Below are 55,067 nucleotides of genomic sequence, written 5' to 3' on the forward strand. Positions count from 1 at the left end.
CGGTCAGGTCGACGTCCTCGGAGTAGAAGACGGCGATCACGGTGAGCGCCCCGATGTCGTCGACCACCGACAGCGACAGCAGGAAGACCCGCAGCTGGGTGGTGGCCCGCGGCCCGGCCAGCGCCAGCGCCCCCAGCAGGAACGCGGTGTCGGTGGCGATGGGGATGCCCCAGCCGTGCGCGCCCGGGCCGCCGGCGTTGAACGCGAGGTAGATGGCGGCCGGGAGGGCCAGCCCGGCGAGGGCGGCGATCACCGGGATCGACAGCCGGCTGCGCTGGGTCAGCTCCCCCATCTGCAGCTCGCGGCGGACCTCCATGCCGATGAGGAAGAAGAAGAAGCACATCAGGCCGTCGTTGACCCAGTGCCGCAGGTCCTCGCTCACGGCCATGTCGCCCAGCCGGAGCGAGAACCCGGTGTGCCACACCTGCTCGTAGGTGTCGCTCCACGGGGAGTTCGCCCAGGCCAGGGCCGCGAGGGTGGCGGCGACGAGCAGCCCGGCGCTGGCCGCCTCGGTCTGCAGCATGCGCCGCGCCTGGGCCGAGAGCTGGGCGACCAGGTGCCGGGACCCCGACGTCGTGGTGGTGCGTGGTGCCGCGGTCATGCGGTCTTCCTACCGTCCCCGGATGACGGCCGACGACGCGTTGTGCACCACAGGCGTGACGCGGGCCGTCGCGGGTAGCGGGGCAGGGTGACTGCTGAGACGACGGCGAGCGATCTGCGGCGGGCCTCCGGGGCCCCGGGCGGCGGCGAGGTGGTGCTGGTCGTCGGCGCCTCCTCCGGCATCGGCCGGGCGAGCGCGATCGAGTTCGCCCGGCGCGGCGCCTCGCTGGTGCTGGTGTCCCGGAGCGCGACCACGCTGGCCGACGCCGCGGCCGACTGCCGCGCCGCGGGGGCCAGGGCCGTGGAGTGCGTGCCCGCCGACGTCCTGGACCCCGCCGCCGTGCAGTCCGCCGTCGACCGGGCCACCGGCACGTTCGGCCGGCTGGACGTCGTCGTGCACGCCGCGACCGTGATGGCCTACGGGCGGATCGAGGACGTGCAGCCGGAGGTGTTCGAGCGGGTCGTCGACACCGCCGTCCTGGGCACGTTCAACGTCTTCCGCTCGGTGCTGCCGGTGCTGCGCGCCCAGCGGCGCGGGCACGTGGTGGTGGTCAGCTCGCTGCTGGCCTCGATCACCGCCCCGACGATGGGCTCCTACGTGACGGCGAAGTGGGGTCAGCTCGGGCTGGTGCGCACCCTGCAGCAGGAGCTGCGCGAGCTGCCCGACGTGCACGTCTCCGCCGTCGCCCCGGGCGGGACCACCACGCCGATCTACGACCAGGCCGCGACCGTGCTGGGCAACACCGGCCACCCGCCGCCGCCGGTCTACACCCCCGAGCGCGTCGCGCGGCACGTGGTGGCCCGGATCGACCGGCCGCGCCGGCTGAAGCAGTCCGGCTTCGCCAACCCGGTGATCATCGCGGGGTTCCGGCTGCTCCCGCCGGTGTTCGACCTGCTGGTCGGGCCGCTGCTGCGGGTGTTCGGGATGTCCCGCGACACGGTGCCGCCCACCACGGGCAACGTGTTCGCGCCCGTGCCGGAGAAGGAGTCGACCCGCGGCGACTACTGGGGCCTCTAGGCCTCAGGCGGGCAGGGCGGTGCGCTTGTCCCGCCGGTGGGAGCGCCACAGCGCGACGCCGGCGACCGCGCCGGCGGCCAGCAGCACCATCGTCATCCCGTAGCCGTTGCCGTCGGCGGGCAGCGACGTGCCGGCCGGGCACTGGTTGACGGCGCTCGCGTTCGACAGCGTGACGCCGTCGAGCGTCCAGCTGCCTCCCCACGCGTCGGAGGCCGGGGCCGTCACCGCGAAGGCGCCGGGGTGGCTGCCGGGGGCGAAGGTGGTCGGCTGTGCCCCGTCGTAGCGGCTGGGCGTGATCACGTTGCTCGGCCCGCGCGGGATGGTCTGCGTGACGTTCGTGTTGTTGACGTAGCCGAGCAGCACGCTGACGGTGCCGTCGCTGTTGGGCTGGTAGCAGGAGGCCGTCGGGGTCACCGTCCCGGCCGCCTGGGCGGTGGCGGGGCTGACCAGCAGCGCGAGTGCGGCCACCAGCCCGGCCAGCAGCACCTGCCCGGCCCGTCGTCCTGCGGTGTTCGCCGTCCGGCGCGTGCGCATCCTGCACCTCGTCCTCTGTCCGACCGGCGGCTCGTCCGCCCATCGGAGCCCCATCGGCAGGCGCGGGCCGGCAGCACAGCTGCCGACGGCGCCGGTCACCCGGACGAGGGAGGCGCGGCCGGGCTCCGCCGCCGCGCTGCGGCGGAGCCCGGCCGGCGGATCAGGGTTCGACGGTCACCTTGATGGCCACGCCCCGCTGCACGATCGAGAACGCGTCGAGGACGCGCTCCAGCGGCACGTGCTCGGTGATCAGGTCCTTCACCGGCACCAGGCCGCTGGAGATGTACTCCAGCGCCCGCTTGTTGTGCTCGGGCGCCGAGCCGTTCGCGCCGTGGATGTGCAGCTGGCGGTAGTGGACGACGTTCGAGTCGCAGGTGATCGTCGGGTTGGTCTTGGGCAGGCCGCCGAAGAACGAGATCCGGCCGTTGCGGGCCGCCGCCGCGATGGCCTGCTCCTGGGTGACGTTCGCCGCGGTCGCGGTGATGATGACGTCGGCGCCGCGACCGTCGGTGAGCTCCTTGATCCGGGCGACCACGTCGACCTCGGCGCCGTTGACCACCTCGTCGGGCTGCACGGCGGCGGCCGACATCTCCAGTCGTTCGGCGTTGACGTCGACCAGGATCACCTTGCCGACCTTGTGCACGCCGCGGGCGATGCGGATGTGCATGCACCCGATCGGGCCGGCACCGAAGACGACGAGGGTGTCGCCCTCCTCGATGCCGAGCAGCTCCTGGGCGTTGATGGCGCAGGCGAAGGGCTCGGCGGCCGAGGCCTCGTCGAACCCGACGTTCTCCGGGATCCGGTTGAGCCCGTCGACCGCCAGCACCTGCTGGGGCACGATCATGTACTCGGCGAACCCGCCGTCGTACTGGTAACCGATGGAGGTCTGGTTCTGGCACACCGCCATCCAGCCCTTGCGGCACTCGTGGCAGTGCCCGCAGGGCACGGCCGCGATGACCTGGACGCGGTCGCCCACGGCCCAGGAGCTGCCGTAGGTGCTGTTCACGTCGGCCCCGACCTCGACGATCTCGCCGGCGACCTCGTGGCCCATGATCCGGGGCGGCGTGAGGTTCTGGTGGCCGTTGTGGAAGGCCTTCACGTCGGTCCCGCAGGTCGAGCAGTTCCTGACCGCGATCTTGACCTCACCGGGACCGCACTCGGGCTCCGGGACGTCCTCGAGCCGTACGTCCTCGGGTGCGTAGAACCGCAGGGCCTTCATCTCGTCCTCCAGGTGCCGGGGCGATGACGGCGCCCCCTGCCGTCCGGTACGGCCACAGCGCCACCGGTGTCGGCGGTCACTGTAGAGCGCATCTCACCATCCGGTTGCGTGGACTTCCGTGTGATCGTGTGGCTTTGCGGCTCTTGACCGCGCCCGCCGGGCCAGATATACAGACGAACACAGATCATCGTGACTGCGATCACAGATGACACAGCCCGCCGTCCCCCGCCCGAGCGACCCGCGTCGACCGGTCACAGAACGTCATCCAGGAAGGTCATCCATGGCCACGACCACCCATTCGGCGCCACGCTCGGGAGGGCTGCGCGTCCGCGTCCAACGGTTCGGGACGTTCCTCTCGAACATGGTGCTGCCCAACATCGGCGCGTTCATCGCCTGGGGCCTGATCACCGCGCTGTTCATCGAGACCGGCTGGATCACCCTCATCGGTGACGCCCTCGGCCACACCGGCGGCTACGGCTTCGTCGAGGACCTCGGCGCCTGGGGCTCCGGCGCCGAGGGCACCGGGATCGTCGGCCCGATGATCACCTACCTCCTGCCGCTGCTGATCGGCTACACCGGCGGCCGGATGGTGTACGACAACGAGGTCCGCGGCGGCGTGGTCGGTGCGATCGCCACCATGGGCGCCATCACCGGGGCCAGCGTGCCGATGTTCCTGGGCGCCATGGTCATGGGCCCGCTCGGCGGCTGGACGATGAAGCGGCTCGACGCCCTGTGGGCGCACAAGATCCGCCCCGGCTTCGAGATGCTGGTCAACAACTTCTCCGCCGGCATCTGGGGCGGGTTCCTCGCCGTGGTCGGCTTCGTGCTCGCCGGGCCCCTCGTCGAGGCGTTCAGCACGCTGGCGGGCAACGTCGTCGACACCCTGGTCGAGAACAACCTGCTGCCGCTGACCTCGGTCTTCATCGAGCCGGCCAAGATCCTGTTCCTGAACAACGCCATCAACCAGGGCATCCTCACCCCGCTCGGCACGAACGAGGCGCAGCAGGCCGGGCAGTCGATCCTCTTCCTGCTCGAGGCCAACCCCGGCCCCGGCCTGGGCCTGCTGCTGGCCTTCGCCCTGTTCGGCCGCGGCGCCGCGAAGTCCTCGGCTCCCGGGGCGATCCTCATCCACTTCGTCGGCGGCATCCACGAGATCTACTTCCCGTACGTGCTGGCCAAGCCGAAGCTCATCGCGGCGGTGATCCTCGGCGGCATGGCCGGTGTGGCCACCAACGTCGTCTTCGGCTCCGGTCTGCGCTCGCCCGCGTCCCCCGGTTCGATCATCGCCGTCTGGGCCGCCTCCCCGCCCAGCAGCCTGGTCGGCGTCACCGCGTCGGTCCTGGTCGCCGCCGGGGTCAGCTTCCTGGTCGCCGCCTTCCTGCTGAAGCTGGACAAGGACGACGACGGTGACCTGAGCGCGGCGACGGCGGCGATGGAGGCCCGCAAGGGCAAGAAGTCCTCGATCTCCTCGGCGCTGGTGGGCTCGGGCGGCGGCCGCACCGACGGCCCCATCCACTCCATCGTCTTCGCCTGCGACGCCGGCATGGGCTCCTCGGCGATGGGCGCCTCGGTGCTCCGCCGGAAGGTGCACGGCGCCGGCTTCAAGGACGTCACCGTGGTGAACAAGGCCATCTCGAACCTGACCGACACCTACGACCTCGTGGTCACCCACGAGGACCTCGCCGAGCGGGCCGAGGAGCGGACCGGGTCGGCGCGCCACGTCTCGGTCAGCAACTTCATGGACAGCCCGCGGTACGACGAGATCGTCGAGCTGCTGCAGCAGACCAACGGCGCGGCCGGCGCCGCGACCGCGGCAGCCGCGGTGGACGGCGCGGACGTGGGCACCGCGGCGGACCGGACCGGCACGGGCGTGGGGGGCAGCGACCTGCTCTCCCGCGACAGCATCGTGCTCGACGGTCGCGCCTCGGGCTGCGACGCGGCGATCACCGAGGCCGGCGAGCTGCTGGTGGCCGCCGGCGCGGTCGAGGCCTCCTACGTCCCGACCATGCACGAGCGCGAGACCTCGGTGTCGACCTACATGGGCAACCTGCTGGCGATCCCGCACGGCACCAACGAGGCGAAGTCCGCGATCCGGCGCTCGGCGATCTCCTTCGTGCGCTACCCGCAGGGCATCGACTGGAACGGCAGGGAGGTCAAGTTCGTCATCGGCGTCGCCGGTGCCGGCGACGACCACCTGAAGCTGCTCGGGAAGATCGCGGAGGTGTTCACCGACTCCGCGCAGGTCGCCCGGCTCGAGTCGGCGCGCACCCCGGCCGACGTCATGGCCGTCCTCGGCGCCATGCAGCCGGCCTGACGCAGGACCCACCCGACGGCCCCGGCCGCGACCACCTGGTCGCGACCGGGGCCGTCGTCGTCTCAGCGGGGTGGGTCAGCGGGGGTGGGTCAGCGGGGGTGGGTCAGCGGGGGTGGGTCAGCGGGCGTAGCGGGCGGCGGCGCGCTCGCGGGCCTGCGCGGCGAGCACCTCGCGGTCGCGGGGCGGCGCGGCGGTGACCAGGTCGGCGAGCAGGTGCTCGGTGGCGTGCGCGATCTCCTCGACCGCCCGGTCGAACGCGGCCTGGTTGGCCTGCGAGGGCTTGGTGGAGCCGCTGACCTTGCGCACGTACTGCAGCGCTGCGGCCCGCACCTCCTCCGACGTCGTCGCGGGCGCCAGGTTGTGCAGCACGTGGATGTTCCGGCACATGCCCGAGACCGTAGGGCCGAAGTCGCGACTATGGCCCCTGGAGGGAGTCGGTGACCGTCGTGGTGGGGCGGCCGCCGCGGGCGAGCTCGCGGCTGATCACCATCCGCTGGATCTGGTTGGTGCCCTCGAAGATCTGCATGACCTTGGCCTCGCGCATGTACCGCTCGACCGGGTACGCCGAGGTGTACCCGTAGCCGCCGAGCACCTGGACGGCGTCGGTGGTCACCCGCATCGCGTTGTCGGTGGCCACCAGCTTGGCGATCGCCGCCTGCTGCCCGTAGGGCTGGCCGGCGTCCTTGAGCCGCGCGGCCGACAGGTAGGTGGCCCGCGCGGTCTCGACGGCGGCGGCCATGTCGGCCAGCAGGAAGGCCAGCCCCTGGTGCTCGATCACCGGGACGCCGAACGCCTCGCGCTCGCGGGCGTAGGCGACCGCGTCGTCCAGCGCGCCCTGCGCCAGCCCGGTGGCCACCGCGGCGATCCCGAGCCGGCCGGCGTCCAGCGCGGCCAGCGCGAGCGGCAGCCCGTCGCCCTCGGCGCCGACCCGCCGCTGCGCGCCGACCCGCACGCCGGCGAACCGCATGGTGGCCGTCGTCGACCCGGTCAGCCCCATCTTCGACTCGGCCCGGTCGGCCGACAGCCCGGCCGCGCCCGCCGGGACGACGAAGCAGGAGACCCCGCGCGAGCGGGACGCCGAGGTGCGCGCCATCACCGTGTACGAGTCGGCCTGCCCACCGTGCGTCGTCCAGGCCTTCTCCCCGGTGAGCACGTAGTCGTCGCCGTCCCGGACGGCGCGGGTGCGCATGGCGGCGGCGTCGGAGCCGGCGTGCGGCTCGGACAGGCAGTAGGCGCCCAGCAGCTCACCGGACAGCAGGTCCGGCAGCAGCGCCGCCTGCTGCTCGGGCGTGCCCGCGGTGGCCAGCGCCCAGCAGGACATGCCGTGCACGCTCACCCCGACCGCGACGCTGGCCCACACCGCCGCGATCTCCTCGAGCACCTGCAGGTGCACCTCGGCGGGCTGGGCGCCGCCGCCGAACTCCTCGGGGTAGGGCAGGCTCAGCAGCCCCGCCCGGCCCAGCGTGCGGAAGACCTCCCGCGGGAAGCACCCCTCGGCCTCCACGGCGGCGACCCGGGGCGCGAGCTCCTCGCGGGCCAGCTCGCGGGCCAGGTCGAGCAGGTCGGCGGCCTCGACGGTGGGGACCAGGCGACGCACGGGCACAGCACACCTCCGCAGGGCCGGGACCTCGTCGTCCCGGCGGCCTCCGACGGTACCCAGCTCAGCCGTCGGGCCAGGCCAGGTCGGCGATCATCGGCGAGTGGGTGCTCGGGCCCGCCGCCCCCTCGACGCTGCGCACCGGCACCAGGCCGCTGACCAGCACCGCGTCCACCCGGGCCACCCCCGGGCCGGGTCCGCGGGTCAGCGCCGGCCAGGTGCCCACCGCCCGGTGGACGTCGACCAGCCCGGCGTCCCGCAGCTCCCCCAGCGGCTGGTTGAGCGGCGCGGAGTTCAGGTCGCCGCCGAGCACCACCGGCCGCCCCGCGGCGATGAGGCCGGCCGCGACGTCGGCGTAGCGCCGGGCCTCGGTCACCCGCAGCCGTGCCGCCTCGCTGGTGCCCCCGGCCGGGTTGACCGCCTCCTTGTCCGGCAGGCAGCCGATGCACGGCGAGGCCAGGTGCACCGAGAGGACGGCGAGCGCCCGGCCGCCGACGTCCAGGGTGACCAGGTCGGTGGGGCGGGCACCCTCGGGCAGCCCGGTCACCGGCGCGACGTCGGTGATCGGCAGCCGCGAGACCACGGCGTCGCCGTCACGGACGTGCTCGCCGATGAAGGTCCCGAAGCTGCGGTACGGGTAGCCGGGCAGCACCTCCAGGGCGGGCCGGGACCGGTCCGTCACCTCCTGCAGCAGCAGGACGTCGGGCTGCTCGCGCGCGATGAGGTCGTACAGGCCGTCCAGCGGCGCGGTCTGGGTGAGGTTGTACGTCGCCACCCGCAGGTCGCGTTCGGGCTCGTCGCCGGGCAGCCGGTTGAGCAGGTAGGGCCCCTGCAGCACCGCGCACACCACCGCCGGGACGGCGACCGCGGTCACCACCGGCCAGGAGCGCAGCGCCGCGGCCGCGACGACCAGCAGCGGCGCCGGGGCCAGCCACCATGACGAGGCCAGCGCGGCCCCGTAGGTCAGCGCCGTCCGGTCGCGGAGCACGGCCACCGCGAGCAGCACCAGCGTCGCCAGCGCCCCGTAGGACGCGAGCACCCCCAGCGACCACCGCAGCCAGCGCGGCCGGGGAGGTGGGGTGAGGCGTCGCAGCACCCGTCCATGGTGGGGCGCGCCGGGCGCCGTCCGGACCGATCCCCCGTCCCGGGGCAGTCGTCTTCGTCACCCCGTCACCGGACGGCCTACCAGTGGGTAAGGTGAGCCTTCCCAACCTCGTCAGGTCCGTCCGCCGTCCCCAGGAGCCGCTCGTGGCGCAACGCACGGCTGCCCGGCCGGCCGAGGAGGCGGCTCCCCGCCGTGGCCTGCTGCGGGGCACCGGCACCCGGGCGGCCGGCCTGTGGGTGCTGCTGGTGCTGGCGGTGGCCGCCTGCGCGCTGAGCATCAGCGTCGGCACCCGCCCGATCGGCCTGGGCACGGTGTGGCACGCGCTGCTCGACGCCTCCACCCCCGGCGACGAGACGGTGATCGTCCGCCAGCTCCGGGTGCCGCGCACCCTGCTGGGCGTGCTCGCCGGGCTCGCGCTGGGCGCCTCCGGTGCGCTGATGCAGGGCCACACCCGCAACCCGCTGGGCGACCCGGGCCTGCTGGGCGTCACCGCCGGCGCCTCGTTCGCCGTCGTCCTGTCGATCTCGCTGCTGGGCCTGAGCACCCCCAGCAGCTACATCTGGCCGGCGCTGGCCGGCGCCCTGCTGGCCAGCGTGGCGGTGTTCGCCATCGGCTCGGCGGGCCGCGGCGGGGCCACGCCGGTGAGCCTGGCGCTGGCCGGCTCGGCGTTGACCTACCTGATGTTCGCGCTGGTCCAGTCGATCACCATCCGCGAGTCCTCGACGCTGGACGCCTTCCGGTTCTGGATCGTCGGCGCCCTCGCCGGCCGTGACGCGACCGTGGTCGTCCAGGTGGCCCCCTTCGTCGTGGCCGGGCTGGTGCTCGCGGTGGTCAACGCGCCGGCGCTGAACCTGCTCGGGCTCGGCGAGGACGTCGCCCGCGGCCTGGGCCAGCGGGTCTGGCTGGCCCGCGCCGTCGGGCTGGCCGCGATCACGCTGCTGGCCGGCGGCGCGACCGCCGCCTGCGGGCCGATCGCCTTCGTCGGGCTGGTCGTGCCGCACGTGGCCCGCGCGCTGACCGGCCCCGACCACCGCTGGCTGGTCCCGGCGTCGGCGCTGCTCGGCGTGATCGCCCTGCTGCTGGCCGACGTGCTCGGGCGGGTCGTCGCCCGGCCCGGCGAGCTGCAGGTCGGCATCGTGCTCGCGGTCGTCGGCACACCGTTCTTCATCGCCCTGGTCCGCCGCCGCCGGCTGGTGCAGCTGTGACCCTCGCCGCGCCCACCCGCACCCCCGCGTCGCACGCCCGCCCCCGGCGCACGCTGCGGGTCGGGCCGGTGTCGACCACCTACCGCCGCCGCTCGCTGGCCGTGCCGGTGCTGGTGCTGGTGCTCCTGCTGCTGGTCTCGGCGGTGAGCCTGGGCCGCGGCGACTACCCGATCAGCGTCCCCGAGGTCCTCGGCGCCCTGGTGGGCGGCGGCGACGACACCGCGCGGTTCATCGTGGTCGAGCTGCGCGCGCCCCGCATCGCCGTCGCCGTGCTGGTCGGGCTGGCGCTGGGGGTCTCCGGCGCGCTGATCCAGACCTTCGCCCGCAACCCGCTGGCCAGCCCCGACGTCCTCGGCGTGACCGGCGGGGCCGCGATCGGCGCGGTGGCCGTGATCGTGGCCGGCGGGGGCACCACCGCCGTCGGCGCGCTCGGCGGGCTCGGGGTGCCGGCGGCCGCGCTGCTGGGCGGGCTGGTGATGGCTGGGCTGATCTTCGGGCTGGCCTGGCAGGCCGGCATCGACGGCTACCGGCTGGTGCTGGTCGGCGTCGGGCTGTCGGCGATGGCCCAGGCGGTGGTCTCCTACCTGCTCACCCGCAGCGCTCTGTTCGACGCCGCCGCCGCGAACGTGTGGCTCACCGGCTCGCTCAACGGCCGCGGCTGGGACCAGGCCCGCCCGCTGGCGATCGCGCTGCTGCTGCTCGTCCCCGCCGCGCTGGCGATGACCCGGGTGCTGGACGCGCTGCAGTTCGGCGACGAGACGGCCCGGGCGCTGGGCGTGCGGGTGCCCCTGGCCCAGCTCGCCGTCGTCCTCGTCGCGGTCGGGCTGGCCGCGTTCGCGGTCTCGGCGGCCGGGCCGATCCAGTTCGTGGCCCTGGTCGTGCCGCAGATCGCCGTCCGGCTGACCGGCGGCTCCCGGCCCCCGCTGCTCACCGCCGGCCTGCTCGGGGCGCTGCTGCTCACCGCCAGCGACCTCGTCGCCCGCACCGCGCTGCCGGAGACGTTCCCCGTCGGGGTCGTCACCGCGGTGGTCGGCGCTCCCTACCTGCTCTGGCTGCTGGTCCGCGGAAGGCGGCGATCCACCCTGTGACCGCACTCGACACCCCCATCCCCGCCCCGACCGCGCAGGTCCGCCTGGCCGCCGACCGCGTCCGGCTGGCCTACGGCGACAAGGTCGTCGTCCACGACCTGGACCTGCAGCTGACCGACGGGTCGTTCACCGCGATCGTCGGGCCGAACGGCTGCGGCAAGTCCACGCTGCTGCGCGCGCTGGGCCGGTTGCTGCGCCCCACCGGGGGCAGCGTCCTGCTCGACGGCCGGGTGATCACCTCCACGCCCACCCGCGAGGTGGCCAAGGTGCTGGGCATGCTGCCGCAGACCCCGCTGGCGCCCGAGGGGCTCACCGTGGCCGACCTGGTCGCCCGCGGCCGGCACCCGCACCAGAGCTGGCTGCGCCAGTGGTCCTCCGACGACGAGGCCGTGGTCACCGAGGCGCTCACCTGGACCGACATGGCCGACCTCGCCGACGCCCCGGTCGACGCGCTGTCGGGCGGGCAGCGGCAGCGCGCCTGGATCTCCATGGCGCTGGCCCAGGGCACCGACCTGCTGCTGCTCGACGAGCCCACCACCTACCTCGACCTCGCCCACCAGGTCGACGTCCTGGAGCTGATCGCCCGGCTGCACACCGAGCGCGGCCGCACCGTCGCCGTCGTCCTGCACGACCTGAACCTCGCGGCCCGCTACGCGCAGCGGCTGGTGGCGATGAAGGACGGCGTCCTGGTCGCCTCCGGCACGCCGGCGGAGGTGCTCACCGAGCAGCTGCTGGCCGAGGTGTTCGAGCTGGAGGCCCGCGTCGTCCCCGACCCGGTGACCGGCACCCCGATGGTCGTCCCGGTCCGCCGCCTGCGCCGCTAGTCGCGCGGGTCCTGCGGCCGGCCGGCCACGACGTCGTCGGGCAGCGGCGCCACGACGTCGTCCGGCAGCGGGGCCACCGTGTTGGGCAGCAGCCCGGGCGCCGGCTCGACGACGAGGTGGAAGTCCTCGCCGTGCCGGGTGATGCCGTCGACGACCGCCTGCTCGACCGCGTCGCTGGCGTAGGCGCGGCGCAGCACCAGCGGGTCCGAGCGCAGATCCTTGGCCAGGGCCACCGCCATGCCCACCATCACCAGCGCGAAGGGCAGCGCGGCGATGATCGTCAGGTCCTGCAGCCCGGTCAGCGCGTCGTCCCCACCGGCCAGCAGCATGATCGCCGCGACGGCGCCCATGACCACGCCCCAGAAGACGACGATGCCGCGGCCGGGGTGCAGCGTGCCGCGCTGGGACAGCGAGCCCATCACGATCGAGGCCGCGTCGGCGCCGGAGACGAAGAAGACGGCCACCAGCACCATGACCAGCACCGTCGTGACGGTGGCCAGCGGGTACTGCTGGAGCACGCCGAACAGCTGCCCCTCCGGCGTCGACCGCCCGGCCACGTCGGTGCCGCCCTGCTGGGCGGCGATGCCGGCCCCGCCGAAGACGGCGAACCAGACGAGGCTGACCGTGCTGGGCACCAGCAGCACGCCGGTGACGAACTGCCGGATGGTCCGGCCGCGGCTGATCCGGGCGATGAACAGCCCGACGAACGGCGTCCAGCTGATCCACCAGGCCCAGTAGAAGACCGTCCAGCCGCGCAGCCACTCGGCCATCGCGTCGCCGCCGGTGGCCTCGGTGCGCCCGGCCATCTCGCCCAGGTCGGAGAAGTAGGCGCCGATCGCCTCGGGCACCAGGTTCAGGACCAGCACGGTGGGGCCGGCGACGAAGACGAACAGCGCCAGGACGACGGCCAGCACCATGTTCGTCGTCGAGAGCCACTGGATGCCCTTGGCGATCCCGGACACCGCGGAGACGACGAACGCCGCGGTCAGCACCGCGATGACCGCCACCAGCACGCCGTTGCCCACGTCGCCGGCCCAGCCGAGGATCTCCATGCCGCTGCCGATCTGCAGCGCACCCAGGCCCAGCGAGGCCGCCGAGCCGAACAGGGTGGCGAAGACAGCCAGGACGTCGATCAGCTTGCCGGCCGGGCCCTCGGCCCGCCGGCGCCCGATCAGCGGAGCGAACGCCGCGCTGATCAGCTGGCGGCGGCCGCGGCGGAAGGTGCCGTAGGCGATGGCGAGCCCCACGACGGCGTAGATCGCCCACGGGTGCAGCGTCCAGTGGAAGAGCGTGGTGGCCAGGGCGGCGCGCACCGCCTCGGGGCTCTCCGCGGCGACGGTGCCGGGCGGGGGCGTCACGTAGTGCGCGAGCGGCTCGCTGACGCCGTAGAACATCAGCCCGATGCCCATCCCGGCGCTGAACATCATGGCCACCCACGACACCGTGCGGAACTCCGGTGCCTCGCCGTCGCGGCCCAGCGGGATGCGCCCGTACCGGCCGGCGGCCAGCCAGACGACGAAGACGACGCAGGCCGAGGCGACCAGCACGAACAGCCAGCCCAGGTTGGTCTCGACCCAGGTCAGCGCGGTCCCGCTGGCACTGCCCAGGCCGGTCGGTGTGGCCAGGCCCCAGGCGACGAAGGCGAGGGCGACCACCGCGGCGACCCCGAAGACGGCGGTGTCCAGCCGACCGCGACCGTCCGCCGCGGCCGGCGGCTGGGCGAGCGCGGGGTGCTGGTGACCGTGGGTGGTGCGGGCGCGCCCGCGTGGTGCGACAGGTGTGCTCACTGGCGGGTGCGGCGCCCCTGCGGGTGCCTCTCCTCTCGGCTCGGCGACACGCCGGTCGTCCCGGGGCTGGGGACGCCGACCTGCCCTGTCACGGTGCGCCGGGCGGGAGCACGACGCAAACCGGGGACGATCACGATCCGGTGACGGTGAGTCACCACAGTCGTGCACCCCGCCGTCGCCGTGACGACCGCCGCAGGCCACACTGGACGGCGATGGACGTGCTCTCCGAAGGTCCGGTCACCGACGCCCTCTACTGGTTGCGCGGTCCCGGCCTGCACGCGCTGCTCATCGTGCTCGGCGCCGTCCTGCTGGCCCGGCTGGTGAGCTGGGCGGGCAACCGGATCACCGACCGGATCGACGCCGCCGCGACCGGCTCGGACGCCCTCGTCCGGTCCGAGGCCGCCAAGCACCGGCACTCGCTCACCCAGGTGCTGACCTGGGCGGCGATCGTGCTGATCTGGTCGGTCGCGGTCATCTTCGTGCTGGACACCCTCGGCCTGCCGGTCACCGGGCTGGTCGCGCCGGCCACCGTGCTCGGCGTGGGCCTGGGCTTCGGCGCCCAGCGCATCGTCGGCGACGTGCTCGCCGGGTTCTTCCTGATCACCGAGCGGCAGTACGGCTTCGGCGACGTCGTCGCGATCCAGGTGGTCGGCGGCGGCGACCCCGCCGAGGGCACCGTCGAGGACGTCAACCTGCGGATCACCCGGCTGCGCTCGGTGAACGGCGAGGTCGTCATCGTCCCCAACGGGCAGATCGTCAAGGTCGTCAACCTCTCCCGCGACTGGGCGCGCGCCGTCGTCGACGTCCCGGTGCCCGCCACCGCCGACGTCAACCGGGTGCAGCAGGTGCTGCGCGAGGTGGGTGAGCGGGCCTTCGCCGACGCCCGGCTGCACCGGCTGCTGCTGGACGCACCCAGCGTGATGGGCGTCGAGAGCCTGGCCCTGGACGAGGTCAACCTGCGGATCGTGGCGCGCACCCTGCCCGGCAAGCAGTTCGAGGTCGGCCGTGACCTGCGCGCCCGGGTGGCGCTGGCGCTGTCCCGCGAGGGCGTCTCGCTGCGGGCGACCTCACAGGAGGACGACGTCCGCGACGAGGCCCTGGCCGAGGACCGGGCCCGCAGCGGGGGTGCCGCGTGACCCGGCGGTCCGACGAGCAGCCCACCACCGTGCTGCCGCAGCAGACGGTCGAGCAGCCCTCGGTGACCACGTCGCCGGCGACCCGCCGCAGCCGCACCTGGCACCACCGCATCCCGGCCCGGATCGGCCGCGCGCGCAGCTCCACGGTGGTCATCGGCGCGCTGTTCGTGCTGCTGGGCGGGCTGAACGTCGTCCTGCCCACCGACCCCTACGTCACGGTGCCCACCGAGTACGGCGACGTCCGGGTGCGCTCCTCGCAGCTGACCCGCACACCCACCCCGACGCCCACCTCCGAGGCGCCCGCCGGGCCGGCCACCACGGAGGCGCCGGAGACCTCGGCGCCGGTGCCGGTGCCGACGAGCGCACCGCGCACGACCCCCGGCCAGGACGAGGAGACCACGACCCCGCCGACCCCCAGCACCACCGGGGGCGAGGAGACCACCGCGCCGACGACGCCGGCCGAGCCCACCGCCACCAGCCGCTCGGCGGCGACCAGCGCGCCCTCGCGCACCGCGGAGACGACCGTCCCCACCCCCACGGCCACGGCCACGGCCGACCCGACCGGCTGACGCCTCAGGACGCGGTGACGACCGCGATCCCGGGCTCGCGGCCGATCGCGGCCAGGGCGGCACCGGCGCCGTCCAGGCCGAGCTGCTGGGTGACCAGGCGCTCGGGGTGCAGCCGGCCGGCGGCGATGAGCGAGAGCATCGCCGGGTAGTCGGCGGCGGCCATGCCGTGGCTGCCCAGCAGCGCGAGCTCGCCGGCGATCACCAGCTCCATCGGGATCTCCGGGCGGCCCAGCGCCGGGGGCAGCAGACCCACCTGCACGTGCCGGCCGCGGCGGCGCAGGCTGCGGATCGAGTTCAGGCAGGTGACGGCCGCGCCGAGCGCGTCGAGCGAGACGTGCGCCCCGCCCCCGGTCAGCTCCGCGACCGCGGCCGGGACGTCGCCGCTGCCGGGAACGGTGTGCTCGGCGCCGAACTGCCGGGCCAGCTCCAGCGCCCCCGGGGCGACGTCGACGGCGACCACCCGCGCGCCGGCGGCGACCGCTACCTGGACGGCGGACAGCCCGACGCCGCCGCAGCCGTGCACGGCCACCCACTCCCCCGGCCGCACCTGCCCGACCCCGGTCACGGCGCGGAAGGCGGTGGCGAACCGGCAGCCCAGGCTGGCGGCGGTGGCGAACGGCATGTCCTCGGGCAGCGCGACCAGGTTGACGTCGGCGGCCTCGAGCGCGACAAACTGCGCCAGCGAGCCCCAGTGGGTGAACCCGGGCTGGGTCTGGTCCTCGCACACCTGGCCGGCGCCCTCCCGGCACGGCGGGCAGTGCCCGCACGCGCAGACGAAGGGCACGGTCACCCGGTCGCCGACCGCCCAGTCCCGCACCCGGTCGCCGACCGCGGCGACGGTGCCGGCGAGCTCGTGCCCGGGCACGTGCGGCAGGACGACGTCGGGGTCGTGCCCCAGCCAGCCGTGCCAGTCGCTGCGGCAGATGCCGCTGGCCCCCACCTCGACGACCACCCCGTCGCGGGACGGCGTCGGGTCGGGCACCGACCGGACGTCGAGCGGGCCACCGAACTCCTCGAACACGAGCGCGCGCACGGGCACAGCCTGCCCCAGCGGCAGACTGGGCCCGTGGACGACCTCACCGCTCTCCGCCAGTCCTGCGACCGCGCGCTGGCCGGGCACGGCCCGCAGACCGCCGCCGACCTGCTCGCGACCGTCCCGCCCGACACCGCGGTCGACCGGTACGGCGCCGGCGGGGTCGTCGCCGAGCTGGAGGCCGAGGTCGCCGGGCTGCTCGGCCAGGCCGCGGCGGTGTACCTGCCCAGCGGCACGATGGCCCAGCAGGCCGCGCTGCGGGTGCACGCCGGGCGGCGTGGGCGGCGGACCGTCGTCTTCCACCCGCAGTGCCACCTCGAGGTGCACGAGGGGCGTGCGCTGGAGCGGCTGCACGGGCTGCTGGGCCGCCCGGCCGGGCACCGCGACCGGCTGCTCACCCTCGCCGACCTGGAGGCCGTGGCCGAGCCGCCGGCGGCCCTGCTGGTCGAGCTGCCGCAGCGCGACCTGGGCGGACAGCTGCCCGCCTGGGACGACCTGGTTACGCAGACCGACTGGGCCCGCGGCCGGGGGGCGGCGGTGCACCTGGACGGCGCCCGGCTGTGGGAGGCCGCCGCCGGCTACGGCCGCCCGCCGGCCGAGGTGGCCGCGCTCTTCGACACCACCTACGTCAGCTTCTACAAGGGCATCGGCGCGTTGGCCGGCTGCTGCCTGGCCGGGCCGGAGGACGTCGTCGCCGAGGTGCGCGAGTGGCGCGGCCGGATGGGCGGCACGCTGTTCGGCCTGTGGCCCGGTGCGGCCTCGGCGCTGACCTGCCTGCGCCGCCGGCTGCCGCTGTTCCCCGGCTACCTGGAGCGCGCCCGCGAGGTGGCCGCCGCCGTGCACGACCTGCCCGGCGTGAGCGTGGTGCCCGACCCGCCGCAGACGCCGATGCTGCACCTGCTGCTGCGCACCACCCCCGAGGGGTTCACCGCCGCCGCCCGCACCCTCGCCGAGCAGGGACTGTGGACCTGGGAGCGGGCGGTGCCCACCGCGGACCCGGCCGTGCAGCGGGTCGAGTTCGCGGTCGGCGACGCCACGATGGCGCTGTCGGTGCCCGAGATCCGGGAGGCCGTCGCCGCGCTCGCCGGCTGACCACTGGCGCGCGGGACGGTCCCGGCGGCCGGGCGTCGCGTGGCACAGGTGGGAGGCGTCGCATACCGTCGACCGCACGCGGTGCTCCATCCAGACGTAGCGCGGTCCCCCGTCGTCGCCGGTCGCCGGCACCACCCCGGAGCAGCCCGGGACCAGCAGAGAGAACTGATGACCGCATCGACTCTGGACGGCGCCTCGCCGTCCCCCGCCGGGGCACCTCGTCCCGAGCGCGCCCGTGACCGTCAGGTCAGCGTCTACGCCGAGCTCTCGCAGCAGGTGAAGGACGCCGGGCTCCTCGACCGCCGGCGCACCTGGTACGCGGTCACGATCGGGCTGACCGCCCTGGCGTTCGTCGCCACCTGGGCCGGCATCGTGGCCCTCGGCGACTCGTGGTGGCAGCTCGGCCTAGCCGTCGTGCTGTCGCTGGTGCTCACCCAGTTCGCCTTCTTCGGCCACGACACCGCCCACCGGCAGGCGTTCGGGTCGCACACGGTGAACGAGTGGTCGGCCCGGGTGCTCTCCTGCGGGGTCACCGGCATCGGCTACGGCTGGTGGATGCAGAAGCACAACCGGCACCACAACGCGCCCAACCAGATGGGCAAGGACCCGGACATCGTCTCCGAGGTGCTGGCCTTCACCCCCGACGACGCCGCCGAGCGGATGAGCGGGCTGCGTGGCTGGTTCACCCGGCACCAGGGCTGGGCGTTCTTCCCGCTGCTGGGCTTCGAGGGCACCGCGCTGCACGCCAACAGCATCGCCACGCTGGTCCGGGAGAAGTCGATGCCGCGGCGCCGGCTGGAGCTGACGATCATCGCCGTCCGGCTGATCGCCTACGTCGCGGTCGTCTTCCTGGTCATGCCGCCGCTGCTGGGCGTGGCCTTCATCGTCGTCCAGCAGGCCGTGTTTGGTCTGCTGATGGGCGGGTCGTTCGCGCCCAACCACAAGGGCATGCCGATCGTGCCGAAGAACGCCAAGGTCGACTTCCTGCGCCGTCAGGTGCTCATGTCGCGCAACATCCGCGGCGGCCGGGTCACCGACTTCATGATGGGCGGCCTGAACTACCAGATCGAGCACCACCTCTTCCCGAGCATGCCGCGGCCGAACCTGAAGAAGGCCCAGCCGCTGGTGCGCGCGCACTGCGCCAAGCACGGGATCAGCTACACGGAGACCTCGCTGGTCGGCTCCTACCGCGCGGTCGTGCGGTACCTGAACCGGGTCGGCATCGCCGAGCGCGACCCGTTCACCTGCCCGCTGGTGGCCTCGACCCGCAACTGAGGAAGGACCCCGTCGCCCCCAGCACGCGCAGGCTCGCGGCGGGGCCCTGCAACGGGGCCTGACCGACGGCCCGGCTCCCTCGCGGAGCCGGGCCGTCGTCGTTCAGCGGGTGGTCAGCAGGACCAGGACGACGACCAGCACGAAGAACGCGGCGACGGCGGCCAGCCCCGCCCAGTGCCGGCGCCGGGTGCTGACGCCGTCCAGGACACCGGCGAGGAAGCCCTGGGGTACCGCCGCGGTGCGCCCGGCGAGGTGCGTGCGCAGCGCCGTCTCCACCCCGGCCGCGGGGCGGTCGTCGGCCGGCAGCAGCTCCTCGACCCGGTCCAGCCCGCGCAGCGTGTCGGAGGCGACGGACTCCTCCGGGACGCCCAGGTCGGCGGCCGTCTGCTGCACCGAGCGCCCCTCGCCCAGGCGCAGGACGAGCACCGCACGCTGCTGCGCGGGCAGCCGGCCCAGGGCCGTGGTCAGCGCGCTGCGCACCGGCGGGGCGGGGACCGGCGCCAGCGACAGGCCGCGCAGCAGCGGCGTGGCCGCCACCGCCTCCCGCAGCTGGGTGCGCCGGTGCCAGCGGGGGTGCTCGGCCAGCAGCGCGGCGCGGGCGGCCGGCGCCCGGTCGGCGGCGGCCAGCTCCCCCCACCGGCGGTGGACGGCGCCCAGCGCGGCCGACGCCAGCTCGACGGCCTCGGTCGGGTCACCGGTCAGCAGGACCGCCGTCCGCAGCAGCGCCGGGGCCTGGTCGGCCACGAACGCCGCGAACGCGCCGTCGTCGGTGGTGCGCATGCCGGCCCCTCCCGCCGTCGTGGGTGCCCATGGTCACCCACGCCGGCCGGGGGTCAGCTGCTGGGCGCCGGTTCGGGCCAGCCGGCCAGGTGCCCGATCCAGGCCAGCGCCAGCCAGGCGCCGGTCAGCGAGCCGGTGACCGAGCCGTCGGTCAGCTCCAGCCGCCAGGGCGCGGCCGACTGGCGCGGCCGCCGCGACCCGGTGCCCGGCACCGCGCGCACCACCCGCCAGGTCTCGACCGGGAGCCGCCGGGCCGGACGCCCGGGCCCCGCGACCCAGACCGCCTCGCGGGTGGCCTCGACCGGTTCGGCCGGCGCCGGGTCGGGCCAGCGCAGCTCCAGGACGCCGAGCCCGAGGTGGCCGGCCGGGTCGGCGGGCAGTGACCAGCTCGCCGGCCGGGCACCCAGCGCGGCGTCGGCGCCGAGGGTCACGACCGCGGAGACGGCGTGGAACAGCCCGCCCAGCACCCGGCCGACCCGGGCCTCGGGCGGTGGGTCCTCGACCGTCCAGTCGACCATCCGACGCAGTTCCGCATCGCTCATCGCGTCAGCGTGCCCGACCGTGCCATGCCTCGCCCCCCACGGAGAGTGCGGGGACGGGTCAGAGCGAGATCTCGGCGATGATCTGCGGCACCTGCAGCGGCAGCTCGCGGGCCAGGAAGCCCAGCCGGCCCACCGAGGCGGCCAGCCGCTCCCCCGCGCGACCGTGCAGGTAGGACGCCCAGACCGCGGCCTGCGCGGGCTCGGCCCCGCGGGCCAGCAGCCCGGCGACCACCCCGGCGCGCACGTCGCCGGAGCCGGAGACGCCGAGCCCGGCGCCGCCGCTCTGGTCCTGCCAGAGCCGGCCCTCGGGGTCGGCGACCCAGCTGGTCGCCCCGCCCAGGCCGACGACGGCGTGCGCCTGCTCGGCGAGCCGGCGGGCGGCACCGGCCGGGTCCGCGTCGATCTCGTCGGCCTCGACGTGCAGGGCGATCGCCAGCTCGGTCGGGTTCGGGGTGAGGACGACGCGCCCCGCCAGCCGGTGCAGGCAGCGGGGGTCGGCCGTGACCGCGGCGAGCCCGAGGGCGTCGAGCACGACGGGGGCGTCCAGCTCGGGCAGCAGCGACTCGACGAACTGACGGGTCTGCGGCTCGTCGGCCATGCCGGGCCCGATGAGCACCGCGGACGCCGACCGGGCCAGGTCCAGCACCAGTTCGGCGGAGTCGCCGCGGATGGCGCCCTCCTCGGTCGAGGGCACGCCCCGCACCAGCGCCTCGGGCAGGGCGATGGAGATGTGCGGGGCGACCTTGGACGGGACGACGACCTGCAGCTTGCCCGCCCCGGACCGCAGCGCGGCCTCGGCCGCCAGGGTCACCGCGCCGAGGGTCTCGGTGCTGCCGCCGATGACCAGGATCGAGCCGCGGGACTCCTTGCCCCCGGTCGGCTCGGGCAGCTGCCAGCTGCGCAGCACCGGTGGGGTGACCAGGGTGGCGTCAGGCAGGGGACGGGACATCGTTCTCCTCGGTCACGGGGGCGCCGTCGCCCGGGCCGGCGTCGAGCAGGTGCGCGACGCCGTTGAAGTCGGTCAGGCCGAAGGCCCCACCGTCGGTCAGCTCGTACCGGGTCACCGAGGTGTTGGCGACCTGCTCACGGCGGTCGATCTCCAGCAGCTGCGGCTCGGACAGCTCCTCGAGCACGTACCGGAACACCATGACCACGGCCTGGTGGCAGACGCACATCAGGCGCTCGCCGTCGTGCCGCAGCGCCTCGGTGGCCAGCAGACTGCGGATGCGCAGCGCGACGTCGGCCCAGCTCTCTCCGCCCGGCGGCCGGTAGTAGAACTTGCCGAGCAGGTCCCGCCGGCGGGCCTCCTCCGGGTACTCGTCCCGGATGCCCTCGCGGGTCATGCCGTCGAAGGCACCGAAGTCGCGCTCCCGAAGCCGCTCGTCGTAGCGGATGGTCAGGTCGAGCCCGCTGGCGTCGACCGCGCGCCGCGCGGTGGCCGCCGCGCGCGCGAACGGCGAGCTCAGCACGGTGGTGGGCTGCTGGTCGGCGGGCAGCCGGGCCAGCCAGGCGCCCAGCGCGTCGGCCTGCTCCTCACCGGTCGCCGACAGCGGGACGTCGGGGTCGCGGACGTCGAGGGTCAGCCGGGACGACTCGCTGCGGTACGCCTGCGCGTCGGCCAGGTTGCCGACGCTCTCGCCGTGCCGCACCACCCACAGCGCGCTCGGCCCCGGTGCCCGTGCCATCACGTCGTCCCGTCCGTCGTCGCGGCGCCCCTGCTGAGCACCGCCCGCCGTCGGACAGCCGATCACCCCGGCAGCCAAACCGCGAGCCGGGGGCTGGACGACGTCCGGCGGGATGCGGACGATGTCCGGATGGCCGACGAGAGCACCTTTGAACGGCGGGCCTTCGCCACGCCCGCGGAGTTCGACGCCTGGCTCACCGCCGAGCACGACCGGGCCCCGGGGCTGTTCGTGCTGATGGCGAGGAAGGCCTCGGGCATCCCGTCGATCACCGCGCCGGAGGCGGTGGAGGTGGCGCTGTGCCACGGCTGGATCGACGGCCGGGGCAACCGGGTGGACGACGTCTGGTTCACCGTGCGGTACACGCCGCGCCGGCCGAGGAGCGTGTGGTCGCAGAAGAACGTGGCCACGGTGGCCCGGCTGGTGGCCGACGGGCGGATGCGCCCGGCGGGGCTGGCCGCGGTGGAGGCCGCGCAGGCCGACGGACGCTGGGATCGCGCCTACGCCGGCCCGGCCACGATCACCGTCCCCGACGACCTGGCCGCGGCGCTGGCCGCCGAGCCCGCGGCCCTCGCCGCGTTCGAGGCGCTGGACGGCACCAACCGGTACGCCGTCCTGTGGCGGGTGCACACCGCCGCCACGCCGCAGACCCGGGCCAAGCGGATCACCGCCCTCGTCGAGATGCTCGCCGAGGGCCGCCGCCTGCACTGAGCCGCTGTGCTCGGGCGACGCGCCGGTACACCGGCACCCGCACCACGAGCGCGCCGGCCAGCACCACCGCCGCTCCCCAGAGGACGACGAGCGAGCCGTCGGTGACCCGGAGCGCGAACAGGGCGGCGAGCACGGCGACCACGAGCAGCACGACGTCGTCGACCAGCGCCGCGCGCAGGGTGGCCGGTCTCGTGCGGTCCCCGCGGAGCCAGGAGGGCGTCATGCCCCGATGATGGCTCAGCCGGTGACGCGGCGGGCGCCGACGTAGCCGCCCTTGTCGACGCTGGTGACGGCGACGGGCTTGCCGGTGACGCTGGCGTGCACCATCTGGCCGTTGCCGATGTAGAGGCCGACGTGGCTGATCGGCGAGTAGAAGAAGACCAGGTCGCCGGGCTGCAGCTCGGCCCGCGACACCGGGACGCCCATGCCGGACTGCGCGCGGCTGGAGTGCGGCAGGGCGACGCCCGCGGCGGCGTAGGCGTACTGGGTGAGCCCGGAGCAGTCGAAGGTGTCCGGACCGCTGCCGCCCGTGGCGTACATGTCGCCGATCTGGGCCAGCGCCGTCTGGACGGCGACCCCGGCCGCCGCGGTGGGCGCCGGGGCGGGGTCCGCCGCGGCGACGGCCGGGCCGGCGAGCGCGGTGTGCACGCGCACCTGGTCGGCGGCGGTGAGCCGGGCGAAGTCGCTCTCGTACCCGGCGAGCTCCTCCTCCAGCTGGTCCTGCCGCGCCTCCAGGTCGGTGGCGGCCTGGGCGGCGGCAGCGGCAGCCGCGGCGGCGTCGCGCTGGGCCTGGTCGGCGGCGGCCCGGGCGGTCGCGGCCTGGGCGACGACGGCGTCCGCGTGCGAGGCCAGCTTGTCCAGCGTGCTCATCTGCTCGACCAGGTCGTCGGCGGAGCCGCTGGTGAGGAAGGCGGCGAGCTTGCCGCGGGTGGTGCCCACGTAGCCGGTCTGCGCGATGGAGCGCAGCTGGGGCTCCAGGGCGTCGAGCTGGGCCTGCGCGGCGGTGACGGCACCGGCCGCGGCGTCGGCGGCGGCTTGCTGCTGCGCGACGGCGTCGGTGGCCTCGTTGACCTGCTCGCCGATCGCCTCGAGCTGCTTGCCGGTCTCGGTGACGGCCTGGCGGGCCTGCTCGGGGGTGGTGGGGGCGGCCGAGGCCGTCGTCGGGGCCAGCACGACCACGACACCGGCGCTCAGCGAGAGCGCGGCGGCGCGGGTCCACGTCCGCCGGGTCGATCGATGCACCAGGGCCTCCGTCTGCGCGCGTCGCGCCCGGGAAGGGGCGACAGCACTACGCGCGCGTCGCAACGGAACGTAGGGAGGCCACCGCGGGCGGTCGGCCCGCCGCGCCGGGGGTCGATCGGTCCGCCGGTCCGCTCAGTCCCACAGGCCCCGCATGCCACTCCGGCCCCGCCGCGAGCCACTCCTGCCCCACCCGTTCTGGGGCCCGCGGTGCGGCGCCGGGGCGATGAGCCGGTCGGCGACCGCGCCGGTCACGAACGAGTACACGGCCTTGCCGGCCACGTCGACGACCTGGTCCTGCCGCGACCACGTCCACGGCGGCGCACCCACGCCGGTGGCGTTCTCCAGCGTCTGGTCGACGGCCAGCCGCACCGAGGTGTGCCAGGCGTTCGCCCGCCAGCCGCGCAGCCCCGCGGCCGACCACACCCCGCGCAGCACGCCGACCGCCGCACCGGTGCCCCAGTGCATGAGGTGGTTGACCACCAGCGGGCGCGCGGACTCCGGCAGCCGGACCCCGGTGGTCAGCGCGGTGAGCGTCCGGCCGGGGACGTAGCTGTCCGGCCGGTGGGTGAACCACTGCTCCAGCTCCTCCGCCGTGGTCATCGCCGCCACGCCGACCAGCCCGGCCACCGCGCCCCGCACCACTGCTCTCGCCCACATGCCGGCGGGCTACCCGCGGCGTCCGACCCGCAAAGACGACGAGCCGCCTCCCGGCGTGCGGGAGGCGGCTCGTGCGGGTGTCGAGGGGTCAGCCCGCGGCGGGCTCGGAGGAGTCGAGGGCGTCGAGGGCCGCGACGTCCCGGAGGATCGCCTGCAGCTCGGCGGAGGTCCACGCCTCGCAGCAGTCACAGCTGCCGGTGGCGGTGAAGCTGCGCAGGCCCAGGCTGCCGCCGGCCTGGTCCTCGGCGAGGGCGAGCTGGCCGTCCTCCGGGTTGCGGTGGCAACGGCACGACGAGGCGCACATGCCCAGCCCCCACCCGGAGACGATCACCGACGCGCCGTTCTCGTGCACCTTGCCCAGCTGGAAGATGGAAGGCTTCTGGTAGGTCATGTCGGGCTCCCCTCGCCGTCCTGCCGTGTGGGGCAGGGGGTCGTCGTCGGCGTTCGAGGGGAAGTAGACAGGAACCGTGTTGCATGTCCGCGTTCCGGGGGCATGAAACGCGGTCGACCAGAAAACCTGGACACAGTCGTCACACCGGCCCCAACGGACCCGTCCGTCACAGCGCCTCGTACAGCCGCAGGTGCGCCGCCGCCGCGGCGTCCCAGCTGTGTCCCTGCGCGAGCGTCCGGCCCGCCGTCCGGCGCTCCTCGCCCACCTCGGCCAGCAGCCCGGCGGCGAGCTCCGCCGGGTCGGCGGCGAAGGTGGCGGCGGTGCCGAACACCTCCCGCAGCACCGGCAGGTCCCGGGTGACGACCGGGACGCCGGCGGCCAGCGCCTCCATCGCGGCCAGGCCGAAGCCCTCCTTCACCGAGGGGAAGGCGAAGACGTCGGCGGCGGCGACCAGGGCCGGCAGCTCCTCGTGGTCGACCGGCCCGAGGACGACGGGCACCACGCCCAGCTCGGCCGCCCGGTCGAACACCCGCGCGCGGTAGTCGCGGTAGTCGAACAGCGTCTCGCCGCCGGCCACGACCAGCGACAGCTCCGGGCGCACGGCCTGCACCCGGGCCATCGCCTCGACCAGGTCCAGGGTGCCCTTGCGCGGCTCGATGCCCCCGACCGCCAGCACGTAGCGACCCAGCCGGTCGGTCCAGCTGCGCCGTCCGGGCTCCCCCGCCGGACCCGCCGCGGCGGCGAACCGGGCGGCCTCGACGCCGTTGGGGATCACCGTGGCCACCCGACCCCAGCCGGTCGCCACCTCGGCGGCCACCGCTGCCGAGACGCAGACCAGCGCGGACGGCGTGACGACCGCCCGCTCGTGGCAGGCGGCGAGCTCGGGGGTGGTGAAGGTGTCGAGGTGGTGCACCGTGCGCACGCAGTCGGGGACGGCGTTGGCGCTGATGCAGTCCTGGGCGTGCACGACCTCGTAGTCCTCGTCCTGGAACGCCGCGCCGAGCACCCGGATCGACCGCAGGATGCGCGCGCCGACGTCCTCCCCCGGTACGTCGGGGAACGGCACCAGCCGCAGCGTGACCGCGGGGTCGACCGGGCGGAAGAAGGCGGCGTCGCCGCCGCGGCCCAGCGACCAGACGCTCACGTCGTGTCCGGCGCGGGCCATCGCCTCGGCCAGCGCCAGGGTGTGCACGACCCCGCCGCGCGGCCTGGTCGAGTAGGTGAGCAGCGCGATCTTCACGCGTAGGCCTCCGGCCGGCGTTCCCGCAGGTGGTCCAGGACCGTGCGCGCGCGGGCGACCTCGCCGGTGACGTCGAGGTCGGCGACGGCCAGCCCGGCCTTGGCCCACGTGCGGGCCAGCACGTCACCGCCGGGGCCGACGACCTTGGACTGGCCGAGGAACCGCAGCCGGCCCATCGTCCCGGTCTGGTTGGCCGACACCCAGACCACCTGGTTCTCCGCGGCGCGCGCGCAGTCGTAGAGGTCGAACAGCCGCGACTGGCGGTCCTGCACCAGCCGCGGCGCCCGGTCGGTCAGGCTGGCCGGCCACGCCGACAGGCAGGCCAGCAGCTGGGCGCCGTCCCCGGCGAGCGTGCGGGCCGCCTCGGGGAAGGTCTTGTCGTAGTCGATGAGCATGCCGATCCGGCCCACCGGGGTGTCGAAGGCGGTGAACGCCCCGCCCGGCGCGTAGGCGGGCAGCTCGCCGGCCGGCTGGTGCACCTTGCGGTGCCGGCCCAGGACGCCGTCGCCGGTCACGCAGACCGCGCTGTTGAAGTGCTGCCCACCGGCGGACTCCCGGTACCCCAGGCAGACGACGACGTCGCCCGCGGCGGCCGCGACCCGGGCCAGCTCGGGCGCGGCGGCGTCCAGGGCCGGGGGCAGGCCGGTGTCGTCACCGCGGCCCAGGTCGCCGAGGTACCCACCGATCGTGGCGTCGGGGAAGACCAGCAGCTGCACGCCCCGGTCGCGGGCGTCGGTGAGGATGCCCTCGATCTTGACCAGGCACTGTCCGACGTCCCGCCCGAAGTGCGCCGCGACGGCTGCGACCCTCACGCCCCGCCGTCCGAGGCAGCGGAACCGTGGCCCCCGGATCCCGGGCCAGGACCGGGTACGCCGCGCATGGTCACCCCGTCCGGGCCGCCGACGAGGCGGCTGCCACGGCCAGCGAGCGGGGCAGGCCGGTCGGCGTCCCGGCGAGCTCGGTGACCCGGTCGGCGACGAACCCGGCGTCCCGGGCGATGCCGGCGAACCGGCCCGAGCCCCAGGTGTGCAGCCAGGGCAGGCCCAGCACGTACAGCCCCGGCGCGGAGGTCACCCCGCGCACGTGGGTCGGGTAGCCCGCGCCGTCGAACACCGGCACGCGCACCCAGCTCCAGTCGGCGCGGAACCCGATCGCCCAGACGACCGCGCCGATCGCGGCGGGGTCCAGCGAGGTCGGGTCGGCGTCCGGCGCCCAGACCGAGGTGTAGCGGGGCTCGACCGGGGCGTCGATGCCGTAGCGCTCGATGTGCGCGTCGACCAGGTCCTTGGCGTTGTCGTCGACCCGGTCGGCGCCGTCGAGGTGCGCGGTCAGGTCGGGCGCGAACGACAGCACGCCGCCGCTGACGCCGGTGAGCGTGCCGTAGAGCCGCATGCCCTCCCGGGCGAACTGCCGCAGGTCGATGTCGCGCCCGCCGTCACGGCCGGTGACGTAGTGGTTGGTGCCCGCCCGGGCGGCCTCGCCGTCGCGGTGCTGCTCGACGGGCATGTCGTAGTGGCCCATGTCGTGCAGCCAGGCGACCATGTCGCGGCCGCGGTACCGGCGGGCGATCCGCGGGGCGCTGCCCACGGCCAGGTGCACCCGGCGGCCGGCCAGGTGCAGGTCCTCGGCGATCTGCGCGCCCGACTGCCCGGTGCCCACGACCAGGACGTCGCCGTCGGGCAGCTGGGCGGGGTTGCGGTAGGCCTGCGAGTGCAGCTGGGCGACCCGCTCCGGCAGCTGACCGGCCCAGGGCGGCAGCACCGGCAGGTGGTAGCCGCCGACGGCCAGCACGACCTGGTCGGCGGTGACGTCGCCGGCGCTGGTGGTGAGCCGGTAGCCACCCTCGGGCGCCGGGGCCAGCCGCGTGACGGCGACGCCCTCGTGCACCGGCGGGTCGAAGGAGGCGGCGTAGCTGCGCACGTACTCGACGATCTCGTCGCGCAGCATGAAGCCGTCGGGGTCGTCGCCGGCGTAGGGCCAGCCGGGCAGCTGGCACTGCCAGTTCGGCGTGACCAGGCAGAAGGTGTCCCACCGGGCGTCGGCCCACTCGTGGGCGATCGTCTCCCGCTCGAGGACGACGTGCTCGATGCCGCGCTGCACCAGGTGCCAGCTCACCGACAGCCCGGCCTGCCCGCCACCCACGACCGCGACCGGCACCCGGGCGGGCAGCCCGGCGCGGGTCGACTGCGTCTCGGTCAGCGTCATGCCCCCACCAGCGCGCCGTAGGCGTCGGGACGGCGGTCGCGCAGGTGCCCCATCGACCGCCGCGCCCCGTCCAGGGTGGCCCGGACGTCGACCGAGGCCACCGCCATGCCCGGCGCGACGCCGGTGGTGGCCAGCACGTCGCCACCGGGGCCGACGACCTTGGCGCTGCAGACGAACCGCAGCCCGCCGAAGGTGCCGGCCTGGTTCGCCGACACCCAGACGATCTGGTTCTCCAGCGCCCGCGCCTGGTCGAAGAGGTCGAAGCGGCGGGTCCAGCGGTCCTCGGCCAGGTCGGCCGCGGCGGCGGTGCGCGAGCCGGGCCAGGCCGACATGCAGGCCACGATCTCCGCGCCGTCCATGGCCAGCGTGCGGGCGGCCTCGGGGAAGGCCTTGTCGTAGCAGATCACCATGCCCATCCGGCCGACCGGCGAGTCGAAGGCGCGGAACCCGTCGCCGGCGGTGTAGCTGTTGCCCTCCCCCAGTGGCTGGTGGACCTTGCGGTGCACCCCGAGGACGCCGTCGCCGGTCACCGCGACCGCGGTGTTGTACCGGGTGCCGCCGTCGGCCTCGCAGAAGCCGGCGGTGACCACCATGTCGCCGGCGATCCGGGCCAGCCGGGCGACCTCGGGGCCGTCGACGTCCAGGGCGGGTGGCAGCGCGTGCTGGGGCAGCACCTGCGCGACCCCGTGCTCGCCGAGGTCGGCGAGGTAGCCGCCCAGCGTCGCCTCGGGCAGCACGAGCAGCTGCACGCCGCGGCGGCGCGCCTCGGCGACGAGCTGCTCGATGCGGGCGAAGACCTCGCCGAGGTCGCGCCCGAACGGGGCGGCGACGGCGGCGACCGTGGTGGTGGGCATGGCGCTCCTGTCCTCAGGCCGCGCCCAGGCCGGTGACCGGCCCGGGGACGGCGGTGGTGAGCGAGCCGTCGGGCCAGCGCAGCTGCACCCCGGCGCCGGGGACGAGCTCGCCGCAGACGGCGGTGGTGGCGGGCCCGGCGTCGGCGACGGGGGCGCCGGGGACGTCGGTGGTGAGGAAGCCGGTGCCGGGGAAGCAGCTGACCCAGTCGCCGACGCTGGCCGCGGCCGGTCGCGGGACGGCGGCGACGTCCAGCACGGCACCGCAGCCGCTGGCCTCGGCGAGCATGCCCAGCGTGCCGACCAGCCCGGCCATGCTCACGTCCTTGGCCGAGGCGGGGGCGGTGCGGGCGACGAACGAGCCCATCGCCTGCAGCTCGGCGGTGCTGCGGCCGCTGGTGGAGTCCCACTGCCGGCCGGTGTGCCCGCGCCGCCAGCCCCCGCCGAGGTCGGCGGTCAGCCGCACCTCGTGCCCGGCCCGGCCACCGCCGGCGGGCACCGGACGGGACGTCTGCCCGAGCGCGGTGACGCTCAGCCCGGCCGGGACGCCGAGCTGGGTGTGCCCGCCGAGCACCGGGACGCCCCACGCGCTGCTGGCCGCCTTCAGCCCGGCGAGCACGCGGGCGGCGAAGGAGGCGTCCCGGGCGCCGATCGCGTCGAGCAGGCCCAGGGGTGCCGCGCCCATCGCGGAGAGGTCGTTGACGTTGACCAGCACCCCGCACCAGCCCGCCCACTCCGGGTCGCGCTCGACCATCGACGGCAGGATCGCGTCGCAGGCGGCGATCACGTCGGTGCCGGGCACCGGGGCGCCGTCGTCCCCGACGAACCCCGCGCCGCCCAGGTGGAGGCCGCCGAGCAGCCCGCCCAGCGGGGACTTGGTGGCCCGGGCCAGCGCGGCGAGCCGGCCGATCGGCCAGGTCATCGCCGTGTGCGGCCGCCCGCCGAGCTCGGTGGCGCCGGTGGTCTGCCAGCCGAGCCGGGTGAACAGCGGCGCGTACCGGTCCTGCACGGTCGCGTCGAAGCGCAATGCGCCGGCCGCCTCGGCGCGGGCGGAGGCGGCGTTCACCAGCGCGGCACCCAGGCCGTGCGGCGCCCCAGGGACGACGACGAGCCGCGAGCCGGACCACCAGCCCACGTCGGGCCCGCCGGGGTCGGCCGGGGCGAGCCGGACGCCGCCCAGCACCGTTCCACCGGTTTCACGTGCAACGAGCGTCACGGCGCGCGGGTCGTCGTCCGTGCCGTCGCGGTCGGTGCCGGCGAACAGCCCCTGCTCCTCGACGAACGCCCGCTGCCGCAGCGCCCGGTGGGCGGCCACCCCGGCGGCGTCGGCCTCCTCGATCTGCCAGGCCGGCCCGGCGGGGGTGTGGCGGAAGTCGACGAGCAGGACGCTGCGCTCCAGCGCCGCCCGTTCGTCTTCCGGGGCCAAAGTCGCGACTTCGGCCCCGGATGTGGTCGGGCCCGAGGCGACGGTCATGCGCCGGCCGCCTGGAGGGCGCTGCACGCGCCGCAGGCGGCGCAGCCGGCGCCCTGGTCGGCGCCGCGCATGTCCAGCCGGCGCAGGCCCGCGGCGACCCGCTCGGTCACGTCCTGCAGCACCGCCGGGTCGGGCGCGCCGACGCCGTCGGCCACCGCGAGGGTCCCGGCCAGCGGCCGGTAGGGGACGACGAAGGGGTAGACGCCGGCCTCGGCCAGCTCCAGGGCGCCGGCGACCAGCTCGTCGGGGTCCTCGCCCAGCCCGACCAGCAGGTAGGTCGAGACGCGGTTGCGGCCGAAGACGCGCACCGCCTCGGCCCACGCCGCGCGGTACTGGCTCATCGGCACGCTCGCCTTGCCCGGCATCCAGCGCGCCCGGACGGCGTCGTCCAGCGACTCGACGTGGATGCCGATGGCGGTGGCCCCGGCCTCCTTCAGCTCGGTGATCGCGTCGAGGTCTTCGGGCGCGGGTGGCTCGCACTGCACCTGCACGGGCAGCCCGGGCACGGCCGCGGTGACCGCCCGCACGCAGCGGGCGAGGTGGCGGGCGCCGCGGTCCCGGCCGTTCGTCGTCCCGGTGGTCATGACCATCTGCCGGACGCCGTCGAGCCGGACGGCGGCCTCGGCGACCTCCGCCAGCTGGGCCGGGGTCTTCACCGCGGTCGTCGACCCGGCCGCCAGCGAGGCCTCGATGGCGCAGAACCGGCAGCGGTCGGCCTCGGCGTACCGGATGCAGGTCTGCACGACCGTCGTGGCGAGCACGTCCGCACCGTGCAGGCGGGCGAGCTTCTCGTAGGGCACGCCGTCGGCGGTGGTCAGGTCGTAGAAGCGGGGGCGGTCGATCGGGGTGGCCTCGAGCCCGAGGTCGGCACCGTCCAGCAGCAGCCGGCCGCCGCTGATCGAGTAGGGCGAGGCGGGGTTGAGCGGGAGCGCGGCGCCGTGCCCGCCGAGCAGCACGTGCCCGTCGTCGCTGGGGCCCGCACCCGCCCGCCGGGTGACCTGCGCGTCGACCCGGACGCCGAGGATGGCGACGTCCACCCGGGTCGACGCCCTCGTCGGCGTCTGGGTCATGGCGCCGACCTCAGAGGTTGTAGGTCGAGTTGATGATGGCGCCCTTGCGGGCGTAGTGGATGAGCGCGTCCTGCACGTCGAGCGGGTGGCAGGGGATGGTGCCGGCGATGAGGTCCTCCTCGCGGAGGCCGTGCAGGCTGAGGCCGAAGCGGCAGACGTAGACCGTGCCGCCCTCCTCGATGAACCGCTCGATCTGGGTGTTGATGTTCTGCTCACCCGGGAAGCCGGAGTCGCCGGTGGTCGGGAAGCCACGGGTGGCCATCGCGTTCATCGCGCCGGGGCCGTAGAAGTACAGGACCGACTCGTAGCCCTTGCGCAGCGCCCGCAGTGCCTGCAGGCAGGCGACGAAGGCGACCGAGGACTCGTGCGCGATGCCGTGCACGAGGGTGAAGTAGGACTCGCCCTCGCCGGCCTGGTAGTCCGGGAAGATCTTGGTCGAGCCGTAGATGTTCGACCCCTTGGGCAGCGAGGGGTGCGCGATCTCGGCCTTGCTGGTGTCCTGGGCGGCCTTGAGGTCCGCGTCGCTGATGAGCGGCGTGCCGGTGGTGGCGGGCAGGGTCGTGGTCATCTCGTTCTCCTCGGTCGGGGTCAGAAGCCGTGCAGGGACTCGAAGTTGCGGCGGAAGAAGAGGTCGGTGAGCTCGCGCCCGCCGGTGGCCGCGAGCAGGCGGGCGTGCTCGCCGGCGAAGTCGCCCCAGGGCTGGTCGGAGGCGAACAGCACCCGGTCGGCGCCGATGCCGTGCCGCTCGATCTCGGTGGCGAACCAGCGCGGGGCGAAGCCGATGGCCCAGCTGGTGTCGGTGTAGACCCGCTTGCCGGCGGCGACCCAGTCGAAGAAGCGGGAGCCGATCAGCTTGATGTGGCCGCTCATCCCGCCGCCCATGTGCACCAGGTGGACGGCGACGTCGTCGGCGTAGCGGTCGACCAGCTTCCCGACCTGGTCGAGGTCGCTGGCCGCGCCGGGGCTGGTGTGCACGTGCACCACCAGGTCGTGGGTACGGGCGGCGGCGAAGACGGCGTCCAGCTGGGGCAGGCAGCCCGGGTCGTCGACCCCGCCGCCGAGCAGGAAGGACAGCTTGAGGGCGGAGACGCCTGGCTCACCGGCGAGGGCGAGCGCCTTCTCGGTGGCGACGGCGTCCTGCGGGCGCGGACTGGTCCACAGTCCGGCGCGGACGCGGTCGTCGCGCTGGGCCGCCTCGACGACCAGCTCGTTGAGCGCGAAGGACGCCGTCGGGTCCGGGACGCCGTAGTTCGGGATGACCAGCGCCCGCTCGGTGCCCTCGGCGTCCAGGTCGGCGATCAGCTCGTCGATCGTGGCGCGCGCGGTGGTGTCCGGGTTGACCGGCGGGCCGCCGTAGAAGCCGAACGCGGGGAGGACGCCCAGGTGCCGGTGCGCGTCGTGCACCAGCCGCGGGGCCCTCGTCGTCATGGCGAGAACGGTGGCGGGCGCGCGTGTCCCCGTGGTGACGTCCGGAACGAGATGCCGTTACGAAGACCGCACCGCCGGCGCGCTGCGTTTCGACCGCGTGGCCGAGTCCGCACGGGGCGGCGAGTGTGCGCTCAGCGGGGTCCGGAGGTGGCCAGGACCCCGCTGAGCGCACCGTCGGCGGGTCAGGCGAGGTCGAGCTCGATCTCGGGGTAGAGCGGGTGGGCGTCGACGAGCTCGGCGGCCCGGGCGCGCACCCGCTCGGCGACGGCCGGGTCGAGCCGGTACTTCACCTTGGAGTCGCCCTCGGCCTGCGTGCTGGTCAGGACGTCGACCATCAGGTCGCCCACCTCGGCCAGCTCGGCCTCGCGCAGGCCACGGGTGGTCAGCGCGGGCGTGCCCAGCCGGATGCCGCTGGTGTACCAGGGCCCGTTCGGGTCGGCCGGCACCGAGTTGCGGTTGGTGACCAGGCCGGCGTCCAGCAGCGCGGCCTCGGCCTGCCGCCCGGTGAGCCCGTAGGCGCCGACGTCGGCGAGCACCAGGTGGTTGTCGGTGCCGCCGGTGACCAGCCGGGCGCCGCGCCGCAGCAGCTGGTCGGCCAGCGCCCGGGCGTTGTCCACGACCTGCTGCGCGTAGCCCGCGAACTCCGGACGGCGCGCCTCGGCCAGGGCCACGGCCTTGGCCGCCATGACGTTGGGGAGCGGGCCGCCGAGCACCATCGGGCAGCCGCGGTCGACCGAGGGGGCGTACTCCTCGGTGCACAGCACCATCCCGCCGCGCGGCCCGCGCAGCGACTTGTGCGTCGTGGTCGTGACGACGTCGGCGTGCGGCACCGGGTCGAAGTCGCCGGTGAGGACCTTGCCGGCGACCAGCCCGGCGAAGTGGGCCATGTCGACCAGCAGCGTGGCGCCCACCTCGTCGGCGATCTCACGCATCGCGGCGAAGTCGACCCGCCGCGGGTAGGCGGAGTAGCCCGCGACCAAGATCAGCGGCTTGAACTCCCGCGCCCGCTCGCGCAGGGCGGCGTAGTCGATCAGGCCGGTCGCCGGGTCGGTGCCGTAGCTGGACTGCTCGAACATCTTGCCGGAGATGTTGGGCCGGAAGCCGTGGGTGAGGTGGCCACCGGCGTCCAGGCTCATGCCGAGCATCCGCTGGTCGCCCAGCGCCCGGCGCAGCTGCGCCCAGTCGGCCTCGGTGAGCGCGTCGACGTTCTTCACGCCGGCCGCGGCCAGCGCCGGGGTCTCGACACGGTGGGCCAGGATCGACCAGAAGGCGACCAGGTTGGCGTCGATGCCCGAGTGCGGCTGGACGTAGGCGTGGTCGGCGCCGAACAGCGCGCGGGCGTGGTCGGCAGCCAGCCGCTCGACGGTGTCGACGTTCTGGCAGGCCGCGTAGAACCGCCGTCCGGGCGTGCCCTCGGCGTACTTGTCGCTGAACCAGTTGCCCATGGCCAGCAGGACGGCGGGCGAGGCGTAGTTCTCGCTGGCGATCAGCTTGAGGCTGGACCGCTGGTCGGCGAGCTCCTGGCCGATGGCGGCGGCGACGGCCGGCTCGACCTGGGCGATGACGTCCAGGGCACTGGCGAAGGCGGCGGTCTCACGGGTGACGGTGCTGGTCACGGGGGCTCCTCGGGTCGTTCGGGAGCCCAGGCGCGCGGCGGTCTGCGGAGCCGCTCCCCGGTGGTGGTCCACCTGTCAGCGCCAGTCACGGCCCGGGTCGAGGGTAGCGAGCCGACCGCCGGGTGCACCAGTGCTGCGGACGCTCGTGCTCTGCTCACCACGGTGAGCAGAGCACGAGCGTCGAGAGGGTGACCTCGGCCCCGGTCCGGGTAGGGCCGGGGCATGTCCATGAGCGCACCGTTCGACCCGGTCCAGCCCAGCGACGACGACGGCATCCCCGCCGCGGACGCCGGCAACGGCGCCCCGCCGCCCGCCGAGGGCTTCGGCGTGGGCGGCGAGGAGCCCGACCGCCCGGAGGAGACCGGCGCGGACTCCCCCGCTGCCGGCCGCGAGACCGGCACCGTCTTCCGGACGCCGGACCCCACGGAGGTCCACCCCGCCGACTGACCCTCGCCCCCGGAGGAGGGCGGAAGTGGCCACTTCCGCCCTCGGGGGGCGAGGTCAGCTGGCGGGGCTGACCGAGCTCATGTTGAAGTCCGGGACCCGCAGCATCGGCATGGCCGCGCGGGTGAACCAGTCGTTCCACTCCCGCGGCAGGGTCCGCTCGGTGCGGCTGGCCTCGGTGGCCCGGGAGAGCAGGTCGACCGGCGACTCGTTGAACCGGAAGTTGTTCACCGCGCCGGTGACCTCGCCGTTCTCGACCAGGAAGACGCCGTCGCGGGTGAGCCCGGTGACCAGCAGTGTCTGCGGGTCGACCTCACGGATGTACCAGAGCGTGGTGAGCAGCAGCCCGCGCTCGGTGCGGGCGATCATGTCCGCGGTCGAGGCGGTGGCCGTGGGGTCCTCGAGCACGAGGTTGTCCAGCGCCGCCACCGCCGGGGCGCCCTGCTTGGCCGCCCAGGAGCGGGGCCGCACCAGGTTGGTCAGCACGCCGTCGCGGATCCAGTCGACCGCCGGGGTGGCCATGCCGTTGTCGAACACCGACGCACTGCCCGACGAGCCGCCGACCACCTGGAACGGGGTGGTCTCCAGGCCGGGGGCGTGCGGGTCGCTGCGCAGGGTCAGCGGCAGGGTGGCCAGCCGGTCGCCGATCCGGTTGCCACCGCCGGGCTTTGCGTAGACGCTGCGGCCCTCGTCGGCGTCCCGGGCCTCCATGGCCCAGTAGGCGACGATCATCAGGTCGCTCACCGTGGACGGCGGCAGCAGCGTCTCGTAGCGGCCGGCGGGCAGCTCGACGCGCCGGGCCGACCAGGCCATCTTCTGCGTGACGTCGGCGGCCAGGTCGGCGACCGAGACGTCGGTGAAGTTGCGGGTGCCGACGCCGGCCCACACGGAGCGGCCGAAGTCGCTGCTCTTGCCGTTGAGCTCGACCCGGCCGGTGGGCTGGTCGTGCCGCAGCCGCAGCCCGGTCGAGGTGCCCAGCCAGGTGGTGGCCATCTGGTGCTCGGCGAACCCGAACAGCAGCTGGTCACGGCCACGCGCGTCGCCGAACGCCTCGCCGAGTGCGGGGGCGAAGTCGCGGAAGACGTCGATCGAGGTGGTCGCGGCCGGGGCGTCCCAGTCGCCGCCGCCGGGCGGGGCCTCGGTCAGCAGCGGCATGGCGTCCTCGGCGGGGCCGGCGTCCCGGGCGGCCTGCTCGCTCTGCCGCACCAGCTCGGCGACGTCCGGCGTCCCGGTGCGGGCGACCGTGCCGACGGCCGTGCCGGAGCCGCCGTCGACGAAGGAGACCACCACGACCTGGCGCGAGCGCATCGCGCCGTTGGTGGTGAGGCTGTTGCTCGCCCAGCGGAGGTTGGCCTCGGAACTGTCGGTGACGTAGACGACCGCGCCGTCGGCGGTCGAGGCGGCGAGCGCCTGCTCCACCAGCTGCTGGGGGCTCACCGGCCACCCTCCTGCTTCGTGTTGAGGATGGTCGTGTTCTCGAACAGCGCGCTCGGGCAGCCGTGGCTGACGGGCGCGACCTGGCCGGGCTGGGCCTTGCCGCAGTTGAACGCCCCGCCGAGCACGTAGGTCTCCGGGCCGCCGACGGCGGTCATCGAGCCCCAGAAGTCCGTCGTCGTCGCCTGGTAGGCCACGTCGCGGAGCTGGCCGGCGAGCTGCCCGCCCTCGATCCGGTAGAACCGTTGGGCGGTGAACTGGAAGTTGTACCGCTGCATGTCGATCGACCAGCTGTTGTCACCGACGACGTAGATGCCGCGCTCGACCCCGCCGATGAGCTCCTCGGTGGAGGGACCGTCGGGAGCGGGCTGCAGGGAGACGTTGGCCATCCGCTGCACCGGCACGTGGGCGGCGGAGTCGGCGAAGGAGCAGCCGTTGGACCGCTCCATCCCGCGCAGCCGGGCCATGTTGCGGTCGACCTGGTAGCCGACCAGCACGCCGTCGCGGATGAGGTCCCACTGCTGGCCGGCGACACCCTCGTCGTCCCAGCCGACGGTCGACAGGCCGTGCTCGGCGGTGCGGTCGCCGGTGACGTTCATCAGCGGCGAGCCGTACTGGAGGTTGCCGAGCTTGTCGACGGTGGCGAAGGAGGTGCCGGCGTAGGCGGCCTCGTAGCCCAGCGCCCGGTCCAGCTCGGTGGCGTGCCCGATGGACTCGTGGATGGTCAGCCACAGGTTCGAGGGGTCGACGACGACGTCGTAGCGGCCGGCCTCGACCGAGGGCGCCTTGACCTTCTCCCGCAGCAGCTCCGGGATCTGGGCCAGCTCACCGCGCCAGTCCCAGCCCGCCGCCGGGTCGGTCACGAACTCCCAGCCGCGGCCGACCGGCGGGGCCAGCGTGCGCATCGACTCGAACGTGCCGGTGGCCCGGTCGACGGTGAGCGCGGTGAACTCCGGGTGGACCCGCACGCGCTGCTGCCGGGTGCGGGTGCCGGCGGTGTCGGCGTAGAACTTCTGCTCCTTGACCTGCATGACGCTGCTGCTGACGTGCTCGACGCCGTCGGCGGCCAGCAGCTGCTCGGACAGCTCGGTCAGCAGCGCGGTCTTCTCCGCGTCCGGGACGGCGAACGGGTCGACCTCGTAGGCCGAGACCCACTCCCCGTCGGCGTAGACCGGCTCGGGCGCGAGCTCGACGCGGTCGGTGTTCATCGCCGCCGACACCCGAGCGACGGCGACGGCCTCCTCGGCCAGCCGCACCGCCTCGGCCGCGGTGAGGACGACGCCGGCGGCGAAGCCCCAGGTGCCCTCGTGCACGACCCGGACGGCGAGGCCCAGGTCCTCACCGTCGGCCAGCGCCTCGAGGCGGGCGTCGCGCAGCCGCACGGTCTGGGTGCGGATCCGCTCGACCCGCAGGTCGGCGTGCTCGCACCCCAGGTCGACCGCGCGGGTCAGCGCCGCGTCGGCGAGGGCGGACAGTGGGAGCGCGAGGAAGGACTCGTCGACGGAGCGTTTTCCAGCCACGCCCTGTGTCTACCAGGCTCCGTCCGGACCAGCCGACCGCTCAGCCGAGCTCGCTGTCCACCCAGCACCAGCGCCAGGCCTCGTCGGGCTCGGCGCTGACGACCACCGGGTGGCCCTCGGCGCCGAAGTGCGCGCGCGAGTGCCGGCGCGGTGAGGAGTCGCAGCAGCCGACGTGGCCGCAGGTCAGGCAGCGGCGCAGGTGCACCCAGGTCGTCCCCTCGCGGACGCAGTCCTCGCAGGCCGCGGCCGGGTGTGCCTCCTCCACCGGCGCCAGCCGCAGGTGGGCGCACTTCTCCTCGCGTGGCCGCGGCACCAGGGCCCGGTCGCGCTCGGTCGACTCGAGCTCCTCGTGCCGGTCGAGCAGCGACTCCTCGACGTCGATCTGCGCCAGCGCCGCCTCGAGCACGGCGCCCGGCGCGGTGCCGGCGTCCCGGGCGGCGACGACGACGTCCCGCTCGGCGTCCAGCATCGCCATCCGCAGCCGCGCGTAGATGCTCGACGGGGTCTCCTGGTCGGCCAGCGGCCGGCCCAGCCGCTCCCAGCTGGCGTGCGAGCGGGCGATGGAGCGGTCGCGCAGCCGGTGCACGACGCCGTCGGGCTCGTCGCCGGTGACCAGCTCGTCGAGCCGCCGGAGTCCGGCGGCGTTGGCGGCGTCACCGAGCTCGGCGGCGCGCAGCGCGTCCTCGGCCGGGTCCGGCGGGGGCAGGCCGACCTTCCGCACCAGCCACGGCAGCGTCGAGCCCTGCACCAGCAGGGTGCCGACGACGACGGTGAAGGCGGCCAGCAGCAGCACCTCGCGGTCGGGCACGTCCTCGGGCAGCACCTGCGCGGCGGCCAGCGTGACCACCCCACGCATGCCCGCCCAGGACACCAGCCCGGCGACGGCGGGGCTCCAGGCCTCGCGGCGCATCCACGGCGTCCCGACCGCCAGGATCCCGGCCAGGCCGAAGACGAACACGAACCGGATGACGATCGTCGCCACCAGCACGCCGAGGCAGACCGCGACGATCCGCCCGGTGCCCAGGCCGCTGTCGGCGGCACCGGAGAGCAGCCCGGGGAGTTGCAGCCCGATCACCAGGAAGACGCCGTTCTCCAGCACGAACGCCACGGTGCGCCAGGTGATCGCCTCGGTGACCCGGGCCGACGCCGTCTGGATCTTCGGCGACCAGTGCGCCAGCGTCAGGCCGGTGACGACGGTGGCCAGGACGCCGGAGGCGTGCACCTCCTCCGCGGCGAGGAAGGCCAGGTAGGGGGCGACGAAGGAGACCAGGGTGTCCAGCACCGGGTCCTTCAGCCGGGCCCGCGCGAAGCCGAGGACCGCGGCGACCACCGCGCCGACCAGCGCCGCGCCGACCACGGCCCAGACGAACTCACCGGCGACCTCGGGGGCCGAGGGCGAGGAGGTCAACGCCGAGACCGCGACGCTCAGCGCGATCAGCGCGGCGGCGTCGTTGACCAGGCTCTCGTGCTCCAGCAGCGTGGCCACCCGCCGCGGCAACCCGAGCCGGCGGCCCACCGCCGAGGCCGCGATGGCGTCCGGTGGGGCGACCACCGCGCCGAGCGCGAGCGCGGCCGCCAGCGCGACGCCGGGCAGCAGCAGCCAGGTCACCCAGCCGACGAACAGCGTCGTCACCACGACGAGCACGACGCTCATCGCGATGATGCTCGGTTTGTTGTGCTTGAAGTCGAACAACGACGTGCGCGACGTCGTCGCGTACAGCAGCGGCGGCAGGATGGCGAAGAGGACGACGTCCGGGTCGAGCTGCACGTCGGGCACGTGCGGCAGGTAGGACGCCGCGGCGCCGACCACCACGAGGACGAGCGGCGTCGGCCAGCCGAAGCGGTCGCAGGCGACGGCGACCACGCCGACGGCGATGACCAGGGCCACCAGCTGGGCGGTCAGCTCCATGGGGTCCGTTCCGTCACGGGGACGATCTTCTCAGTGCAGGTGGGACGCCCAGTCGGCCGGCACGCGACCCGCCGGGCCGGGCACCGGCTGGTCGGCCGGGTGCGCGGTGGGCGCGGCGAGTTGCGGGCCGTGCGCGAACCGGCCGTCGACGTAGTCCCAGAACCAGTCCTCGCCCGGCTCGAAGCTCTGCACCACGCGGTGGCCGGTGCCGTGCGCATGGGCGGTGGCGTGCTGGTTGGGCGAGGAGTCGCAGCAGCCGACGTGCCCGCAGGCCGCGCAGCGGCGCAGGTGCAGCCACCACGCCCCGATGGCGTCGCAGTCCACGCAGCCGGTGCCGCTCGGCGGGGCGGTCGGGTCGATCTGGTCCATGGGGTGCTCCTCGGGGATCGGTGCCGCCGGCAGTCTGCCCGCCCGCGGGAGGTCTGCGGAAGGTCGTGCTCTGCTCACCACGGTGAGCAGAGCACGAGCCGTGTCATGCCTGGTCCTCGCCGCCGTCGGCGACGCGGGCGACGTCCCGCCCGGCCGGCTGCAGTCCTGGCTCCGGGGTTGCGGTCACCCGGCTGACGGGTAACCGCCGGGCATGCCCGATGCACCGGACGACGTCACGCTGACCTTCGGCGGCACCGCCACGACGCTGCTGCGCCTGGGGCCGTTCACGCTGCTGACCGACCCGAACTTCCTGCACCGCGGCCAGTGGGCGCACCTGGGCTACGGCCTGCGCAGCCGGCGGCTCACCCAGCCGGCGCTGCTGCCCGCCCAGCTGCCCGCCTTGGACGCCGTCCTGCTCAGCCACATGCACGGCGACCACTGGGACCGCGTCGCCACCCGGTCGCTGCCCAAGGCCACGCCGGTGATCACCACGCCCGAGGCGGCCGGCTGCCTGGCGAAGCGCGGGTTCACCGACACCGCCGACCTGCGCGCCTGGCAGACCCACGAGCTCACCCGTGGCGACGACGTCCTGCGGGTGACGAGCGTGCCCGGTGTGCACGGCCCCGGACCGCTGGCCCGGCTGCTGCCACAGGTGATGGGCAGCGTCCTCGAGCTGGTGCGCGGCGGGGTGGTGACCTGGCGCGGCTACGTCACCGGCGACAGCCTCTTCCGGCCGGTGCTCGGTGAGGTGCTGCAGCGCTGCGGCCCGCTCGACGCGCTCGTCCCCCACCTGGGCGGCACGAAGGTCGCCGGCATCACGGTCACCATGGACGCCCGGCAGGGCACCGACCTGGTCGAGCTGCTGCGCCCGCCGGTCACCGTGCCCGTGCACTACGACGACTACGGCCTGTTCAAGAGCCCGATCGGCGACTTCGTGGCCGAGGTCGCCGCCCGTCGGGCCCCTGGCGAGGTCCGCGTCGTCGGCCGCGGCGAGACGGTGTCCCTGCGCGCGTAATGGAGTCCCAGCGGTTCAGATCTGGCGCTCTGGGACTCCATCACGGATGCGGCGGGCGGTGCGGCGGGCGTCCCGGTCGACGCCGTCGATGATCGAGCTGTTCACCCGGGTCTGCCAGGGCAGCCCCATCCAGTGCAGCCCCGGCACCGGCGAGGCACCCCGGTCGTGCCGCGGCAGCCCGTCGTCGTCCAGCGCGCCCGGGACGTCGACCCAGCCGGTCTCCGGCAGCGACCCGGTGCACCACAGGACGGCGGAGACCTCGACCGTGCGGCCGTCGTCCAGCCGCACCGCGGTGCCCTCGGCGCCGACCACCCGCCCGGTCAGCCAGCCGACGGCGCCCTCGTCCCGCAGCCGGGCGAGGTCCCGGCCGATGACCGCGTCGCCGCGCCGGCGGACGCCGCGGGCCACCCGGCTGTCGCTGCCGGCGTTGAGCAGCCCGGACAGCAGCAGCCACCAGTAGATGCTCACGCCCAGCCGCCGCTCGGGCAGGAAGCGCGGCTCCCGCGGTGCGACCACGGTGACCTGGTGGGTGGCCGCCAGCTCGACGGCCAGCTGCGCGGCGGAGTTGCCGACCCCGACGACCAGCACCGGCCCCGCCGGGACGTCGGACGGCCGGCGGTAGTCCGACGAGTGCAGCTGGTGCACGGCCGGGTCCAGCTGCCGTGCTGCGGCCGGCACCCGCGGCCGGGCGAACGGGCCGACGGCGAGCACCGCCTGCCGGGCACGGACCGGTCCGTCCGGGGTCTGTGCGCAGAAGCCCTCGGCGTCGCGGGTCAGTCGGGTGACCGGGGTGCAGGTGCGCACCGGCACCCCGAGCCGCGCGGCGTGCTCGCGCAGGTACCCGGCCATCTCGGTGCGGCTGGGCGTGGGCGTCGGCCCGGCCGGGAAGCGGCCACCGGGGAGCTGGCTGAACCGGCGCGGGGTGAACAGCTGCAGGCTGTCCCAGCGCCGCAGCCAGCTGTCGCCGACCTCGCCGGCGTCGACGACCACGACGTCCCGGACGCCCTTCCGGACCAGCCACCAGGCCGTGCCCAGCCCCGCCTGCCCGGCGCCGACCACGAGGACGTCGTGCACGGACGGCGGGGGGTTCACCTGCCCGATCGCGCCACTCGGTGCCGTGCTGCTCGACATCCTGGCTAATGCTGGTAGCTTTTGGCTAACGCAGTGAGCCACTGCGGCACCCGATGCCCGGAGGCAGACATGACCGAGTTCCTGACCGTCGACGGCGGCACCCTCGCCTACGAGGTGACCGGCACGACCGGCCAGCTCCTCGTGCTCGCCCACGGCATGGGCGACAACCGGGAGGCCTACCGCTCGCTCACCCCCGCCCTGGTCGAGGCCGGCTACCGCGTCGCCGCCGTCGACCTGCGTGGCTGCGGGGAGTCCAGCGCCGCGTGGACGTCGTACTCGCGCACCGCCATCGCCGGTGACCTGATCGCGCTGGTCCGCCACCTGGGCGGCCCGGCGGTGCTGGTCGGCCACTCCATCGCCGGCGGGGCGGTCACCATCGCCGCGGCGACGGCCCCCGAGCTGGTGACCGCGGTGGTCGAGCTGGCGCCGTTCACCCGCAAGCAGTCGATGCGCCTGGCCGACCTGCGGGTGGCCTCCTACCGCCGCGGCATGCGCCACCTGCTCGGCGCCACGGTGTTCGGCAGCGCCGGCCAGTGGTCGAGGTACCTCGACGTCGCCCACCCCGGCGCCAAGCCGGCCGACTGGGACGCCCGCTCGGCCCGGATCACGGCGATGCTCGCCGAGCCCGGCCGGATGAAGGCCCTGCAGGCGATGGGCAAGACCCCGCCCGTGGACGCCGGGGCGCAGCTGCGCAACGTCCGCTGCCCGGTCCTGGTCGTGCAGGGCAGCGCCGACTGCGACTGGGTCGATCCGCGGGCCGAGGGCGAGGGCATCGTCGCCGACCTGCCCACCGGCCTGGGCCGGCTGGTGGTGGTCGAGGGCGCCGGGCACTACCCGCACGTGCAGTCGCCGGCCGAGGTGGCCACCGCGGTGCTGACCTTCCTGGCCGGCGCGCGTGCCTAGGGCCGGGCTCGGCGCGGCCGCCGTCGTCGCGGCCGGGGCCGACCTCGCCGACGAGATCGGCTTCGCCGCCCTGACCATGGGCGCGCTGGCCGAGCGGCTCGGCGTGCGCACCCCCTCGCTGTACAAGCACGTGGCCAGTCAGCAGGACCTCAACCGGCGCATCGCCGCGCTCGCCCTGGACGAGGCCGCCGTCACGATCGGTGCGGCGATCCAGGGCCGGGCCGGCCGGGACGCACTGCGGGCCGCCGCCCGCGCGCTGCGCGACTTCGTCCTGGCCCACCCCGGCCGGTACGCCGCGACGATCGGCCTGGACCTCACCGGCCCCGACGACCCGGTCGCCCAGGCCGCCGCGCGGGGGCTCGAGCCCTTCGCCGCCGTCCTGCGCGGCTACGACCTGGCCCCGGGCGACACCACCCACGCCCTGCGCGCGCTGCGCAGCATCTTCCACGGCTTCGCCACCATCGAGGCCGGCGGCGGCTTCCAGTGGGGCACCGCCACCGACGAGAGCTTCGACTGGCTCGTCGACCTGGTCGACCTCGGCCTGCGCGCCCGCCCGGCGGAGCAGCCACCGACCGAGGCCCGCGACACCTCCCTGCCGCCCGCGCCGCGCCCCTCCCGGACCACCGGAGCCCACGCGTGACCAGCACCCCGCCCGCCCCCAAGGGCCCGGCCGGCCACCGCTCCTGACTGCCCGAGCGTCAGCCGCGCGGCACGGCCCCGAGCAGCAGCGTCCGGATCCCCGGCTGCAGGGAGTCCTGCAGCTCCCGGTGCAGGACGGCGGGCGCCGCCTCGCCTCGCGGGCAGCGCGCCGGCCGCCGCCCGACCCGGTGCGCGGCGATGTGACGTGTCGTCGGTCTGACCGGTGGGCACGATCCGGTGGTGACCGATCCTGTTGCCTCCCCCGTCCCGCTGCGCGCCCTCGCGCTGGTGTGCACCCTCACCCCCTCGCCGGCCGAGTCCAGCAGTGCCGTGATGGCCCAGCAGGTGCTCGACGCCCTCGCCGGCCACGGCGTCAGCGGCGAGCTGGTGCGGGTGGTCGACCACGACGTGAAGCCCGGGGTGCAGCTGGACATGGGCGACGGGGACGCCTGGCCGGGCATCCGGGAGAAGCTGATGGCCGCCGACGTCCTGGTGCTGGCGACGCCCACGTGGATGGGGCAGCACTCCAGCGTGGCCCAGCGGGTGCTCGAGCGGCTGGACGCGGAGCTGTCCGAGACCGACGAGCAGGGCCGGCTGCAGACCTTCGGCAAGGTCGCGGTCGCCGCGGTCGTGGGCAACGAGGACGGCGCCCACCACATCAGCGCCGTCCTCTTCCAGGGCCTCAACGACGTCGGGTTCAGCCTGGCCGCCAACGCCGTCACCTACTGGAACGACGAGACCCAGGGGCAGGCGCGCGACTACAAGGACCTCCCGGGGACCCCCGAGGGCGTGGCCGGCACGACGAGGACCGTCGCGGCCAACGCCGCCCACCTCGCCCGGCTGCTCAAGGGCGCCGGCTACCCCCCGGCCTGATGACGCTCCTCGACGACTTCCACGCCGCGCTGGCCGCCGCGTCCGGGGAGCTGCCGCGGCCGGAGCTGCTGGCCGAGGGCCTCGCCCGCGCCTGCGCCGACGTGCTGCCCGTGGACGGCGCCGGGATCAGCCTCCTGATCGCCGACCGGCGGATGCCCCTGGGGGCCAGCGACCCGGCCTCCGCGGAGGCCGAGCGGCTGCAGTTCACCGTGGGCGAGGGCCCGTGCCTGAGCGCGCACGCCGCGGGCACGCCCGTGGTCGCCGACGAGGCGGCCCTCCTGGCCCGCTGGCCCGGCTACCACGACGCGCTGGTGACCCGCACGCCCATCCGGGGGGTCATCTCCCTGCCCCTGCGCGACGCCTCCCGGGGCATCGGCGCGCTCGACCTGTACGTCTCTCCCCCGCGCGCGGTCACCTCCCTGACCCTGTCCGACGCCCTGACCGTCAGCAGCGAGGTCTCCACCTGCCTGCAGATCCAGGACCAGCTGATGAGGTACCGGGACGACGGGCCGTCGTGGTCGGACGCACCGACGGCCGGACGACGGTCGGCGGTGTGGCAGGCCGTCGGCGTCCTGCGCTCCGCTCTCGGCATCGGGGCGCCCGCGTCGATGGCGCTGCTGCGCGCCCGCGCCTACGCCGACGACTCGACCCTCGACGACCTCGCCGCGCGGGTCCTCAGCGGCGAGGTCACCGCCGAGGAGCTGGCCCTGGACCCCGACACCATCCGCTGACCGCGCATGCACCGCCCCGCCGCCTCAGCGCCTAGCGTCGTCGGCGTGAGCGCACCCGTGCAGCCGTCGTCCGTGCCGAGCGTCCGATGAGCCGGGAGCCCGCGGTCTGGGACCTGCTGGTCGCCGGGGGCGGCACCGCCGGGATCGTCGCCTCGACCACCGCCGCCTCGCTCGGCGCCCGGGTGCTGCTGGTCGAGCGGGAGCGCACCGGCGGCGACTGCCTGTACACCGGCTGCGTGCCGTCCAAGGCGCTGCTGGCGTCGGCGACCGCGGCGGCCGACGCCCGCGGCGCCGCCCGGCTCGGGGTCGACGTCACCGGCGTGGAGGTCGACTTCGCCCGGGTGATGATCCACGTGAAACGGGCCATCACCACGATCCAGCCGGTCGACACCCCCGAGACGCTGCGCCGCAAGGGCGTGACCGTCCTGGCCGGCGACGCGGTGTTCACCGGCCCCGACCGGGTCACCGTCGACGGCCGGGAGATCCGCTTCCGGGCCGCGGTGATCGCCACCGGCTCCGGCCCGGCCCTCCCGCCGCTCCCCGGCCTGGCCGGGGTCGACCCGCTCACCAACGAGAGCGTCTGGGACCTCGACGTCCTGCCCGCCCGGCTGGCCGTGCTCGGCGGCGGGCCGATCGGCTGCGAGCTGGGCCAGGCCTTCGCCCGGCTCGGATCCGAGGTCACCGTCGTCAACTCCGCCGACCGGCTGCTCGCCGTCGAGAGCGCGGAGGCCTCCGAGCTGGTGACCGCCGCGCTGGTGCGCGACGGCGTCGACGTGCGGGTCGGCGCGCGGGCCGTCCGGGTCACCGGCGACCGGGACGGCGGGGTGCTGGAGCTGGCCGACGGCAGTTGGGTGCCCTTCGACCGGTTGCTGGTGGCCGTGGGCCGCGGCCCGCGCACCGAGGGCCTGGGCTGCGCCGCCGCCGGGGTCGAGCTCGACGACGACGGCAGCGTGGTCGTCGACGAGACGCTGCGCACCGCCAACCCGCGCATCTGGGCGGCCGGCGACGTCAGCGGCGGGCCGCAGTTCACCCACGTCGCCGGCGTCCAGGGCAGCCTCGCGGCGGGCAACGCGGTCCTCGGGCTGCGCCGCCGGGTCGACCGCGTCGTCCCCCGGGTCACCTACACCTCCCCCGAGATCGCGTCCGTCGGGGTCGGCGCGGACGACGCCGCAGCCGCCGGGCTGACCGTGCGGCGCATCCCGCACACCGAGATCGACCGGGCCATCGCCGAGGACCTCACCGCCGGCTCCACCACGCTCGTGCACGACCGGCGCGGCCGGCTGCACGGGGCGACCGTGATCGGCCCGCGCGCCGGGGAGACCCTCGGTGAGCTCACCCTCGCCGTCCGGCAGGGACTGCGGATGCAGGACGTCGCCGGCACCACGCACGCCTACCCGACGTACAACGACGCGGTCTGGAACGCCGCCATCGCCGACGTCCGCGGCCGGCTGCAGGCCCCCGCCGTCCGGCTGGCGCTGCGCGGCGCGGTGCGGCTGCGGCGGCTCAGCGCAGGGCGCGGTGACCGGCCCACATCCGGTGAGCGGCGCTGATCCCGACCACGATCGCCCACACCCAGGCCACCTGCCAGGCGATCGCGGGCAGCAGCAGCCACAGCGCGTGCACGACCACCGTCTCGGTGCCCTCGGCCAGCCCACCCAGGAACGACAGCGAGCGGCCGTCGTCGAGCTGCCGGCCGGCCCGCTCGGCGAGGGAGGAGAAGGCCAGGAACGCCGCGCCGTTGACGTAGTAGGCGAGCAGGACGGCGGCGAACGGCTCCCACGGCGCGTCCGTCGTCCGGACCACGCCCAGGGCCACGCCGAGCGCGCCGGAGCCGTAGACGAGGAAGTCGGCGGTGATGTCGAAGAACCCGCCGGCCCCGGCGTCCGCAGGGTGGCCGGCGGCCCGGCGGCGGCGGGCGAGCGGGCCGTCGAGCCCGTCCGCCAGCCGGGAGGCCAGCCACAGCACCAGCGCCGGCACCCACAGCGCCGCGGCCGCCGCGCCCGCGCTGGCCAGGCCGAGCACCAGGCCGACGGCGGTGATCCGGTCGGGGGTGACTCCGGGACGGTCCAGGACGCCCGCAGCCCCGGCGAGGGGGCGGTCCAGCACCCGGCGCGCGGCCGCGTCGAGCACCCGGGGCCTCCTGTCGCGGTCCGCCACGCCGGTACGTGGCGGGGCGCCACCCGGTAGGGCACGATCCTGTCGCAGCTCCGGGACGGCGGCCAGTCCGACACCGCGGTGGCGCACGAACACCCATCGACGCCGCCGGCGCCCGCCGGCCCGACGCAGGAGGAAGCTGCTTGTCCGGAGCCCGCCGTCCGAACCCGTCCCTGCTGCGCGCCGCCGGTGCGGCGGCGGCGGCCGCCGTGGTGCTCGCCGGCTGCGCCGCCCCCGACGCCGAGGCCCCCGTCGCCCAGGAGCGGTCCTGGGACGACGTGCTGGCCGAGGCGGAGGGGAAGACCGTCGCGCTGTGGATGTACGGCGGTGACGTGCAGGGCAACGCCTACGTCGACGACGTGCTGGCCCCCGCCGCGGCCGAGGCCGGGGTGACGCTGAACCGGGTGCCGATCGCCGACACCGGCGACGCGGTCAACCGCATCCTCTCCGAGCGGCAGGCGGGCGTCACCGACGGCGAGGTCGACCTGGTCTGGGTCAACGGCGACAACTTCGCCACCGGCCGGCAGGCCGGCGCCTGGCTGTGCGGCTGGACGGCCGTGCTGCCGAACATGACGGGGACCGACCCCGAGGACCCGCTGCTGACCACCGACTTCGGCAACCCGGTCGACGGCTGCGAGGCGCCCTGGCACAAGGCCCAGTTCAGCCTGGTCTACGACTCGGCGAAGGTCACCGACCCGCCGACGACGCTGGCCGGCGTCCTCGACTGGGCGCAGGCGAACCCGGGCCGGTTCACCTACCCGGCGCCCCCGGACTTCACCGGCTCGGCGTTCCTGCGCGAGGCGCTCTACAGCGTCTCCGGCGGGGTCGAGAACGTGCCGCTGGAGTTCTCCCAGGACAGCTACGACGAGCTGACCCCGGCGCTGTTCGACCGGCTGGAGACGCTCGCCCCCGCGCTGTGGCGTGGTGGCGACACCTACCCGCAGACCCAGCAGGAGCTGGACCAGCTCTACGCCGACGGCGAGGTCGACATGACCATGACCTACGGCCCGGCGACGCTGGACGACCTGGTCGCCGACAGCACGTTCCCGCCCACCACCCGGGTGCTGCTGCTCGACGAGGGCACCCTCGGCAACGCCAGCTTCCTGGCCATCCCCTCCACCTCCGGCTCGCAGGCCGGCGCCCAGGTGGTCGTCGACCTCGCGCTCTCGCCGGAGCAGCAGCTGGCCAAGGCCCAGCCCGACACCTGGGGCCAGTTCACCGTGCTCGACCTGGACCGGATCGGCGACGCGCGCGCCGGGTTCGACCAGCTGCCGAGGTCGGAGGTCGTGCCCTCCTACGAGGAGCTGTCCGAGGGCGCCGACCCCGAGCTGTCGGCCGCCTGGGTGCCCCCGCTGGACGACGGCTGGCGGCGCGAGGTCGCGGCCGGGTGAGGGCGCCGGAGGGGTCCCGCCGGGCGGTCCTGCTCCTCCTGCCGGCGCTGCTGCCGGTGCTCGTCGTCGTCGGCTCGGCGCTGGTCTCGGCGGTGCTGCTGAGTCTGGGCCTGACCCCGCTGGTCGGGGTGCCCCGGCTCTCGCTGGACGCCTGGCGGGCAGCGGCCCCGGACCTCGGGACGTCGATCCGGCTGTCGCTGGCGATCGCGGCCGGGGCGACCGTCGTGGCCAGTGCGGTCGGGCTGGCCCTGGCGCTGGCCACGACGGCGGCGGTGCGGCGCAGCCGGCTGCTGGCCACGCTCAGCGCGCTGACCATCCCGGTGCCGCACCTGGTCGGAGCGGCCGGCATGGGCCTGCTGCTCGCCGACGCCGGCTTCCTCCCCCGCTTGCTGGGCATCGCCCCCGGTGACTGGCCCGCGCTGGTCGGCGGGCGCTGGTGGATCGCGGTCGGCGCGGAGTACGCCTGGAAGGAGTCGGCGTTCATCGCCCTGGTGGTCGCCGGGGTGCTCTCGACCCGGGCGGCGTCCTACGCCGAGACCGCCGCGCTGCTGGGTGCGGGCCGCTGGGCCCGGTTCCGGCACGTGACGCTGCCGCTGGCCGCCTCGGCGCTGGCCTCGGCCGCCGCGGTCTGCTTCGTCTACACGCTCGGCTCCTACGAGGTGGCGGCGCTGCTGGGCCGCCCGTACCCCGAACCGCTGCCCGTCATCGCCGTCCGGCTGTTCACCTCCATCGACCTCGCCGCCCGCCCGCAGGCCGCCGCGGTCGCGGTGACCACCTCGGTGCTGGGCCTGGTCGTGGTGCTGGCCTCGCTGCGGTTCCTGCGCCGGCTGGCGGCCGAGCAGTGAGCGCGGTGGCGTCCCGGCTGGGCCGGGCGACCCTGGCGCTGTGGCTGGTGCTGCCGCTGGTCCCGCTGCTGCTGTGGGCGTTCGCCGAGCGCTGGTCGGCTCCCGCGCTCCTGCCGCAGGCGTGGGGGGCCACCGGGCTGCGCGAGGCCTGGGCCCAGGGTGCGGGCGCGGCCTCCGTCCGGTCGACGGCGCTGGGCCTGGCGGTCGCGGTGCTCGCCACCCCGCTCGGCGCGCTGGCCGGCCGGGCGCTCACCACCCGCGGCGTGCCCGCGCCGGGTGCGGTCCTGGCGGTGCTGCTGTCGCCGCTGGTGCTGCCGCCGTTCGCCGTCGCGCTCGGGCTCGACGTGCTGCTGCTGCGCCTGCGGGTGCCCAGCGAGCTCGGGGTGGTGGTGCTGCTGACCGTCGCGGCGATCCCGTACACCACCATCGTGATGCGCGCGGCCCACGCCGCCCACGACCGGCACTACGAGGAGGAGGCCCGGGTGCTCGGCGCGACCGCGTGGCAGACCGTGCGCGCCGTCCAGCTGCCGATGCTGGCGCCGGCGCTCGCGGGCGCCGCGTTCCTGGCGTTCCTGGTCGGCTGGAGCGACTACGTGGTCACCCTGCTGGTCGGCGGCGGGCGGCTGGTCACGCTGCCGGTGCTCATCGCCTCGGCGGCCTCGGCCACCGGCAACGACGCCCAGGTCGCGGTGCTGGCGCTGGGCTCGGTGCTCCCGCCGCTGGTGCTCCTGCTGCTGGTCGGCTCGATCGGCCGGCGGTCCCGCCGGTGAGCGGCGCGCTGCAGCTCACCGGGCTGACCCGGCTGCACGGCACCGTCCCTGCGCTGGAGGACCTCACGCTCGCCGTCCCGGCCGGCGCGTGCGTCGCCGTCCTGGGGCCCTCGGGCTCGGGCAAGAGCACGGTGCTGCGGCTGACCGCCGGGCTCGACGCCCCCACCCGCGGCAGCGTGCACCTCGACGGCCGCGACCTGGCCGGCGTCGTCCCCGAGCGGCGGGGCATGGCGATGGTCTTCCAGCGGCCGCTGCTGTTCCCCCACCTGTCGGTGCGCGACAACGTCGGGTTCGCCGACCGGGTGCGCGGGGTGCCCCGGCGCCGCGCCCGCGAGCGGGCCGAGCACCACCTCGACCTGGTGCAGCTGCGCGGTTACGGCAACCGGCCGGCCCGGGCCCTGTCGGGTGGCCAGGAGCAGCGGGTGGCGCTGGCCCGGGCACTGGCCGCCGAGCCGCGGGTGCTGCTGCTCGACGAGCCGTTCAGCGCCCTGGACACCGCGCTGCGCGCCGAGATGCACGAGCTGGTCGCCGACCTCCGGCAGCGCGTCGACACCACGGTCCTGCTGGTCACCCACGACCCCGCCGAGGCCGACGTCCTGGCCGACACCGTCGCGGTCCTCGACGGCGGGCGGCTGCAGCAGCACGGGCCGCTGCGCGAGCTCTACGCCGCGCCGGCCTCGCTGGCGGTCAGCCGGCTGCTCGGCGGGCGCACCGAGGTGCCCGGCACGGTCACCGGCGGGCGGCACCACTCGCCGCTCGGCGCGCTGTCCGTGACGGCACCGGACGGGCCGGGCGTCCTCGTCATCCGGCCCGAGGCGGTCACCGTCACCGCGCCCGGCGACCCCTCCGCCGACGTCCGGGGCACCGTCGTCCGGGTCCGGCGGCGCGGGCTGCGCGCCCTGGTCACCGTCGAGGTCGGGACGGCGACCGTGGACGGCGAGCTGGCGCCCGGCGAGGAGCTGCCGGTCGGGACGGCGGTCGGGCTGCGGCTGCCCGTCGCCGACCGCTGCGTCGTCCCGCCGTCAGACGACGGTCAGCGGTAGCAGCCGGCGGAGCTCGACGTTCTCGGCGATGTCGAGCACCGAGTGCTGGGCGCAGGCCGGCACCAACTGGCCGGTCTCGGGGTGCGCCATCGAGTAGGTGCAGGCGGCCAGCCGCTCCTGGGTGGCCAGCAGCTGCGGGTCGGTGGCGGTCTCACCGCGCTGCATCATCGCCCAGGCCGGGCCGACCTGCTCGGCGTCCATGAAGCTGTGCACCTCGAAGGTCATCAGCCCCAGGCGCTTGCTGCGGGCTGCCCGGACCACCGTGCGGAGGCCACCGACCCGGCGCACGGTGCGGCCCGCCCAGCGCAGCGCCACCGGCAGGTCGCCGGGGTGCCGGCGGAGCACCCGCAGCAGCTTGACCACCAGCAGCAGCGGCGGGGTGCCGCTGAACGCGACGCCGCCGTAGTGGGCGAAGAACCGGTCGCGGGCCGCGCGGTCGGCGGCGTCGTCGGGGTGGATGACGCCGTGCCAGTGCCCGTCGACCAGGAACCCGAAGGCGACCCGGTTGCAGCGCGGGTCACCGAACTCGATGCCCTCGTAGGGCACCCGGTGGCCGAGGCCGGCCTCCAGCTGCGCCCACACCGCGTCGACGTCCACCGCGGTGTAGGACTCCTTCCAGCGGCGGTCGTCGCCCACGTGCGCGGCCGGCTGGAAGCTCATCATCGAGAAGCCCATGGGCAGGACGGCGCGCACCGTCTCGGCGACCTGGTCGAGGTTGGCTGGGGTGACGGTCATGTTGTGCGCCAGGTAGTACCGCAGCCCGGTCTCGGCGCGCAGGTCGCGGAACATCTGCACGAACCGCTCGCGGAACGGGTGGAGCTCGGCCTCGCTCCTGGGCTTCACCGCTCCGCGGCGGCCGCGCATCAGCATGTCGAAGTGGGCCGCGAAGCTCACCCGGTCCATCCGCAGCGCGCCGTCGTCGTCGGTGACCAGCGCGCGCAGGTACTCGGGGTCGAAGTCGCCGTGGGTCATCGACATCGGCGAGCGGCCGTGCGCGCGCATCGTCTGCAGCGCGGCGGCGTGCGCGTCCGGCGGCAGCAGGCTCACCTCGCCGCCGATCAGCTGGGCGTGCGCGTAGGGGCCGCGGCGCTCCTCGAGGTAGGCCATCTGCGACTCGATCTCGCGCACCGTGTGCTCACCGTCGACGCGGACCTTGTTGGCGTCGGCCGAGTGGTAGCAGGGCGTGCAGGTGAGGTTGCACTTCGGGAAGACCCCGTGCGTGCCCTCGCACCCGACCGCGTGCTGGCCCAGGCTCTGCGCGGGGGTCTTGACGTGGCCGGGCAGCGCCGCCCAGCGCTCGGCCAGCGCCCGCTCCGTCGCCGGGTGCACCGGCCGGGTCCGCGTGACGAGGTCCCGCCAGCCGGCCCGCATCCGCTCGAGCAAGGTCATGGGATCTCCCGTCCTGGGCAGCACGGACGTGCTCGCCGTCACGATAGCTGGGGCGCAACGGATCGGCCGTGGAGTGGATCGGTCGCCCACCGCTGCCCGGGTCTACCGCCCGGCGAGGCGCATCGCGCGGGTCTGGACGTCGGCGCGGAGCGCGGCCTCGTCGACCGTGGTCGAGACGCCGTCGGCGACGACCCGGCGGCCGGCCACCCAGGTGTCGCGCACGTGCCGGCTGCCCACCGACCAGACCAGGTGGGTGAGCAGGTCGGTGACGTCGCCGACCGGCACGAACGCGATGTCGTCGGTGTCGACGTGCACCAGGTCGGCGCGGCGCCCGGCGACCAGCTGGCCCAGGTCGGGGCGGCCGATGGCGTCCGCGGCCGCGCCGGTGGCCAGCCAGAACGCCTCCGGCGCGGTGAGCGCCGTGGCGTCCCGCTCGCGGAGGCGGGCCAGCTGCGCGGCCAGCCGGAGGTCCTCGAACAGGTCGAGGTTGTCGTTGGACGCCGGACCGTCGGTGCCCATGCCCACCCGGATCCCCAGGTCGAGCATGTCCCGCAGCCGGGCGGTGCCGCTGGCCAGCTTGGTGTTGCTGCCCGGGCAGTGCGCCACGGCGACGTCGTACTCGCGCCACAGCTCCAGGTCGCCGTCGTCCATGTGCACGCAGTGCGCGCCCAGCACCCGCCCGCCGAGGACGTCGTGGCTGGCCAGCAACTGGGGCACGCTCAGCCCGTGGGTGGCCAGCAGGTCGGCGCCCTCGCCGGTGGTCTCGGCGACGTGGACGGTCAGCAGCAGGTCGTGCTCGCGGGCGGCCTCGGCTGCCCGGGTGAGCACCGGCAGCGGCACCGTGTAGGCCGAGTGCGGCCCGATCCCGTACTCGACCTGCGCGTCGCTGTCGGCCGACAGCCGGACGGCGGTGGCCAGCTGCTCGTCGAAGGTGCCGAACCCCGGCAGCCCGATCAGCGGGTTGGCGACGACCGCCCGGCCGCCGGTGGCCCGCAGCGCCGCGGCGATCCGCTCGGGGTGGAAGTACATCTCCACGCTGGTGGTGACCCCGTGCCGCAGCATCTCCGCCGACGCGGCGGTCATCGCGACCTCGACGTCCTCGGGGGTGAGCCGGGCCTCCCGCGGCCACATCACCTCGCGCAGCCAGCGGTCGAGCGGCAGGCCCTCGCCCTGGCCGCGGAACAGCACCATCGGCGAGTGCGCGTGGGTGTTGACCATGCCCGGCACCAGGACGCCGGGCAGCGCGGTGACCTCGGCGCCGGGGGCCTCGGGGGCGTCCGCAGCGGGGCCGACCCAGCGGATCAGGCCGTCGTCCACGTCGACCACGGCGTCGGGCACGACGGTGCCGGCGCGGTCCCCGACCACGACGGCGCGGGCGGTGAGTCGCTGCACCATGGCGCGCACCCTACGGTCGCGCCCGGTGTGCAGCAGGACGGCGCACAGGGGACGCCGATACCGTGTGCCCCATGTCCGTCCTCGCCGCTGCCGCGTCCGACGAAGGCGGGATCACCGGCTTCCTGCTCGACCTCGTCGAGCAGCTGGGTGCGCCCGGCGTCGGCCTCACGATCCTGATCGAGACCGTCATCCCGCCCATCCCCAGCGAGGCGGTGCTCGGCGCCGCCGGCGTGCTGATCAACGACGGGCGGCTCAACGTCGTCCCGGTCGTGCTGTTCGCGACGCTCGGCTCGGTGGTCGGGGCGCTGGTCCTGTACTGGATCGGCCGCGCCCTCGGCCCGCGCCGCTCGCACGCCTTCCTGGACCGGCTGCCGCTGGTCGAGACCGCCGACGTCGACAAGACCTTCGCCTGGTTCGAGAGGCACGGCCGGTCGGCGGTCTTCTTCGGCCGCATGGTGCCCATCGTGCGCAGCTTCGTGTCGGTGCCCGCCGGGGTGGTGAAGATGCCGCTGCCCCAGTTCCTGCTCTTCACCACCGCCGGGTCGCTGATCTGGAACAGCGTGCTGATCGGGCTGGGCGTGGCGGCCGGCGACTTCGTCCAGGCCAACCTGCACTACCTCGACTACGTAGTGGTGGCCGCCGTGGTCGTGTTCGTGGGCTGGTTCCTGTACCGCAAGCTCAGCGGCCGGATGGACCGGCCGGCCCGGGCCGGCGCCCACCTGCCCGCCGACCCGCGGGACGACGAGACGCGGTGACCGCCCGCCGCACGCGCCCGGACGTCGTCGCCTTCGACGTCAACGAGACGCTGCTCGACCTCGCTCCCCTGG

Annotated in this window: 56 protein-coding genes and 1 riboswitch (2 of these 57 running past the window's edge); of the genes, 23 read left to right on the forward strand and 33 right to left on the reverse strand. The window is 75.3% G+C overall.

All coding sequences use genetic code 11. The features are described from left to right. On the reverse strand, positions 1–601 hold the beginning of the coding sequence (gene nhaA / locus ACGBYP_RS09565) for a Na+/H+ antiporter NhaA (RefSeq protein WP_411583393.1). It extends 2,045 nt beyond the left edge of the window; the window shows 601 of its 2,646 coding nt (coding positions 1–601); its start codon is at positions 599–601; its stop codon lies beyond the left edge, outside the window. Between the two features lie 87 nt (positions 602–688). Between nhaA and ACGBYP_RS09570 the strand changes: the two genes are divergently transcribed. Further along, the gene (locus ACGBYP_RS09570) at positions 689–1,618 is read left to right on the forward strand and encodes an SDR family NAD(P)-dependent oxidoreductase (RefSeq protein ID WP_411583395.1); all 930 of its coding nucleotides are present in this window, start codon (positions 689–691) and stop codon (positions 1,616–1,618) included. A gap of 3 nt (positions 1,619–1,621) precedes the next feature. Here ACGBYP_RS09570 and ACGBYP_RS09575 read toward each other — a convergent pair whose 3' ends face one another. Beyond that, positions 1,622–2,152 carry a hypothetical protein gene (locus ACGBYP_RS09575; protein ID WP_411583397.1) on the reverse strand — a complete coding sequence of 177 codons (531 nt, stop codon included), beginning with the start codon at positions 2,150–2,152 and terminating at the stop codon, positions 1,622–1,624. Between the two features lie 160 nt (positions 2,153–2,312). Further along, positions 2,313–3,371 carry a zinc-dependent dehydrogenase gene (locus ACGBYP_RS09580; protein ID WP_411583399.1) on the reverse strand — a complete coding sequence of 353 codons (1,059 nt, stop codon included), beginning with the start codon at positions 3,369–3,371 and terminating at the stop codon, positions 2,313–2,315. Positions 3,372–3,651: 280 nt separating this feature from the next. On the opposite strand from ACGBYP_RS09580, the gene ACGBYP_RS09585 reads away from it, so the two are divergent. Further along, positions 3,652–5,685 (forward strand): PTS mannitol transporter subunit IICBA, encoded by a 2,034-nt coding sequence (locus ACGBYP_RS09585; protein ID WP_411583401.1) that lies wholly within the window; start codon positions 3,652–3,654, stop codon positions 5,683–5,685. Positions 5,686–5,802: 117 nt separating this feature from the next. Here ACGBYP_RS09585 and ACGBYP_RS09590 read toward each other — a convergent pair whose 3' ends face one another. Genes ACGBYP_RS09590 through ACGBYP_RS09600 form a run of 3 tightly spaced genes read right to left on the reverse strand, consistent with a single transcriptional unit; the run spans position 5,803 to position 8,378 of the window. Continuing rightward, the gene (locus ACGBYP_RS09590) at positions 5,803–6,072 is read right to left on the reverse strand and encodes a DUF2277 domain-containing protein (RefSeq protein ID WP_411583403.1); all 270 of its coding nucleotides are present in this window, start codon (positions 6,070–6,072) and stop codon (positions 5,803–5,805) included. A gap of 28 nt (positions 6,073–6,100) precedes the next feature. Continuing rightward, complete coding sequence (locus ACGBYP_RS09595) at positions 6,101–7,288, reverse strand: acyl-CoA dehydrogenase family protein (protein ID WP_411583405.1); 1,188 nt, start codon at positions 7,286–7,288, stop codon at positions 6,101–6,103. 58 nt (positions 7,289–7,346) lie between these two features. Next, complete coding sequence (locus tag ACGBYP_RS09600) at positions 7,347–8,378, reverse strand: endonuclease/exonuclease/phosphatase family protein (protein WP_411583407.1); 1,032 nt, start codon at positions 8,376–8,378, stop codon at positions 7,347–7,349. 152 nt (positions 8,379–8,530) lie between these two features. Between ACGBYP_RS09600 and ACGBYP_RS09605 the strand changes: the two genes are divergently transcribed. Genes ACGBYP_RS09605 through ACGBYP_RS09615 form a run of 3 tightly spaced genes read left to right on the forward strand, consistent with a single transcriptional unit; the run spans position 8,531 to position 11,504 of the window. After that, positions 8,531–9,592: a FecCD family ABC transporter permease gene (locus ACGBYP_RS09605; protein ID WP_411583409.1), complete on the forward strand. Its 1,062-nt coding sequence runs from the start codon at positions 8,531–8,533 to the stop codon at positions 9,590–9,592. Then, positions 9,589–10,680, forward strand: coding sequence for a FecCD family ABC transporter permease (locus tag ACGBYP_RS09610; RefSeq protein WP_411583411.1), 1,092 nt, complete (start codon positions 9,589–9,591; stop codon positions 10,678–10,680). The genes ACGBYP_RS09605 and ACGBYP_RS09610 overlap by 4 nt, the downstream gene beginning before the upstream one ends. Continuing rightward, positions 10,677–11,504 (forward strand): ABC transporter ATP-binding protein, encoded by an 828-nt coding sequence (locus tag ACGBYP_RS09615; RefSeq protein ID WP_411583413.1) that lies wholly within the window; start codon positions 10,677–10,679, stop codon positions 11,502–11,504. The genes ACGBYP_RS09610 and ACGBYP_RS09615 overlap by 4 nt, the downstream gene beginning before the upstream one ends. On the opposite strand, the gene ACGBYP_RS09620 is transcribed toward ACGBYP_RS09615, so the two are convergent. Further along, positions 11,501–13,291: a BCCT family transporter gene (locus ACGBYP_RS09620; RefSeq protein ID WP_411583415.1), complete on the reverse strand. Its 1,791-nt coding sequence runs from the start codon at positions 13,289–13,291 to the stop codon at positions 11,501–11,503. The two genes, ACGBYP_RS09615 and ACGBYP_RS09620, sit on opposite strands and share 4 nt — an antisense overlap. A gap of 212 nt (positions 13,292–13,503) precedes the next feature. On the opposite strand from ACGBYP_RS09620, the gene ACGBYP_RS09625 reads away from it, so the two are divergent. Both ACGBYP_RS09625 and ACGBYP_RS09630 read left to right on the forward strand, forming a co-directional pair. Then, positions 13,504–14,427, forward strand: a complete 924-nt coding sequence (locus tag ACGBYP_RS09625; protein WP_411583417.1) for a mechanosensitive ion channel family protein — start codon at positions 13,504–13,506, stop codon at positions 14,425–14,427. Further along, positions 14,424–14,996, forward strand: a complete 573-nt coding sequence (locus tag ACGBYP_RS09630; protein WP_411583419.1) for a hypothetical protein — start codon at positions 14,424–14,426, stop codon at positions 14,994–14,996. Before ACGBYP_RS09625 ends, ACGBYP_RS09630 begins: the two co-directional genes overlap by 4 nt. A 4-nt stretch (positions 14,997–15,000) precedes the next feature. Here ACGBYP_RS09630 and ACGBYP_RS09635 read toward each other — a convergent pair whose 3' ends face one another. Then, positions 15,001–16,029: a zinc-binding dehydrogenase gene (locus ACGBYP_RS09635; protein WP_411583421.1), complete on the reverse strand. Its 1,029-nt coding sequence runs from the start codon at positions 16,027–16,029 to the stop codon at positions 15,001–15,003. Positions 16,030–16,062: 33 nt separating this feature from the next. On the opposite strand from ACGBYP_RS09635, the gene ACGBYP_RS09640 reads away from it, so the two are divergent. Next, the gene (locus ACGBYP_RS09640) at positions 16,063–17,121 is read left to right on the forward strand and encodes a threonine aldolase family protein (protein ID WP_411583423.1); all 1,059 of its coding nucleotides are present in this window, start codon (positions 16,063–16,065) and stop codon (positions 17,119–17,121) included. A gap of 168 nt (positions 17,122–17,289) precedes the next feature. Beyond that, positions 17,290–18,396: a fatty acid desaturase family protein gene (locus ACGBYP_RS09645; RefSeq protein WP_411583425.1), complete on the forward strand. Its 1,107-nt coding sequence runs from the start codon at positions 17,290–17,292 to the stop codon at positions 18,394–18,396. A 102-nt stretch (positions 18,397–18,498) separates the two neighbouring features. On the opposite strand, the gene ACGBYP_RS09650 is transcribed toward ACGBYP_RS09645, so the two are convergent. From ACGBYP_RS09650 to ACGBYP_RS09665, 4 genes are read right to left on the reverse strand one after another with little or no spacing between them, the layout of a single operon-like run. Beyond that, entirely contained in the window at positions 18,499–19,176 is a 678-nt protein-coding gene (locus ACGBYP_RS09650) for a sigma factor-like helix-turn-helix DNA-binding protein (RefSeq protein WP_411583427.1), read from the reverse strand. Positions 19,177–19,229: 53 nt separating this feature from the next. Then, positions 19,230–19,718: a hypothetical protein gene (locus ACGBYP_RS09655; RefSeq protein ID WP_411583429.1), complete on the reverse strand. Its 489-nt coding sequence runs from the start codon at positions 19,716–19,718 to the stop codon at positions 19,230–19,232. Positions 19,719–19,776: 58 nt separating this feature from the next. Then, a complete protein-coding gene (locus ACGBYP_RS09660; protein WP_411583431.1) occupies positions 19,777–20,667 on the reverse strand; it encodes an NAD(P)H-hydrate dehydratase in 891 nt (296 codons plus the stop codon). Further along, positions 20,648–21,403, reverse strand: coding sequence for a histidine phosphatase family protein (locus ACGBYP_RS09665; protein ID WP_411583433.1), 756 nt, complete (start codon positions 21,401–21,403; stop codon positions 20,648–20,650). Before ACGBYP_RS09665 ends, ACGBYP_RS09660 begins: the two co-directional genes overlap by 20 nt. A 129-nt stretch (positions 21,404–21,532) precedes the next feature. Here ACGBYP_RS09665 and ACGBYP_RS09670 point away from each other — a divergent pair, with 129 nt between their 5' ends. Then, positions 21,533–22,111, forward strand: a complete 579-nt coding sequence (locus ACGBYP_RS09670) for a YdeI/OmpD-associated family protein (protein ID WP_411583435.1) — start codon at positions 21,533–21,535, stop codon at positions 22,109–22,111. Here ACGBYP_RS09670 and ACGBYP_RS09675 read toward each other — a convergent pair. The 13 genes from ACGBYP_RS09675 to ACGBYP_RS09735 all read right to left on the reverse strand — a co-directional run bounded on the left by ACGBYP_RS09675 (position 22,065) and on the right by ACGBYP_RS09735 (position 34,285). After that, complete coding sequence (locus ACGBYP_RS09675; RefSeq protein WP_411583437.1) at positions 22,065–22,334, reverse strand: hypothetical protein; 270 nt, start codon at positions 22,332–22,334, stop codon at positions 22,065–22,067. The two genes, ACGBYP_RS09670 and ACGBYP_RS09675, sit on opposite strands and share 47 nt — an antisense overlap. A gap of 14 nt (positions 22,335–22,348) precedes the next feature. Then, complete coding sequence (locus tag ACGBYP_RS09680) at positions 22,349–23,353, reverse strand: C40 family peptidase (protein WP_411583439.1); 1,005 nt, start codon at positions 23,351–23,353, stop codon at positions 22,349–22,351. 132 nt (positions 23,354–23,485) lie between these two features. Continuing rightward, positions 23,486–24,010 (reverse strand): hypothetical protein, encoded by a 525-nt coding sequence (locus ACGBYP_RS09685; RefSeq protein ID WP_411583441.1) that lies wholly within the window; start codon positions 24,008–24,010, stop codon positions 23,486–23,488. An 88-nt stretch (positions 24,011–24,098) separates the two neighbouring features. Further along, the gene (locus ACGBYP_RS09690; protein WP_411583443.1) at positions 24,099–24,401 is read right to left on the reverse strand and encodes a hypothetical protein; all 303 of its coding nucleotides are present in this window, start codon (positions 24,399–24,401) and stop codon (positions 24,099–24,101) included. Between the two features lie 166 nt (positions 24,402–24,567). Then, positions 24,568–25,641 carry an MSMEG_0565 family glycosyltransferase gene (locus tag ACGBYP_RS09695; RefSeq protein WP_411583445.1) on the reverse strand — a complete coding sequence of 358 codons (1,074 nt, stop codon included), beginning with the start codon at positions 25,639–25,641 and terminating at the stop codon, positions 24,568–24,570. After that, positions 25,638–26,453 carry a carbon-nitrogen hydrolase family protein gene (locus tag ACGBYP_RS09700; RefSeq protein WP_411583447.1) on the reverse strand — a complete coding sequence of 272 codons (816 nt, stop codon included), beginning with the start codon at positions 26,451–26,453 and terminating at the stop codon, positions 25,638–25,640. The genes ACGBYP_RS09695 and ACGBYP_RS09700 overlap by 4 nt, the downstream gene beginning before the upstream one ends. Positions 26,454–26,523: 70 nt before the next feature. Beyond that, complete coding sequence (locus tag ACGBYP_RS09705) at positions 26,524–27,846, reverse strand: MSMEG_0569 family flavin-dependent oxidoreductase (protein WP_411583449.1); 1,323 nt, start codon at positions 27,844–27,846, stop codon at positions 26,524–26,526. Continuing rightward, on the reverse strand, positions 27,843–28,700 hold the full coding sequence (locus ACGBYP_RS09710; protein ID WP_411583450.1) for a carbon-nitrogen hydrolase family protein: 858 nt from the start codon (positions 28,698–28,700) through the stop codon (positions 27,843–27,845). Before ACGBYP_RS09710 ends, ACGBYP_RS09705 begins: the two co-directional genes overlap by 4 nt. 13 nt (positions 28,701–28,713) lie before the next feature. Then, a complete protein-coding gene (locus tag ACGBYP_RS09715; RefSeq protein WP_411583451.1) occupies positions 28,714–30,123 on the reverse strand; it encodes an MSMEG_0567/sll0787 family protein in 1,410 nt (469 codons plus the stop codon). 44 nt (positions 30,124–30,167) lie between these two features. Next, on the reverse strand, positions 30,168–31,241 hold the full coding sequence (locus tag ACGBYP_RS09720) for an MSMEG_0568 family radical SAM protein (protein ID WP_411583452.1): 1,074 nt from the start codon (positions 31,239–31,241) through the stop codon (positions 30,168–30,170). A 10-nt stretch (positions 31,242–31,251) separates the two neighbouring features. Then, positions 31,252–31,809 (reverse strand): MSMEG_0572/Sll0783 family nitrogen starvation response protein, encoded by a 558-nt coding sequence (locus ACGBYP_RS09725; protein WP_411583453.1) that lies wholly within the window; start codon positions 31,807–31,809, stop codon positions 31,252–31,254. A gap of 20 nt (positions 31,810–31,829) precedes the next feature. Next, positions 31,830–32,669, reverse strand: coding sequence for an amidohydrolase family protein (locus tag ACGBYP_RS09730; protein WP_411583454.1), 840 nt, complete (start codon positions 32,667–32,669; stop codon positions 31,830–31,832). 182 nt (positions 32,670–32,851) lie between these two features. Next, entirely contained in the window at positions 32,852–34,285 is a 1,434-nt protein-coding gene (locus tag ACGBYP_RS09735) for a glycine hydroxymethyltransferase (protein WP_411583455.1), read from the reverse strand. Between the two features lie 17 nt (positions 34,286–34,302). Then, positions 34,303–34,384, reverse strand: a riboswitch (ZMP/ZTP riboswitch). A 123-nt stretch (positions 34,385–34,507) separates the two neighbouring features. Here ACGBYP_RS09735 and ACGBYP_RS09740 point away from each other — a divergent pair. Next, positions 34,508–34,732: a hypothetical protein gene (locus tag ACGBYP_RS09740; RefSeq protein ID WP_411583457.1), complete on the forward strand. Its 225-nt coding sequence runs from the start codon at positions 34,508–34,510 to the stop codon at positions 34,730–34,732. Positions 34,733–34,786: 54 nt separating this feature from the next. Here ACGBYP_RS09740 and ACGBYP_RS09745 read toward each other — a convergent pair whose 3' ends face one another. From ACGBYP_RS09745 to ACGBYP_RS09760, 4 genes are read right to left on the reverse strand one after another with little or no spacing between them, the layout of a single operon-like run. Continuing rightward, positions 34,787–36,166, reverse strand: coding sequence for a metallopeptidase TldD-related protein (locus ACGBYP_RS09745; protein ID WP_411583459.1), 1,380 nt, complete (start codon positions 36,164–36,166; stop codon positions 34,787–34,789). After that, the gene (locus ACGBYP_RS09750) at positions 36,163–37,683 is read right to left on the reverse strand and encodes a TldD/PmbA family protein (RefSeq protein WP_411583461.1); all 1,521 of its coding nucleotides are present in this window, start codon (positions 37,681–37,683) and stop codon (positions 36,163–36,165) included. Before ACGBYP_RS09750 ends, ACGBYP_RS09745 begins: the two co-directional genes overlap by 4 nt. A gap of 40 nt (positions 37,684–37,723) precedes the next feature. Beyond that, positions 37,724–39,592 (reverse strand): cation:proton antiporter, encoded by a 1,869-nt coding sequence (locus ACGBYP_RS09755; protein WP_411583463.1) that lies wholly within the window; start codon positions 39,590–39,592, stop codon positions 37,724–37,726. A 30-nt stretch (positions 39,593–39,622) separates the two neighbouring features. Next, entirely contained in the window at positions 39,623–39,961 is a 339-nt protein-coding gene (locus ACGBYP_RS09760) for a UBP-type zinc finger domain-containing protein (protein WP_411583465.1), read from the reverse strand. Between the two features lie 211 nt (positions 39,962–40,172). Here ACGBYP_RS09760 and ACGBYP_RS09765 point away from each other — a divergent pair, with 211 nt between their 5' ends. Then, positions 40,173–40,976, forward strand: coding sequence for an MBL fold metallo-hydrolase (locus tag ACGBYP_RS09765; RefSeq protein ID WP_411583467.1), 804 nt, complete (start codon positions 40,173–40,175; stop codon positions 40,974–40,976). A gap of 15 nt (positions 40,977–40,991) precedes the next feature. Here the strand turns inward: ACGBYP_RS09765 and ACGBYP_RS09770 are convergent, their stop codons facing one another. Continuing rightward, positions 40,992–42,107, reverse strand: a complete 1,116-nt coding sequence (locus ACGBYP_RS09770) for a flavin-containing monooxygenase (RefSeq protein WP_411583469.1) — start codon at positions 42,105–42,107, stop codon at positions 40,992–40,994. Between the two features lie 69 nt (positions 42,108–42,176). On the opposite strand from ACGBYP_RS09770, the gene ACGBYP_RS09775 reads away from it, so the two are divergent. The 5 genes from ACGBYP_RS09775 to ACGBYP_RS09795 all read left to right on the forward strand — a co-directional run bounded on the left by ACGBYP_RS09775 (position 42,177) and on the right by ACGBYP_RS09795 (position 46,803). Beyond that, a complete protein-coding gene (locus tag ACGBYP_RS09775; RefSeq protein WP_411583471.1) occupies positions 42,177–43,010 on the forward strand; it encodes an alpha/beta fold hydrolase in 834 nt (277 codons plus the stop codon). Next, entirely contained in the window at positions 43,003–43,650 is a 648-nt protein-coding gene (locus ACGBYP_RS09780; protein WP_411583473.1) for a TetR/AcrR family transcriptional regulator, read from the forward strand. The genes ACGBYP_RS09775 and ACGBYP_RS09780 overlap by 8 nt, the downstream gene beginning before the upstream one ends. Before the next feature lie 239 nt (positions 43,651–43,889). After that, on the forward strand, positions 43,890–44,522 hold the full coding sequence (locus tag ACGBYP_RS09785; protein WP_411583475.1) for a flavodoxin family protein: 633 nt from the start codon (positions 43,890–43,892) through the stop codon (positions 44,520–44,522). Then, the gene (locus tag ACGBYP_RS09790; protein ID WP_411583477.1) at positions 44,522–45,253 is read left to right on the forward strand and encodes a GAF domain-containing protein; all 732 of its coding nucleotides are present in this window, start codon (positions 44,522–44,524) and stop codon (positions 45,251–45,253) included. The genes ACGBYP_RS09785 and ACGBYP_RS09790 overlap by 1 nt, the downstream gene beginning before the upstream one ends. Positions 45,254–45,339: 86 nt before the next feature. Further along, complete coding sequence (locus ACGBYP_RS09795) at positions 45,340–46,803, forward strand: dihydrolipoyl dehydrogenase family protein (protein WP_411583479.1); 1,464 nt, start codon at positions 45,340–45,342, stop codon at positions 46,801–46,803. On the opposite strand, the gene ACGBYP_RS09800 is transcribed toward ACGBYP_RS09795, so the two are convergent. Then, a complete protein-coding gene (locus ACGBYP_RS09800) occupies positions 46,757–47,383 on the reverse strand; it encodes a CDP-alcohol phosphatidyltransferase family protein (protein WP_411583481.1) in 627 nt (208 codons plus the stop codon). The two genes, ACGBYP_RS09795 and ACGBYP_RS09800, sit on opposite strands and share 47 nt — an antisense overlap. A gap of 167 nt (positions 47,384–47,550) precedes the next feature. On the opposite strand from ACGBYP_RS09800, the gene ACGBYP_RS09805 reads away from it, so the two are divergent. The 4 genes from ACGBYP_RS09805 to ACGBYP_RS09820 are packed head-to-tail and all read left to right on the forward strand — an operon-like array spanning position 47,551 to position 51,456. Beyond that, the gene (locus tag ACGBYP_RS09805; RefSeq protein ID WP_411583483.1) at positions 47,551–48,798 is read left to right on the forward strand and encodes an ABC transporter substrate-binding protein; all 1,248 of its coding nucleotides are present in this window, start codon (positions 47,551–47,553) and stop codon (positions 48,796–48,798) included. After that, the gene (locus tag ACGBYP_RS09810; protein ID WP_411583485.1) at positions 48,795–49,643 is read left to right on the forward strand and encodes an ABC transporter permease subunit; all 849 of its coding nucleotides are present in this window, start codon (positions 48,795–48,797) and stop codon (positions 49,641–49,643) included. Before ACGBYP_RS09805 ends, ACGBYP_RS09810 begins: the two co-directional genes overlap by 4 nt. A 5-nt stretch (positions 49,644–49,648) precedes the next feature. Beyond that, positions 49,649–50,413: an ABC transporter permease gene (locus ACGBYP_RS09815; protein ID WP_411583487.1), complete on the forward strand. Its 765-nt coding sequence runs from the start codon at positions 49,649–49,651 to the stop codon at positions 50,411–50,413. Further along, positions 50,410–51,456: an ABC transporter ATP-binding protein gene (locus ACGBYP_RS09820; RefSeq protein WP_411583489.1), complete on the forward strand. Its 1,047-nt coding sequence runs from the start codon at positions 50,410–50,412 to the stop codon at positions 51,454–51,456. The genes ACGBYP_RS09815 and ACGBYP_RS09820 overlap by 4 nt, the downstream gene beginning before the upstream one ends. Here ACGBYP_RS09820 and ACGBYP_RS09825 read toward each other — a convergent pair. Both ACGBYP_RS09825 and ACGBYP_RS09830 read right to left on the reverse strand, forming a co-directional pair. Then, complete coding sequence (locus ACGBYP_RS09825) at positions 51,436–52,845, reverse strand: radical SAM domain-containing protein (RefSeq protein ID WP_411583491.1); 1,410 nt, start codon at positions 52,843–52,845, stop codon at positions 51,436–51,438. The genes ACGBYP_RS09820 and ACGBYP_RS09825 overlap by 21 nt on opposite strands. A gap of 102 nt (positions 52,846–52,947) precedes the next feature. Beyond that, positions 52,948–54,240: an amidohydrolase family protein gene (locus tag ACGBYP_RS09830; protein ID WP_411583493.1), complete on the reverse strand. Its 1,293-nt coding sequence runs from the start codon at positions 54,238–54,240 to the stop codon at positions 52,948–52,950. Between the two features lie 71 nt (positions 54,241–54,311). Between ACGBYP_RS09830 and ACGBYP_RS09835 the strand changes: the two genes are divergently transcribed. Both ACGBYP_RS09835 and ACGBYP_RS09840 read left to right on the forward strand, forming a co-directional pair. Continuing rightward, positions 54,312–54,995 (forward strand): DedA family protein, encoded by a 684-nt coding sequence (locus ACGBYP_RS09835; protein ID WP_411583495.1) that lies wholly within the window; start codon positions 54,312–54,314, stop codon positions 54,993–54,995. Then, positions 54,992–55,067, forward strand: the 5' portion of a protein-coding gene (locus tag ACGBYP_RS09840) for an HAD-IA family hydrolase (RefSeq protein ID WP_411583497.1). 605 nt of this gene lie beyond the right edge of the window; 76 of the gene's 681 nt are visible here — the first part of the coding sequence; the start codon lies at positions 54,992–54,994; its stop codon lies beyond the right edge, outside the window. Before ACGBYP_RS09835 ends, ACGBYP_RS09840 begins: the two co-directional genes overlap by 4 nt.

Origin of the sequence: Modestobacter sp. SSW1-42 (assembly GCF_046635825.1) — a bacterium.
In the GTDB taxonomy this organism is placed as follows: domain Bacteria; phylum Actinomycetota; class Actinomycetes; order Mycobacteriales; family Geodermatophilaceae; genus Modestobacter.

Bases quoted from the DNA above. Each gene is read 5' to 3' on its own strand.
- ACGBYP_RS09575 (WP_411583397.1), bottom strand. From the start codon at position 2,152: ATGCGCACGCGCCGGACGGCGAACACCGCAGGACGACGGGCCGGGCAG.
- ACGBYP_RS09580 (WP_411583399.1), bottom strand. From the start codon at position 3,371: ATGAAGGCCCTGCGGTTCTACGCACCCGAGGACGTACGGCTCGAGGAC.
- ACGBYP_RS09585 (WP_411583401.1), top strand. From the start codon at position 3,652: ATGGCCACGACCACCCATTCGGCGCCACGCTCGGGAGGGCTGCGCGTC.
- ACGBYP_RS09590 (WP_411583403.1), bottom strand. From the start codon at position 6,072: ATGTGCCGGAACATCCACGTGCTGCACAACCTGGCGCCCGCGACGACG.
- ACGBYP_RS09625 (WP_411583417.1), top strand. From the start codon at position 13,504: ATGGACGTGCTCTCCGAAGGTCCGGTCACCGACGCCCTCTACTGGTTG.
- ACGBYP_RS09645 (WP_411583425.1), top strand. From the start codon at position 17,290: ATGACCGCATCGACTCTGGACGGCGCCTCGCCGTCCCCCGCCGGGGCA.
- ACGBYP_RS09650 (WP_411583427.1), bottom strand. From the start codon at position 19,176: ATGCGCACCACCGACGACGGCGCGTTCGCGGCGTTCGTGGCCGACCAG.
- ACGBYP_RS09655 (WP_411583429.1), bottom strand. From the start codon at position 19,718: ATGAGCGATGCGGAACTGCGTCGGATGGTCGACTGGACGGTCGAGGAC.
- ACGBYP_RS09660 (WP_411583431.1), bottom strand. From the start codon at position 20,667: ATGTCCCGTCCCCTGCCTGACGCCACCCTGGTCACCCCACCGGTGCTG.
- ACGBYP_RS09665 (WP_411583433.1), bottom strand. From the start codon at position 21,403: ATGGCACGGGCACCGGGGCCGAGCGCGCTGTGGGTGGTGCGGCACGGC.
- ACGBYP_RS09670 (WP_411583435.1), top strand. From the start codon at position 21,533: ATGGCCGACGAGAGCACCTTTGAACGGCGGGCCTTCGCCACGCCCGCG.
- ACGBYP_RS09675 (WP_411583437.1), bottom strand. From the start codon at position 22,334: ATGACGCCCTCCTGGCTCCGCGGGGACCGCACGAGACCGGCCACCCTG.
- ACGBYP_RS09685 (WP_411583441.1), bottom strand. From the start codon at position 24,010: ATGTGGGCGAGAGCAGTGGTGCGGGGCGCGGTGGCCGGGCTGGTCGGC.
- ACGBYP_RS09690 (WP_411583443.1), bottom strand. From the start codon at position 24,401: ATGACCTACCAGAAGCCTTCCATCTTCCAGCTGGGCAAGGTGCACGAG.
- ACGBYP_RS09705 (WP_411583449.1), bottom strand. From the start codon at position 27,846: ATGACGCTGACCGAGACGCAGTCGACCCGCGCCGGGCTGCCCGCCCGG.
- ACGBYP_RS09710 (WP_411583450.1), bottom strand. From the start codon at position 28,700: ATGCCCACCACCACGGTCGCCGCCGTCGCCGCCCCGTTCGGGCGCGAC.
- ACGBYP_RS09720 (WP_411583452.1), bottom strand. From the start codon at position 31,241: ATGACCCAGACGCCGACGAGGGCGTCGACCCGGGTGGACGTCGCCATC.
- ACGBYP_RS09725 (WP_411583453.1), bottom strand. From the start codon at position 31,809: ATGACCACGACCCTGCCCGCCACCACCGGCACGCCGCTCATCAGCGAC.
- ACGBYP_RS09730 (WP_411583454.1), bottom strand. From the start codon at position 32,669: ATGACGACGAGGGCCCCGCGGCTGGTGCACGACGCGCACCGGCACCTG.
- ACGBYP_RS09740 (WP_411583457.1), top strand. From the start codon at position 34,508: ATGTCCATGAGCGCACCGTTCGACCCGGTCCAGCCCAGCGACGACGAC.
- ACGBYP_RS09755 (WP_411583463.1), bottom strand. From the start codon at position 39,592: ATGGAGCTGACCGCCCAGCTGGTGGCCCTGGTCATCGCCGTCGGCGTG.
- ACGBYP_RS09760 (WP_411583465.1), bottom strand. From the start codon at position 39,961: ATGGACCAGATCGACCCGACCGCCCCGCCGAGCGGCACCGGCTGCGTG.
- ACGBYP_RS09765 (WP_411583467.1), top strand. From the start codon at position 40,173: ATGCCCGATGCACCGGACGACGTCACGCTGACCTTCGGCGGCACCGCC.
- ACGBYP_RS09770 (WP_411583469.1), bottom strand. From the start codon at position 42,107: ATGTCGAGCAGCACGGCACCGAGTGGCGCGATCGGGCAGGTGAACCCC.
- ACGBYP_RS09775 (WP_411583471.1), top strand. From the start codon at position 42,177: ATGACCGAGTTCCTGACCGTCGACGGCGGCACCCTCGCCTACGAGGTG.
- ACGBYP_RS09790 (WP_411583477.1), top strand. From the start codon at position 44,522: ATGACGCTCCTCGACGACTTCCACGCCGCGCTGGCCGCCGCGTCCGGG.
- ACGBYP_RS09795 (WP_411583479.1), top strand. From the start codon at position 45,340: ATGAGCCGGGAGCCCGCGGTCTGGGACCTGCTGGTCGCCGGGGGCGGC.
- ACGBYP_RS09825 (WP_411583491.1), bottom strand. From the start codon at position 52,845: ATGACCTTGCTCGAGCGGATGCGGGCCGGCTGGCGGGACCTCGTCACG.
- ACGBYP_RS09830 (WP_411583493.1), bottom strand. From the start codon at position 54,240: ATGGTGCAGCGACTCACCGCCCGCGCCGTCGTGGTCGGGGACCGCGCC.
- ACGBYP_RS09835 (WP_411583495.1), top strand. From the start codon at position 54,312: ATGTCCGTCCTCGCCGCTGCCGCGTCCGACGAAGGCGGGATCACCGGC.